Source organism: Pseudarthrobacter sp. TE3704 (assembly GCF_056279405.1).
In genome coordinates, this window is record NZ_JBWCCJ010000003.1 from 55,716 (window position 1) to 112,723 (window position 57,008).

At 66.6% G+C, this 57,008-nt stretch carries 49 protein-coding genes (1 of these 49 only partly in view); 17 read left to right on the forward strand and 32 right to left on the reverse strand.

What is annotated here, in order from left to right:
- The 3 genes from ACZ9BC_RS07995 to ACZ9BC_RS08005 all read right to left on the reverse strand — a co-directional run.
- A protein-coding gene (locus ACZ9BC_RS07995) for an aldo/keto reductase (protein ID WP_476245459.1) crosses the window boundary here: on the reverse strand, positions 1 to 309 show its beginning. Its footprint begins 675 nt before the window's first position; only the first 309 of its 984 coding nucleotides appear in the window; it begins with the start codon at positions 307 to 309; the stop codon falls past the left edge of the window.
- Positions 310 to 472: 163 nt separating this feature from the next.
- Entirely contained in the window at positions 473 to 655 is a 183-nt protein-coding gene (locus tag ACZ9BC_RS08000) for a hypothetical protein (protein WP_476245460.1), read from the reverse strand.
- A 133-nt stretch (positions 656 to 788) separates the two neighbouring features.
- Positions 789 to 1,736, reverse strand: a complete 948-nt coding sequence (locus tag ACZ9BC_RS08005; protein WP_476245461.1) for an alpha/beta fold hydrolase — start codon at positions 1,734 to 1,736, stop codon at positions 789 to 791.
- Between the two features lie 202 nt (positions 1,737 to 1,938).
- Between ACZ9BC_RS08005 and ACZ9BC_RS08010 the strand changes: the two genes are divergently transcribed.
- A complete protein-coding gene (locus ACZ9BC_RS08010) occupies positions 1,939 to 3,189 on the forward strand; it encodes a Gfo/Idh/MocA family protein (protein ID WP_476245462.1) in 1,251 nt (416 codons plus the stop codon).
- 350 nt (positions 3,190 to 3,539) lie between these two features.
- On the opposite strand, the gene ACZ9BC_RS08015 is transcribed toward ACZ9BC_RS08010, so the two are convergent.
- The 5 genes from ACZ9BC_RS08015 to ACZ9BC_RS08035 are packed head-to-tail and all read right to left on the reverse strand — an operon-like array spanning position 3,540 to position 8,701.
- The gene (locus tag ACZ9BC_RS08015) at positions 3,540 to 4,805 is read right to left on the reverse strand and encodes an MFS transporter (RefSeq protein WP_476245463.1); all 1,266 of its coding nucleotides are present in this window, start codon (positions 4,803 to 4,805) and stop codon (positions 3,540 to 3,542) included.
- A gap of 41 nt (positions 4,806 to 4,846) precedes the next feature.
- Positions 4,847 to 5,473 carry a Poxvirus protein I5 gene (locus tag ACZ9BC_RS08020; RefSeq protein WP_476245464.1) on the reverse strand — a complete coding sequence of 209 codons (627 nt, stop codon included), beginning with the start codon at positions 5,471 to 5,473 and terminating at the stop codon, positions 4,847 to 4,849.
- 23 nt (positions 5,474 to 5,496) lie between these two features.
- Positions 5,497 to 6,414 carry a carbohydrate ABC transporter permease gene (locus ACZ9BC_RS08025; RefSeq protein WP_079597525.1) on the reverse strand — a complete coding sequence of 306 codons (918 nt, stop codon included), beginning with the start codon at positions 6,412 to 6,414 and terminating at the stop codon, positions 5,497 to 5,499.
- Entirely contained in the window at positions 6,411 to 7,364 is a 954-nt protein-coding gene (locus ACZ9BC_RS08030; RefSeq protein ID WP_079597526.1) for a carbohydrate ABC transporter permease, read from the reverse strand. The genes ACZ9BC_RS08025 and ACZ9BC_RS08030 overlap by 4 nt, the downstream gene beginning before the upstream one ends.
- Positions 7,365 to 7,411: 47 nt before the next feature.
- Positions 7,412 to 8,701, reverse strand: coding sequence for an ABC transporter substrate-binding protein (locus tag ACZ9BC_RS08035; RefSeq protein WP_476245465.1), 1,290 nt, complete (start codon positions 8,699 to 8,701; stop codon positions 7,412 to 7,414).
- Positions 8,702 to 8,877: 176 nt separating this feature from the next.
- Here ACZ9BC_RS08035 and ACZ9BC_RS08040 point away from each other — a divergent pair, with 176 nt between their 5' ends.
- Together ACZ9BC_RS08040 and ACZ9BC_RS08045 are read left to right on the forward strand one after the other, a co-directional pair.
- On the forward strand, positions 8,878 to 10,893 hold the full coding sequence (locus ACZ9BC_RS08040) for a beta-galactosidase (RefSeq protein ID WP_476245466.1): 2,016 nt from the start codon (positions 8,878 to 8,880) through the stop codon (positions 10,891 to 10,893).
- Between the two features lie 379 nt (positions 10,894 to 11,272).
- Positions 11,273 to 12,748, forward strand: coding sequence for an HNH endonuclease (locus ACZ9BC_RS08045; RefSeq protein WP_476245969.1), 1,476 nt, complete (start codon positions 11,273 to 11,275; stop codon positions 12,746 to 12,748).
- A gap of 194 nt (positions 12,749 to 12,942) precedes the next feature.
- Here ACZ9BC_RS08045 and ACZ9BC_RS08050 read toward each other — a convergent pair whose 3' ends face one another.
- The 3 genes from ACZ9BC_RS08050 to ACZ9BC_RS08060 all read right to left on the reverse strand — a co-directional run bounded on the left by ACZ9BC_RS08050 (position 12,943) and on the right by ACZ9BC_RS08060 (position 16,468).
- Positions 12,943 to 14,301: an ABC transporter substrate-binding protein gene (locus tag ACZ9BC_RS08050; RefSeq protein ID WP_476245467.1), complete on the reverse strand. Its 1,359-nt coding sequence runs from the start codon at positions 14,299 to 14,301 to the stop codon at positions 12,943 to 12,945.
- Positions 14,302 to 14,589: 288 nt separating this feature from the next.
- The gene (locus tag ACZ9BC_RS08055) at positions 14,590 to 15,534 is read right to left on the reverse strand and encodes a carbohydrate ABC transporter permease (RefSeq protein WP_476245468.1); all 945 of its coding nucleotides are present in this window, start codon (positions 15,532 to 15,534) and stop codon (positions 14,590 to 14,592) included.
- Positions 15,524 to 16,468, reverse strand: a complete 945-nt coding sequence (locus ACZ9BC_RS08060; protein WP_079597532.1) for a carbohydrate ABC transporter permease — start codon at positions 16,466 to 16,468, stop codon at positions 15,524 to 15,526. Before ACZ9BC_RS08060 ends, ACZ9BC_RS08055 begins: the two co-directional genes overlap by 11 nt.
- A gap of 376 nt (positions 16,469 to 16,844) precedes the next feature.
- Here ACZ9BC_RS08060 and ACZ9BC_RS08065 point away from each other — a divergent pair, with 376 nt between their 5' ends.
- The 4 genes from ACZ9BC_RS08065 to ACZ9BC_RS08080 all read left to right on the forward strand — a co-directional run bounded on the left by ACZ9BC_RS08065 (position 16,845) and on the right by ACZ9BC_RS08080 (position 22,555).
- On the forward strand, positions 16,845 to 18,113 hold the full coding sequence (locus ACZ9BC_RS08065) for an ABC transporter substrate-binding protein (protein WP_476245469.1): 1,269 nt from the start codon (positions 16,845 to 16,847) through the stop codon (positions 18,111 to 18,113).
- A gap of 87 nt (positions 18,114 to 18,200) precedes the next feature.
- Positions 18,201 to 19,349, forward strand: a complete 1,149-nt coding sequence (locus ACZ9BC_RS08070) for an acetylesterase (protein ID WP_476245470.1) — start codon at positions 18,201 to 18,203, stop codon at positions 19,347 to 19,349.
- A gap of 15 nt (positions 19,350 to 19,364) precedes the next feature.
- Entirely contained in the window at positions 19,365 to 21,440 is a 2,076-nt protein-coding gene (locus tag ACZ9BC_RS08075) for a DUF6807 family protein (protein ID WP_476245471.1), read from the forward strand.
- The gene (locus ACZ9BC_RS08080; RefSeq protein WP_476245472.1) at positions 21,437 to 22,555 is read left to right on the forward strand and encodes a M24 family metallopeptidase; all 1,119 of its coding nucleotides are present in this window, start codon (positions 21,437 to 21,439) and stop codon (positions 22,553 to 22,555) included. Before ACZ9BC_RS08075 ends, ACZ9BC_RS08080 begins: the two co-directional genes overlap by 4 nt.
- A gap of 118 nt (positions 22,556 to 22,673) precedes the next feature.
- On the opposite strand, the gene ACZ9BC_RS08085 is transcribed toward ACZ9BC_RS08080, so the two are convergent.
- Genes ACZ9BC_RS08085 through ACZ9BC_RS08105 form a run of 5 tightly spaced genes read right to left on the reverse strand, consistent with a single transcriptional unit; the run spans position 22,674 to position 28,601 of the window.
- Positions 22,674 to 24,125 (reverse strand): aldehyde dehydrogenase (NADP(+)), encoded by a 1,452-nt coding sequence (locus ACZ9BC_RS08085; protein WP_476245473.1) that lies wholly within the window; start codon positions 24,123 to 24,125, stop codon positions 22,674 to 22,676.
- Positions 24,126 to 24,151: 26 nt separating this feature from the next.
- Positions 24,152 to 25,255, reverse strand: coding sequence for a mandelate racemase/muconate lactonizing enzyme family protein (locus ACZ9BC_RS08090; RefSeq protein WP_476245474.1), 1,104 nt, complete (start codon positions 25,253 to 25,255; stop codon positions 24,152 to 24,154).
- On the reverse strand, positions 25,255 to 26,160 hold the full coding sequence (locus tag ACZ9BC_RS08095) for a 5-dehydro-4-deoxyglucarate dehydratase (RefSeq protein WP_476245475.1): 906 nt from the start codon (positions 26,158 to 26,160) through the stop codon (positions 25,255 to 25,257). The genes ACZ9BC_RS08090 and ACZ9BC_RS08095 overlap by 1 nt, the downstream gene beginning before the upstream one ends.
- Complete coding sequence (locus ACZ9BC_RS08100) at positions 26,157 to 27,122, reverse strand: NAD-dependent epimerase/dehydratase family protein (protein WP_476245476.1); 966 nt, start codon at positions 27,120 to 27,122, stop codon at positions 26,157 to 26,159. Before ACZ9BC_RS08100 ends, ACZ9BC_RS08095 begins: the two co-directional genes overlap by 4 nt.
- A 30-nt stretch (positions 27,123 to 27,152) precedes the next feature.
- The gene (locus tag ACZ9BC_RS08105; RefSeq protein ID WP_476245477.1) at positions 27,153 to 28,601 is read right to left on the reverse strand and encodes a Gfo/Idh/MocA family oxidoreductase; all 1,449 of its coding nucleotides are present in this window, start codon (positions 28,599 to 28,601) and stop codon (positions 27,153 to 27,155) included.
- A gap of 364 nt (positions 28,602 to 28,965) precedes the next feature.
- Here ACZ9BC_RS08105 and ACZ9BC_RS08110 point away from each other — a divergent pair, with 364 nt between their 5' ends.
- Positions 28,966 to 30,000 carry a LacI family DNA-binding transcriptional regulator gene (locus tag ACZ9BC_RS08110; RefSeq protein ID WP_476245478.1) on the forward strand — a complete coding sequence of 345 codons (1,035 nt, stop codon included), beginning with the start codon at positions 28,966 to 28,968 and terminating at the stop codon, positions 29,998 to 30,000.
- 25 nt (positions 30,001 to 30,025) lie between these two features.
- Here ACZ9BC_RS08110 and ACZ9BC_RS08115 read toward each other — a convergent pair whose 3' ends face one another.
- On the reverse strand, positions 30,026 to 30,736 hold the full coding sequence (locus ACZ9BC_RS08115; protein ID WP_476245479.1) for a FadR/GntR family transcriptional regulator: 711 nt from the start codon (positions 30,734 to 30,736) through the stop codon (positions 30,026 to 30,028).
- A gap of 99 nt (positions 30,737 to 30,835) precedes the next feature.
- Here ACZ9BC_RS08115 and ACZ9BC_RS08120 point away from each other — a divergent pair, with 99 nt between their 5' ends.
- Positions 30,836 to 32,173 carry an alpha-hydroxy acid oxidase gene (locus tag ACZ9BC_RS08120; protein ID WP_476245480.1) on the forward strand — a complete coding sequence of 446 codons (1,338 nt, stop codon included), beginning with the start codon at positions 30,836 to 30,838 and terminating at the stop codon, positions 32,171 to 32,173.
- A 3-nt stretch (positions 32,174 to 32,176) separates the two neighbouring features.
- Here the strand turns inward: ACZ9BC_RS08120 and ACZ9BC_RS08125 are convergent, their stop codons facing one another.
- Positions 32,177 to 32,755: an ArsR/SmtB family transcription factor gene (locus ACZ9BC_RS08125; protein WP_476245481.1), complete on the reverse strand. Its 579-nt coding sequence runs from the start codon at positions 32,753 to 32,755 to the stop codon at positions 32,177 to 32,179.
- A gap of 152 nt (positions 32,756 to 32,907) precedes the next feature.
- Here ACZ9BC_RS08125 and ACZ9BC_RS08130 point away from each other — a divergent pair, with 152 nt between their 5' ends.
- Positions 32,908 to 33,378: a hypothetical protein gene (locus tag ACZ9BC_RS08130; RefSeq protein WP_476245482.1), complete on the forward strand. Its 471-nt coding sequence runs from the start codon at positions 32,908 to 32,910 to the stop codon at positions 33,376 to 33,378.
- Positions 33,379 to 33,403: 25 nt separating this feature from the next.
- On the opposite strand, the gene ACZ9BC_RS08135 is transcribed toward ACZ9BC_RS08130, so the two are convergent.
- Positions 33,404 to 34,615, reverse strand: a complete 1,212-nt coding sequence (locus ACZ9BC_RS08135) for an acetoin utilization protein AcuC (protein WP_476245483.1) — start codon at positions 34,613 to 34,615, stop codon at positions 33,404 to 33,406.
- A 104-nt stretch (positions 34,616 to 34,719) separates the two neighbouring features.
- Here ACZ9BC_RS08135 and ACZ9BC_RS08140 point away from each other — a divergent pair, with 104 nt between their 5' ends.
- Both ACZ9BC_RS08140 and ACZ9BC_RS08145 read left to right on the forward strand, forming a co-directional pair.
- The gene (locus ACZ9BC_RS08140) at positions 34,720 to 36,150 is read left to right on the forward strand and encodes a TrkH family potassium uptake protein (protein WP_476245484.1); all 1,431 of its coding nucleotides are present in this window, start codon (positions 34,720 to 34,722) and stop codon (positions 36,148 to 36,150) included.
- A 40-nt stretch (positions 36,151 to 36,190) separates the two neighbouring features.
- The gene (locus ACZ9BC_RS08145; protein WP_172801511.1) at positions 36,191 to 36,829 is read left to right on the forward strand and encodes a potassium channel family protein; all 639 of its coding nucleotides are present in this window, start codon (positions 36,191 to 36,193) and stop codon (positions 36,827 to 36,829) included.
- A gap of 61 nt (positions 36,830 to 36,890) precedes the next feature.
- Here the strand turns inward: ACZ9BC_RS08145 and proC are convergent, their stop codons facing one another.
- The 5 genes from proC to ACZ9BC_RS08170 form a co-directional block, all read right to left on the reverse strand.
- Positions 36,891 to 37,724 (reverse strand): pyrroline-5-carboxylate reductase, encoded by an 834-nt coding sequence (gene proC / locus ACZ9BC_RS08150; RefSeq protein WP_476245485.1) that lies wholly within the window; start codon positions 37,722 to 37,724, stop codon positions 36,891 to 36,893.
- Positions 37,725 to 37,974: 250 nt separating this feature from the next.
- On the reverse strand, positions 37,975 to 38,964 hold the full coding sequence (locus tag ACZ9BC_RS08155) for a Ppx/GppA phosphatase family protein (protein WP_476245486.1): 990 nt from the start codon (positions 38,962 to 38,964) through the stop codon (positions 37,975 to 37,977).
- Positions 38,965 to 39,044: 80 nt separating this feature from the next.
- Positions 39,045 to 39,497: an SseB family protein gene (locus tag ACZ9BC_RS08160; protein WP_476245487.1), complete on the reverse strand. Its 453-nt coding sequence runs from the start codon at positions 39,495 to 39,497 to the stop codon at positions 39,045 to 39,047.
- Between the two features lie 94 nt (positions 39,498 to 39,591).
- Complete coding sequence (topA, locus tag ACZ9BC_RS08165) at positions 39,592 to 42,318, reverse strand: type I DNA topoisomerase (RefSeq protein ID WP_476245488.1); 2,727 nt, start codon at positions 42,316 to 42,318, stop codon at positions 39,592 to 39,594.
- A gap of 123 nt (positions 42,319 to 42,441) precedes the next feature.
- Positions 42,442 to 44,106, reverse strand: a complete 1,665-nt coding sequence (locus tag ACZ9BC_RS08170; RefSeq protein ID WP_476245489.1) for a DUF7059 domain-containing protein — start codon at positions 44,104 to 44,106, stop codon at positions 42,442 to 42,444.
- A gap of 84 nt (positions 44,107 to 44,190) precedes the next feature.
- Here ACZ9BC_RS08170 and ACZ9BC_RS08175 point away from each other — a divergent pair, with 84 nt between their 5' ends.
- Complete coding sequence (locus tag ACZ9BC_RS08175) at positions 44,191 to 44,649, forward strand: hypothetical protein (RefSeq protein ID WP_476245490.1); 459 nt, start codon at positions 44,191 to 44,193, stop codon at positions 44,647 to 44,649.
- Between the two features lie 50 nt (positions 44,650 to 44,699).
- Entirely contained in the window at positions 44,700 to 45,263 is a 564-nt protein-coding gene (locus ACZ9BC_RS08180) for a hypothetical protein (protein WP_476245491.1), read from the forward strand.
- Between the two features lie 29 nt (positions 45,264 to 45,292).
- Here the strand turns inward: ACZ9BC_RS08180 and trhO are convergent, their stop codons facing one another.
- Entirely contained in the window at positions 45,293 to 46,186 is an 894-nt protein-coding gene (trhO, locus tag ACZ9BC_RS08185) for an oxygen-dependent tRNA uridine(34) hydroxylase TrhO (protein WP_115524836.1), read from the reverse strand.
- A gap of 116 nt (positions 46,187 to 46,302) precedes the next feature.
- On the opposite strand from trhO, the gene ACZ9BC_RS08190 reads away from it, so the two are divergent.
- Together ACZ9BC_RS08190 and ACZ9BC_RS08195 are read left to right on the forward strand one after the other, a co-directional pair.
- Entirely contained in the window at positions 46,303 to 46,995 is a 693-nt protein-coding gene (locus ACZ9BC_RS08190; RefSeq protein ID WP_476245492.1) for a GNAT family N-acetyltransferase, read from the forward strand.
- 88 nt (positions 46,996 to 47,083) lie between these two features.
- A complete protein-coding gene (locus tag ACZ9BC_RS08195; protein ID WP_476245493.1) occupies positions 47,084 to 49,471 on the forward strand; it encodes a DEAD/DEAH box helicase in 2,388 nt (795 codons plus the stop codon).
- Positions 49,472 to 49,585: 114 nt separating this feature from the next.
- Here ACZ9BC_RS08195 and ACZ9BC_RS08200 read toward each other — a convergent pair whose 3' ends face one another.
- From ACZ9BC_RS08200 to ssd, 7 genes are all read right to left on the reverse strand, one after another.
- Positions 49,586 to 49,945: an Rv3654c family TadE-like protein gene (locus tag ACZ9BC_RS08200; protein WP_476245494.1), complete on the reverse strand. Its 360-nt coding sequence runs from the start codon at positions 49,943 to 49,945 to the stop codon at positions 49,586 to 49,588.
- 101 nt (positions 49,946 to 50,046) lie between these two features.
- Complete coding sequence (locus ACZ9BC_RS08205; protein ID WP_476245495.1) at positions 50,047 to 50,481, reverse strand: TadE family type IV pilus minor pilin; 435 nt, start codon at positions 50,479 to 50,481, stop codon at positions 50,047 to 50,049.
- 74 nt (positions 50,482 to 50,555) lie between these two features.
- A complete protein-coding gene (locus ACZ9BC_RS08210) occupies positions 50,556 to 50,906 on the reverse strand; it encodes a DUF4244 domain-containing protein (RefSeq protein ID WP_476245496.1) in 351 nt (116 codons plus the stop codon).
- 202 nt (positions 50,907 to 51,108) lie between these two features.
- A complete protein-coding gene (locus tag ACZ9BC_RS08215) occupies positions 51,109 to 51,720 on the reverse strand; it encodes a type II secretion system F family protein (protein ID WP_476245497.1) in 612 nt (203 codons plus the stop codon).
- Positions 51,717 to 52,559 (reverse strand): hypothetical protein, encoded by an 843-nt coding sequence (locus ACZ9BC_RS08220; RefSeq protein WP_476245498.1) that lies wholly within the window; start codon positions 52,557 to 52,559, stop codon positions 51,717 to 51,719. Before ACZ9BC_RS08220 ends, ACZ9BC_RS08215 begins: the two co-directional genes overlap by 4 nt.
- A complete protein-coding gene (locus ACZ9BC_RS08225) occupies positions 52,556 to 53,833 on the reverse strand; it encodes a TadA family conjugal transfer-associated ATPase (RefSeq protein WP_476245499.1) in 1,278 nt (425 codons plus the stop codon). Before ACZ9BC_RS08225 ends, ACZ9BC_RS08220 begins: the two co-directional genes overlap by 4 nt.
- Positions 53,830 to 55,032, reverse strand: a complete 1,203-nt coding sequence (ssd, locus tag ACZ9BC_RS08230; RefSeq protein ID WP_476245500.1) for a septum site-determining protein Ssd — start codon at positions 55,030 to 55,032, stop codon at positions 53,830 to 53,832. Before ssd ends, ACZ9BC_RS08225 begins: the two co-directional genes overlap by 4 nt.
- Before the next feature lie 130 nt (positions 55,033 to 55,162).
- Between ssd and ACZ9BC_RS08235 the strand changes: the two genes are divergently transcribed.
- Positions 55,163 to 56,881 carry a bifunctional 3'-5' exonuclease/DNA polymerase gene (locus ACZ9BC_RS08235; protein WP_476245501.1) on the forward strand — a complete coding sequence of 573 codons (1,719 nt, stop codon included), beginning with the start codon at positions 55,163 to 55,165 and terminating at the stop codon, positions 56,879 to 56,881.
- Positions 56,882 to 57,008 lie beyond the last annotated feature (127 nt).

The window sequence follows — 57,008 nt, forward strand, 5'->3', positions numbered from 1 at the left end:
GACGTCAAAGCCCTCCGGATCCCGTGCGTCCTTTGTTGCCGGCGACGGCACGAGGACCCTGCCCACCTTTGTTGAAAGAACGAATTCTTCCCTTGGCTTGCCGGCAAGGACCTGGCCAATCCGCCGCTCGGACAGGCCCAGGCCGTAGTGGGGCGCCGTGTCGAAGTAGCGGATTCCCGCATCCCAGGCGGCCTCCACGGTGGCGGCAGCCTGCTCATCGGAAATAGCGCGGTACAGGTTCCCCACTCCGGTACCTCCGAAGCCAAGACGGCCAAGCTGGTCCCGCAACTGCCCTTTGCCCTGGTTCATGGCCCTTCTTCCCGGTTCGGCCCACAATGGCAGGAGCTTAAAGAGCGGGCATTGGTACTGTCAACGAATGCCCGGGCCTCAGCTGATCCTGCGGCGGTAGATGGAGATCGCGAACGCACCATGGCCACGGCTGGCGCTCCAGGCCTAAAATTGTTGCGTCGGCCTACCCCGTCCGGGTGCGCCGTATTCCGGGAAGGTCGCGGTCGCCGTGGTCAAGAATCCGTTCCATCACACCCCACGCACCGGCGCCGGGGAGAAAAAGCCCGGTGGGCACCACCGTTCCTGGCTTCAGCAGGAAGATGCCGGAATCAGCCACGGCAGGAGCAGCCTCTTCTTCATCGCCCATGACACCCCTGTCCCGCCTTTAGTTACATGCCTTTAGGGGCACGACATCCTGCCGGGCGAAAGCACCTGCAGGGAGGGCCATCCGATCGGCTGAACACGGAATTGCCACAACAGGGGCAGAAGCGTGCTGGGGCTCAGATCATTGCAGCAATGTCGTCCACTGCTGTGGTCAATGCCGCCATGGATGCAGGACCGCCGTGCCCTTCGTCCTCGATAACGACAAGCCGGCTCGACTTCCAGCCTTGGTGCAAACGCCACGCCGTAATGGCTGGGCCGCTGATGTCCCGTCTGCCGTGGATAAGGTAACCGGGGATGCCGTTGAGCTCATCAATCCGCGGGATGATTCCCTGGTCGCCGGCCAGGAATCCGTCGTTGGCCCAGTAGTGCGTCACGAGGAGCGCGAAGGTCATGCGCTCGCGTTCGTCGTCAAACAGCGGGCCTGGCTGCCAGTTCGGATCCAGCGAGATGTGCGTGGATTCCCAACGCTCCCAAGCCAGTGCAGCAAGCCGGGCATCTTCGCGGTCCTGGCCGGCCAGCCGCCGGGCGTAAGCCTCCACCACGCGTTCGCCCGGGGCAGCCCGGGCAGCATCTGAGAATTCGGCCCACGCTTCAGGGAAGATGCGCCCCACGCCGTCGGTGATCCATTGAACCTCTTCCCGGCTGCCTGCTGTCACCGCAACCAAGGCGATGCCGAGGACCCGGGAGGGATGCTTCAGGGCATAAGCGAGGGCAAGCGTGCTGCCCCAGGAGGCGCCGGTGACGATCCATCGGCTTACACCCAGGTGCTCTCGGACGGCCTCGATGTCTTCGATCAGGGCGTGGGTTGTGTTCTCCTTGAGGCGGCCGAGATCGTCCTGGACCAGTGGCGTGCTTTTGCCACAACCGCGCTGGTCCAGGCCGATAACCCGGAATCGGTTGTGGTCGTGGCGTTTACGGTAGCCCCCTTGGCCGAGGGAACCGCCGGGGCCGCCGTGAAGGTAAAGGACAGGGATGCCAGTGGGTGCGCCGGTAGCTTCCCAATAAATTCTGGCATTGGGCACGTCCACCCAGCCGCTTTCTGTCTTCGAATGCCCGTCCGTCACCCCTCCACCGTATACGGCTGGATCTCCATCGCCCCAGGGCGGATGCCCTCCGGAAACTCCCAGCAAGGTCAAGCGCGCTTTTGAATCGTTACATAGCTGGACGGGGGGCCGCTGCGTGGCGCACACTAGTGGAGGGAAAGCGCTTGCCGAAACCCGCAGGCCCCCACACTTTTGGTGCCCCCACCGGGCAGAATGGAGAACCATGGGAACGCCAGCTGGCACCGGCTTGCCGGATGCACCCGCAGAAACTCCGGCGCCGGCAGGAGGACCGGCTGCCGCTTCCGCCGGGGGCAACGGCGGAATTGCGCGTGTTGCCCTGGTAGGTGTGCACGGCTTCGGCACCCACCACCTACGGAACCTGGAGCGCCTTCAGGCGACGGGCGCCGTCGAACTCGTTGCCGTGGCGGATCCGCAGCCGCCGGCACCCGGATCGGTTCCGGCGCAGGCCGCCGTCTTTCCGGGGCTAACCGAGCTGCTCGCGGAAACACCTGCCCTCGACGTGATCATCGTGGCCACCCCCATCCAGACGCATGCCCCGCTGGCGCTGGCCGCCCTGGCCACGGACGCCGACCTGTACCTGGAAAAGCCTCCCGTGGCGTCCCTCGCCGACTTCAACAGGCTGCGGGATGCTGCGGCCCTCGCCGGCAGGGGCGTCCAGATCGGCTTCCAAAGCCTCGGCTCGCATGCCCTTCAGGCCATCGAGGACCTGCTGGAAGCCGGCACCATCGGCACCCTGCAGGGCATCTCGGCCACGGGCCGCTGGGTGCGCGACAAGGCCTATTTCAAGCGCTCACGGTGGGCCGGAAAACGCAGCATCAACGGCGTTGACGTGGTGGACGGCGTCGCCACCAACCCCTTGGCGCACGCGGTGGCGACGGCGTTGAGGATTGCCGGTGCGCGCACCTTGGCCGACGTCGCCTCCGTGGAGACCGAACTGTACCGCGCCAACGACATCGAATCGGACGATACCTCCGTCATCCGCATCCGCACTGCGGCCGGCCTGCCCATCACGTGCGCACTCACAATCTGCGCCACCGAGTCCGTGGAACCCTACGTGACCCTTCAGGGATCGGCCGGGACGGCGGTGTTCCACTACACCCAGGACCGTCTCACCATCGAGACGCCGTCCGGCCGGGCCGAAGAGACATTCGGCCGGGACGACCTGACGGAGAACCTCCTGGCACACCGGAACAGCGGCGCCCCACTGATCAGCTCCCTCGTGGACAGCGGCGCTTTTATGCTCGTCCTCGAGGCCATCCGCACCGCGCCGCTGCCCGCACCCATTGACGACGCCTACGTGCGGTGGGAGGGCGACGGCGAAGCAGCCCACGCCGTCGTGGTTGACATCGAAGAGGCCCTGGAGCGGGCAGGCCGGCAGCACGCCACCTTCAGCGAGCTCGGGCTGCCCTGGGCCGTCTCGGCCCCCACCGCGTTCGAGGTCCCGATTTCCTGATGGTTCCGATTTCCTGATGGTTCCGACGCCCGACAGGACGCCCGCGCCCGGCAATGTGCACCTCGAGTGCACTGTCCCCGCTGGGGTCGCCGCGGTTGTCCGGCTGCCATGTGGCACGTATGGAGTCAAGGGCCCGACGGCGGATGCCGCCGTCGTACGTTCCGCGGCGGCAGGCGGGGCTGCTGCCGCGGGGAATGCTCCGGATGCGCACACTGTGCGGGATTTCAGGCTGCACGCCGGGAACTGGACTTTCACGCCCAAGGCGGTCTTGGCCTAGACAGTCGGGCCGCGAGATGGCACTTCGGGGCAGTGTTGCTGGCGGACACTGCTGCGAACTGCCATCTCGTGAGTCAGAGCAGGGGGCGGGACCGCCGGCCGTGCCACCAGAGAAGCAGCCCGATGACGGCGGCGGAAAGCATGCCCAGGCCGCCGGTGACCACCAGGCCGGTACGCACCCCGAACTGTTCCGTGAGCCACCCGGCCAGGAGCCCGCCCAAGGCGTGTCCGCCCAGCAGCAGGGGCAGGTACAGCGCCATAACACGCCCGCGGATCGCAGGGCCGGCTTCAAGCTGGACCGCGGTGGCGGCACTGGTCAGGAACAGGAGCGTCATGAGGCCCACCACCACCAGCATGGCAATGAAGAGGATGAGGTTGGGCATCAGCGCGGCCACCAGCTGGGATAGTCCGAAGAGGCCTGCGGCCGCCACGATGCCCTTCCGGCCGAGGCTCCGGAGGCGGGCTGCGAGCAGTGCGCCGGCCAGAGCCCCGATGGCGCTGACGGTATTGAACAGGCCGAACCCTTCAACTCCGTTGTGCCACACGCGTTCGGCAAAGGCCGCCAGGACCACCGGCCCGTTCATGCCGAACATCCCCAGGAGCCCGGCCAGGGCAATAATCAACAGCAGCGAAGGGCGCTCCCGGACGTAGCGGAACCCGGCCAGGAGCTGGCCCCGCCCGCGTTCTGCAGGGATGCTCGGATGCAGCTCGGCGGGGCGGATGGCGGCGATCAGGCAAAGCACAAGCAGGCACAGCAGCGAGTTGGCTGCGAACGCTGCGGCCGACCCTGCCTGGGCGATGACTGCCCCACCCACCGCGGGTCCCGCCATGGCGCCGAGCTGCCCGATGGCATTGTTGATGCCGATCGCGGGCCGGAGGGCGGCGTCGCCCACTACTTCGTTGACGAACACCTGGCTGGCGGGCTGGTTGATGGCTGAGGTGACGCCGAGCGCCACGCAGCTGGCATAAATCGCCCAGACGGTGATGGTCCCGCTCGCGGCCCAGGCCGCCAGGCCGAGGGCCAGGAAGGCAATGACTGCCTGGCAGACCAGCATGATGCGCCGTTTCGGAAACATGTCCACCAGCAGGCCACTCAGGGGCCCCACAACCAGCATCGGCAGGAACTGCAGTGCGACGGCCACGCCCACGGCGGCGGGGCTGCCGGTCAGCTGCAGCACCAGCCAGTCCTGGGCCAGGCGCTGCATCCACACACCCACGCTGCCGGTGAATACGAGGGCAAGGAAGAGCCTGTAGTTGCGCTGCTTCAGCGGCTGGTGCCAGGGGGGCTGGCTCTTCGAAGAACGGAGGGACTGTTCGGAACGCTGGCGGTCGGAAGACACGTCGGACTCAACTCAATAGCGGGCGGAAACCAGGGGAAGTTTTAGCGGGTGGAGCGCAGTTTGACCGCTGCCGCGGCGAGGATCAGGGTGCCGGGGACCACCACGAAGAGTGCCGCGAGCATCCAGACGAATACGACGGCCCCGAAGAGCGCCGCGGCGAGTAGGAGGGACCCTGTCCAGTCCTTCAGGGACAGGGTTTGGCCGGTTTCCAGTGCCGAGCGCCAGGCACCGCGGCCGTCGGTGTGGGGGCCGGTGAAGTCGGACCAGGCAGCCGTGGTGCGCAGCAGCAGGACGGCCCCTGCGGCGGCAAGGATCAGGGTGGCCGGCAGCACCACTTCCCGGCCGGGCAGCTGCCCCACCCACGCAAGCAGAAGGTTGAGGACAATCACGACGGCGGCTGCCGCCGTCGTGATTCCCAGCTTCCAGCTGCCCGGCAGGGCAGCCTTGAACGTGCCCCACAGGCCGCGGACCGAATCGTCGCGGCCGGTGAGGTGCCGTTCCAGATGGGCGATCCCCGCCGCGTAGGCGGCGGGGATCGTCACGAGGGGGATGGACAGCACCAGCACCAGGACCCCTGCCAGGAGGGTTTCGGAGAACAGCGCGAAGCGGTTCACCGGAACGGGCTCGGGGTGGTTGGGGGCAGGTGTGGTGCGGTCCATGATGCTCATTTTCTGTCTGGCCTTCCGGGCCGTCAGCCCTTGAGGCCCTGGGTGGAGACGCCTTCAACAATGTACCGCTGGAAGACCAGGAAGAAGATCAGCACCGGCAGCAGGGCCAGGACGGACATTGCGATCATGGCGCCGTAGTCCGAGCTCTGCGTCTGGTCCACGAAGAGCCGCAGTGCCAGGGGCAGCGGGTACTTTTCCGGGGTGTTCAGGTACAGCAGCGGTCCCAGGAAGTCGTTCCAGCTCCAGATGAAGGAGAAGATCGAGGTGGAGATCAGGGCCGGCTTCATGAGCGGCAGCATGATGGAGGTGAAGATCCGGACGTGGCCGGCACCGTCGATCCTGGCGGCCTCGTCCAGCTCACCGGGGAGGTTGCGCATGAACTGGACCATCAGGAAGACGAAGAACGCGTCGGCGGCGAGGAACTTGCCGATCAGCAGCGGTACGTAGGTGTCCACCAGGCCAAGCTGCTGGAACACGATGTACTGCGGGATGATCACCACGTGGAACGGCAGGAGCAGCGTTGCGATCATCATGCCGAAGAAGATGCTGCGGCCGGGGAACTTGATGCGTGCGAAGGCGTACGCCGAGACGCTGGCCGAGAGGATGGTTCCCACCACCGCACCCAGCGCCAGGACCAGCGAGTTGGTGAAGAACTGCAGCGTGGACACGCCGCCGATGCCCTCCATCGCCGTGACGAAATTGTCGAAGCTGAAGTTGTTGGACCACAGCGACGTGTTGGCGCCGCCGATCTCCGCGTTCGGTTTGAACGCCGAGGCGATCATCCACAGGCCCGGGTACAGGACCACTGCCGTCAGAGCGAGGGCCACGACGTGGAAGATGGTGCTCTTGGCACGCTTGGCCCCTGCCGACTCGGACTTGGGGTTGTAGTTCAGCACCTGTGCGTCCGGGGAGGACTGCGTGGGGGTTGCCATGGTTGTCATTTTGCATCACCGCTGTAGTGGACCCAGGACTTGGACGTGCGGAAGATGATCAGGGTCAGGATGCCCACAACGATCAGGAGCAGCCAGGCCATTGCCGAGGCGTAGCCCATCCGGAAGTCGCTGAAGCCGCGCAGGTACAGGTAGAGGGTGTAGAAGAGGGTTGAGCCGGCCGGGCCGCCTTCACCGTTGGAAATGATGTACGCCGAGTTGAAGATCTGGAACGCGTGGATGGTTTCCATCAGCAGGTTGAAGAAGATCACCGGGGAGAGCATGGGCCAGGTGATGTTGAAGAACTTCCGCACCGGGCCGGCACCGTCCATGGACGCAGCCTCGTAAAGATCGGCCGGGATCTGCTTCAGGCCGGCCAGGAAGATCACCATGGGGGCGCCGAACTGCCACACGGTCAAGAGGATGAACATCGGCATGGTCATGCCGGGGTTGCCCACCCAGCCGCCCAGGTTGATGCCGAAGAAGGAGAGGCCCTGGTCCACGGGGCCGGAATCGCCGAACATGGCCTTCCAGACGATGGCGATGGACACGGACGCGCCGATCAGGGACGGGGCGTAGAAGGCGGAGCGGTAGAAGCCCTGGCCGCGGCGCTTGCTGTTCAGCAGCATGGCCACTGCCAGTGCGGCGGCGAGCTTGAGCGGGGTACCGAACACCACGTAGCTGACGGTCACGCCCACGGACTGCAGGAACCGTTCGTCCTGGAAGAGGGATGTGTAGTTGTCCAGGCCGATCCACTTGGGCGGATCGAACAGGTTGTAGTTGGTGAAGGACAGGTACAGCGAGGAGATCATCGGCCCAACAGTGAGGGCGATGAATCCCAGCAGCCAGGGCAGCAGGAAGGTGTAGCCGGCGCGGGCATCCACCCCCTGCTGCCGCGACTTGCGCGGCAGCGGGGAGGTGGACTGCGTCGAACGCCTGCTCAGAGTTGGGCTTTGAGTCACGAGTTCATTCCGTCAGTTGTGAAGCCTGGATCAGACAATGTGCCTGATCAGGCGTTCTGCTTGATGAGGTCTTCGGCTTCCTTGAACCACGCGTCTGCAGCACCGTCGACGGTGAGCTTGCCGAAGTTCAGGTCCGAGGCGACGCGCTTGAAGGAAGTTTCCAGCGTGCCGAAGCCGACGATGGGCGGCTCGGGGGCGTCCTTGAGGTACTGCTCGATGGACTTTTCGTAGTCCACCACGAGCTTGTCGGTGCCTTCGAAGGTGGTGCCGTCGCGCTGGGTCTTGGACGCCGGAACGCCGCGGGAGGTCTTGAAGATCTGGCCCACCTCGGGGTCGTTGACCATGAAGTCGATGAACCGTGCTGCCGCGTCCTTGAACTTGGTCTTGGCGCTGGCCACCATCAGCATGGACGGTTTGAGGAACAGGCCCAGGTTGTCCGGGTCGTCGGAGGGGACCGGAACCAGCTTGAGCTCCTTGGCGCCGCTGTCCGCCAGGTAGCCGGCCATGAAGTTGTCCCAGGTGACCTCGGTGGCCGTGACATTGGAACCGAACGGAGACTTGGGCGCCAACTGCGTGACGCGCTCTTCGGAAACGATGGCCGGGGTGCCGCGAAGGCCGGCGGGGAGGTTCCACCACTCCTTCAGGTCGTCCTTGGTGAAGCCGAGCTTGCCGTCCTCGGTGAAGGCTTCGATGTTGTTCTGGCGGAGCCAAATGTTGAACATCCACCAGACACCGGTGTAATCGGTGGAGCCGAACAGGGCGCCGGAGCTCTTGGTGCCCACCTCGGTGAGGAACTCGTTGAACTCCTTGTAGGTCCACTTGCCGGTGGGCTCCGCGATGCCGAGCCCGGCCAGCTTGGCGGGGTCGTAGTAGACGGCGAACGCGTTGGTGCTGGTGGGAATGCCGTAGGTCTTGCCCTTGATCTGGCCCGACGGCAGGAGGGACTTTTCAAAGGCGTCCGTGTTGATGTTGACGGTGCTGAGGTCCAGGAGCTGGTTGCGCTGGCCGTAGTCGCGCAGGTAGGACAGGTCCCACTGCATGACGTCCGGCAGGCCGCCGCCGGCGGCCTCGGTGGCACGCTTCTGCCAGTAGCCCGCGAAGTCGGTGAAGTTGCCGTTGACCTTGATGTCCGGGTTCTTGGACTCGAACAGGGCAATGGCCTTGCGGGTGCGCTCGGCGCGGTCGTCGTTGCCCCACCAGGTGTAGTTGATGGTGACGGGGTTCTCCGCGGAACCGGTCTGTCCTGCGGTGCTGGATCCGGTGCCACAAGCGGCCAGTGCGGCGGCAGATGCGGTACCGACGGCAACGGTAGTGAGGAAATGCCTTCTATTGATCACGGGAGCCTCCTTGCTCGATGTGTGCAATCCCTGGTCTCATCTACAACGTGAGTAGTGAGCTGGCTTACACGGCTTCTGAAACGATACAATATCGGCATTCCCTGATTTGGGCAAGCGTTTTCCAAAGTTCCCATTTATGACCCAGGTTTCACCCTTCCAGCAGACAAAGGAGTCCCATGACCACGCAGGAAACCACCGGCCCGGCGAGCGTTTGGAACAACGTCGAAGGCATCGCCTTCGGCGGAGACTACAACCCTGAGCAGTGGCCCGTCAGCGTCCGGCTTGAGGATCTGGAGCTGATGAAGGAGGCCGGCGTGAACTTCCTCAGCGTCGGGATCTTCTCCTGGGCTCTGCTGGAACCGGCGGAAGGGCAGTACGACTTCGGCTGGCTGGACGAAGTACTGGACAATCTTGCCGGCATCGGCGTCAAGGTGGCCCTGGCCACCGCAACGGCCGCCCCGCCGGCCTGGCTGGTACGCCAGCACCCGGAAATCCTTCCCGTCACGGCTGACGGAACCGTGCTGGGACCGGGCTCGCGGCGGCACTACACGCCGTCGTCGGCCGTCTACCGCCGGTACGCGAAGGGCATCACGCGGGTCCTCGCGGAGCGCTACAAGGACCATCCCGCACTGGCACTGTGGCACGTTGACAACGAGCTGGGCTGCCACGTCTCGGAGTTCTACGGTGAGGAGGACACCGCCGCGTTCCGGGCCTGGCTGGAGCGGCGCTACGGCACCATCGATGTGCTCAATGCAGCCTGGGGAACAGCCTTCTGGAGCCAGAATTATGGTTCAGTCGAAGAGATCCTTCCTCCCGGAGTTGCTCCCAGCACGCTGAACCCGGGCCAGCAGCTGGACTTCCAGCGGTTCAACTCCTGGGTCCTGATGGACTACTACCGGGACCTCGTCTCCGTACTCCGCGAAGTAACGCCAGGAGTTCCCTGCACCACAAACCTGATGGCGTCCAGCGCCACCAAGTCCATGGACTACTTTGACTGGGCCAAGGACCTGGACGTCATCGCGAACGACCACTACCTTGTGGCCGCCGACCCCGAACGGCACGTGGAACTCGCGTTCAGCGCGGATCTCACCCGGGGAATTGCGGGCGGTGACCCGTGGATCCTGATGGAACATTCGACGTCGGCCGTTAACTGGCAGCCCCGCAATCAGCCGAAGATGCCCGGCGAGATGCTCCGCAACTCCCTGGCGCATGTGGCGCGCGGCGCCGATGCCGTGATGTTCTTCCAGTGGCGCCAGAGCTTCGCGGGCTCTGAAAAGTTCCACTCGGCCATGGTCCCGCACGGCGGGCGCGAGACACGTGTGTGGCGCGAGGTGGTGGACCTCGGGGCTGCCCTCAAGCGGCTTGAGCCGGTCCGCGGTTCACGGGTGGAATCCCGGGCGGCCATAGTCTTTGACTACGAGGCATGGTGGGCCAGCGAGATCGATTCGAAGCCCAGCATTGACGTCCGGTACCTGGACCTGCTGCGGGCCTTCCACCGCTCGCTGTACCTGCGGGGTGTTTCCGTTGACATGGTGCACCCGTCGGCACCGCTGGAGGGGTACGACCTGGTCCTCGTCTGCACGCTGTACTCCGTGACTGATGACGCTGCGGCCAATATCGCGGCTGCCGCTTCCGCCGGGGCCACCGTCCTGGTGAGCTACTTCAGCGGGATTGTGGACGAGAAGGACCACGTCCGGCTGGGCGGCTACCCGGGCGCGTTCCGGGAACTGCTGGGCGTGCGGGTGGAAGAATTCCACCCCCTGCTGGCCGGCTCGCAGCTGAAGCTGAGTGACGGCACCGTTTCCTCCGTCTGGAGCGAACACGTCCACCTTGCCGGTGCGGAAGCGGTTCAAACATTCACCGGGTACCCGCTGGAAGGTGTGCCGTCCCTGACCCGCCGCGCCGTGGGCAGCGGAGCCGCGTGGTATCTCGCCACGTTCCCGGACCCCGACGGCCTTGAGGCCCTGGTGGACCGGCTCCTGGCCGAATCCGGTGTTGCTCCGGCGGCCGTTGCGGATCCCGGCGTGGAGGTGGTTCGCCGGCGTTCGGATGATGGGCGCAGCTTCCTGTTCGCGATCAACCACACCCGCTCCAACGCTTCTGTTGAGGCTGCGGGTACCGACTTGCTGACAGGTGAGCCCTTCGCCGGCACTGTTGCGGCCGGGAGCGTGGCGGTGATTGCCGAGGACTGACCGCCGTTTATTGGGGCCGCCGCTTTAGCGCGGCGGTGTGCGTACGACGGCGGCGCCTCCCTTGGCGCCCCGTCGCGCCTTATTGCTGCTGGGCACCTTTGCCGCACCAACGTCAGGCTTCGCTGTTTCCGGCTTGGCGAATTGCTGCCGCCGGGTTTTCCACATAGGAGCTTTGGCGGCGGTTTTTGTCAGTCCCTGCTGGAAAACTTTGTTTATGAAAGCGGTTGGGGCATTGGCAGAGGTAGGCGGGGCGGTCATCCCCGGTGTGCCGCCTGCCGCCCCTGTCCCTGCTCCTGCCCCAGGTGTTGCTCCTGTCCTGTCTGTGGCGGATGCCTTGAGAATTCTGGCGTCTGTGCCTGTGGCACTTGACGGGCCGGGCATGATCGATCAGCTGCGGGAGCTGGAGGATTTGAAGTCGGCTGCGGCTGCGAAGCAGGCCGATATCGCTGTTGCTTTTGACCTGCAGCAGCGGCGGGAGCAGGCCGCGGCCGGGGTCCCTGCCGATGAGCAAGGTGCCGGGGTTGGCGCCCAGGTGGCTTTGGCGCGGCGGGAGTCACCGTCCCGCGGAGGGAGGCTGCTGGGCCTGGCCAAGGCCCTGGTCACCGAGATGCCGCGAACGTTCGCCGCGTTCCAGGCGGGGCAGCTGAATGAATGGCGCGCCATGTTGGTCGTGCGGGAAACAGCCTGCCTGTCGGTCGAGGACCGGGCCGCGGTGGACGAAGAGCTTGCCGCGGACACCGGCACCCTTGACGGGGCAGGTGACCGCGCCATCGTTGCCGCTGTGCGTGCCGCGGCGTACCGGCGCGATCCACGCTCAGTTGCGCGCCGGGCATCCCACGCGGTGACCGAGCGGACCGTGTCGTTACGCCCGGCCCCGGACACCATGACTTACCTGACCGCGTTGCTTCCGGTCGCACAGGGTGTGGCGGCGTACGCGTCCCTCACTCGGGACGCTGACGCCGCCCGGTCCTCGGGTGATGAGCGTTCCAAGGGTCAGATCATGGCCGATTCCCTGGTCGAACGCGTCACCGGGACCCCGGGCGGGATCACCGGGATCGATATCCAGCTCGTCATGACCGACCGCACCCTTTTCCAGGGCGACAGCGAACCCGCCCGCCTCACCGGCTACGGCACCGTCCCCGCACACTGGGCACGCGAAACCATCCTGAACAGGACAACCGGCACCGGGTTCAATGCCGGTGCCGGTTCTGGTTCTGGTTCTGGTTCTGGTTCTGATTCTGATGTCAGTTCTGGCACCGATGTTGGTTCTCCCGGTCAGCATGAACTGTCCGTCTGGCTCCGCCGGCTCTACACCGCTCCCGGCACCGGCGAGCTGGTCGCGATGGATTCCAAAGCCAGATTCTTCCCGGCAGGGCTCCGGCGGTTCCTTCAAGTTCGGGACGATACCTGCCGGACCCCATACTGCGACGCGCCGATTCGGCATGATGACCACATCATCCCCTGGCACAACCAGGGCCCAACCACCGCCGACAATGGCCAGGGGCTCTGCGAAGCCTGCAACCACACCAAGGAAAACCCCGGCTGGACCGCCAAACCCATCCCTGGAGCCCGCCATACGGTCGAAACCCGCACCCCAACAGGCCATACCTACCACTCCACCGCGCCCCCACTTCCCGGGACGCCGCTGATGCGCGGGCCCGTCAAGGCTCCAACTCCAATACCGCTAACCAGTGTGGGGTGTGAAGTCGATCCAGCAGCAAGGGAAAGTGCGGAGCACGCCAGCCGTAAGAAATCGGGTGTCATCGTGTTGGGCCGTGTCGTGCAACACCACCCACCCCCAGTCCGGCCTAAAGACGGTCCGCTCAAAAGGGTCCCCTTGAGCAGCTCCGTTTAGGCATCTCCACTTAGGTAGCTCCGGCTCAGGCAGCTACGCCTTAAGTAGCTTTAAGCAGCTCCGGCTTAAACAGCTTCGTCCCGGGAGGAACCGATTGGTTCCCGCCGGGACGGAGCTGCCACCCGCCGTCGGACGTTAGGGGGCGGAGGAGGCGTCCACCCGATCTGTCCGGAGCCGTTTTGGCGGTGTGAAAACTAGCTGCTGATCGCTGACTTCATCTCGTCGTGCGCCTTCTTGCCGGCTTCCTCCGTGGACAGCCGCTCGAAGAGGACCTCGGAGGTGTACCGCTTGATGATCTCCTGGATGGAACCGGCGCCCTTCGGCGGCGGGGCCGGAGCCTCACCAAGCTCGTCCTTGATCTGGTCGATGAACTTGACCACCTTGACGTCGGCCGGGGTCAGCTTGGGTTCGATGGCTGCCCGGACCTCGGAGTTCGGGTAGACGCCACGGTCGGCAAGGAGCGTTTCGCCGGCCTTGACGTTGTTGGCCAGGAAGTTGATGAACTTGGCAGTTTCCTCAGGGTGCTTGGTGCGCGAGGAGGCTGACCAGAACTGTGAGGCCTTGTACCAAAGCCCGGCGTCAGCGGAAGACCCTGTCTTGGTGGGGAACCGCAGGATCTTCAGGTCGCTGCCGGAAGCCTTTTCCAGTGCAGGGGCCTGGTTGGACCACCAGAACGCCATGCCATTCTTGCCGGTGGCGAGGCCACTCTGGTCCAGCGGGGCAGCCTCGGCTTCAACAACCTCGGATGCCGTGGGAACTGCCTTGTTCTCGCTGAGCTGCTTCAGGAATGCCCACCATTCGGCGATGTCGCTGGGCTCGAAACCCAGCTTGCCGTCGGACGTGTACAGTGACTTGCCGTTCTGGCGGAGCCAAACGCCCAGTGAAGCCTCGTCGGTGCCGTAGGCGGCGGCGCCGTAAGTACCCTTGGGGGACTTTTCCGTGATCTCGGAGGCGATCCGCTCGAAGTCATCCCAGGTCCATTTTGAATCATCCGGCAGCGGGACGCCGGCTGCCTCGAAGACGGCCGGGTTGGCCAGGATGGTGGCGGCGTTGATGCCTGCGGCGATGCCGGTCAGCCCGTCCTCGCTCTTGCCTGCATTCAGCGCGGCTTCATCGAGCTTGGACGTGTCGATCTCGTACTTGGACAGGTCCAGCAGGGCACCGCGGCTTGAGTATTCGGTGATGTACTTTTCGTCCATCTGGATGATGTCCGGGGCGTCGTTGGCGGCAACCTGGGTGGCGAGCTTGTCCCAGTAACCGCTCCAGTCGCCGAACTCCGGCTTGATCTTGATGTTGGGGTTCTCGGCCTCGAACTGCTTGATGGCCTCCTGGGTCAGCTGGGCGCGCTTGTCGCCGCCCCACCAGGAGAACCGCAGTTCTACAGTGCCGTCGGCGTTTTGCGGAGCGGCTCCCCCGCCGCAGGCACTAAGGGCCATAACGACGGCGGCTGCAGCGGCAACCACGCCTGTCTTACGGATGCGGCGGGCTGCGCCACGGGATGGAGTCTCTGCCGATTGCTTTGCAGCAGACGCAGAACGGGGGAAAAGCGGCACTGGGTACTCCGATCTTCTTTGATCCAGGTGCTGGGGATGGTTTGCTTCGGATGCTTGTTTGTGCAGGTCGGTATTTATTGAAGCTGAGGCAGTTAGCGGGAAAGCGCTTTCTGCACCTAATACTACAAGTGAAGAACTTGTATTACAAGGACTTGGCGAGGGCAAATTTACGGGTAGTTTCGTTCAGGCAGCCCAACGGCCCGCCGCGGAGACGGGCCGTTGGGCTGTGCTGCAGGTGCCCGGAAAGCCGCCTGGTCGCGGCGCCCGGCAGGTCCTGCGCAGTGCAGGTTACTTGATGCCGGTGGTGGCGATGCCCTTGATGAGGAACCGCTGGCCGAAGAGGAAGACCAGGAAGACCGGCAGCAGGGACACGATGGACATCGCGAACAGCGATCCCCAGCTGGTGGCGGACTGTGAGTCAACGAAAGCGCGCAGTGCCACGGGGACGGTGAACATGTCCGGGTCCGTCAGGTAGATCAGGGCGCCGAAGAAATCGTTCCAGGTCCAGATGAAGGTGAAGATGGTGGTGGTGGCCAGGGCCGGGACCATCAGCGGCAGGATGACCCGCAGGAAGATGCGCGGGTGGCCGGCGCCGTCAATCCGGGCGGCTTCATCCAGTTCGCGCGGGATGCCGCGGATGAACTGGACCATCAGGAAGACGAAGAATGCTTCCGTGGCGAGCAGCTTGGGCACGATCAGCGGCCAGAAGGTATTTACCCAGCCGATCTGCGAGAACAGGATGTACTGCGGAACGATGACCACGTGGAACGGCAGCATGATGGTCAGCAGCATGATGCCGAAGAACAGCTTCTTGCCGGTGAACTGCAGCCGGGCGAAGGCGTAGGCGGCCATCGAGCAAGAGATCAGGTTTCCCAGGATGGAGCCGATGACCACGATGGCCGAGTTGATCATGTAGTGCCCGAACGGGTGGGTCAGGGCGGACCAGCCGTCCGTGTAGTTGCTCATCTCCAGGCTGTCGAGCCAGAGCCCAGGTTCGCGGAAGATCAGTTCGTTTGCCCGCAGCGAGGAGACAATCATCCACAGCAGCGGGTAGATCATCAGGCCGCCGGCAATGATCAGGATGGCGTGCTTCATCAGTGCTTTACCGCGCTGTGCCCTGCTGAAGGCGAGGGTGCCGCGGGACTCGCGGACCTTGGGCTTGCGGTGGTTCGTAGGCTTGCCCGGCCCTGACTTCTTGTCCGGGGTGGGCAGCGTCTCCAGCTTAGTCGTCATAGAAAACCCAATACTTAGAAGCGATGAAGTTGATGGCGGTGAAGACACCGATGATGACCAGGAGGAACCAGGCCATGGCGGAGGCGTAGCCCATGTCGAACTGGCCGAACCCCTTTTGGTAGAGGTACAGGGTGAAGAACATCGTGGAGTCGGACGGTCCGCCGTTGCCGCCGGAGACGATGAACGCCTGGGTGAACGACTGGAACGAACCGATGATCTGCAGCACCAGGTTGAAGAAGAGGATGGGGCTCAGCATTGGCATGGTGATCCGCCAGAACTGCTGCAGCGTGGTGGCGCCGTCGACCTTGGCGGCCTCGTAGTACATGACGGGAATCTGCCGCAGGCCTGCCAGGAAGATGATCATGGGGGCGCCGAAGGTCCACACGTGGAGCAGGATGATCGATCCGAGCGCGGTGCTGGGATCGGAGATCCAGCCCGGGCCCTGGATGCCGAACATCGCCAGGACCTGGTTGACCAGGCCGGTGGTGCCGAAGATCTGCTTCCACAGGATGGCAACGGCCACCGAACCGCCCAGCAGGGACGGCAAGTAAAACACGGAGCGGTAGAACGGCAGTCCGCGCAGGCCCTTGTCCAGGACGAGTGCGATCAGCAGCGCCACGGCCAGTTGCAGCGGAACGCCGACCAGGACGTAGGTGAACGTTACGCCGAGCGAGTTGTGCAGCCGGGCATCGGTCAGCATCCGGGTGAAGTTGTCCAGGCCCACCCATTCCGGGGGCTGGAGCAGGTTGTAGTCCGTGAAGGACAGGTACAGGGACATGATCATGGGCCCGATGGTGATGGCCACAAGGCCCACCAGCCACGGCAGAAGGAAGATATAGGCGGCCTTGTTATCACGGCCGTTCGCCTTCTTTTCCTCGGCGGAGAGTTTGCCCTTGCGGCGGGAAATCGAGCTGAGCTCGCTGATGGCGCTCACCGCAGTTGCCCCGTCCCGTTCAGGCCCGCTGCTGCCGGCGCATGCGCCGGGCGCGGTGTCCTGGGTATGTGTTTTGCGGCCATGTTGTCTCCTTTGGTCATCGTGGCCTCCACGTTCTTGGTTATCGCCGGGGCGATGTGTTCGAGCACCTTGCGGCTCCGGGGTCCCGCCGCAACAGCGTCAGGAGTGCGTGGTCCGGATGCCGCCGGTGGTGTTGGTGAAAAAGCGGCTCCGTACCAAAGTAAACGGTTTCTTGACTCCTGTATAGCCCTTTGTTAGTTTTTGAGAAAACGCTTTCTTGTTACGCGCATCACCCAACACTAGATCACACAACCTGAGGGGCAGGACAATGCGGTTTCGTCTCAAAAAGTCAGTAATGGGGGTGGCCGGCGCAACAGCGGCGATGGCCCTGGTTCTCACCGGATGCGGCAGCAGCCCGGAGACGGGAAAGGTGGGGACCGTCGAAGATCCGGTCACCATCCGGTTTGCCTGGTGGGGCAACGACTCCCGCGCTAAAACCACCCTGGAGGTCATTAAGGACTTCGAGGCCGCGAACCCCACCATCAAGGTCCAGGGCGAAAACACCGAGTTCAGCTCCTACTGGGACAAGATGGCCACCCAGATCGCCGGCGGCACCACCCCGGATGTTTTCGCCATGAGCGGCGCCTACCCGAGCGAATATGCCACCCGCGGCGTCCTGCTGGACCTGGACGACGTCAAGGACCAGATCGACACCTCCAAGTTTGCCGAAGGGACTGTGGACCTCGGCAAGATCGACGGCAAGCAGTACACCATCACGGCCGGCGTTAATGCCATGTCCATGGTGATTGACCCGAAAGTCTTCGAGGCTGCCGGAGTGGAGCTGCCCGACGACGAGACCTGGACCTGGGACGACTACGCGGACATCGCCGCCGAGATTACCCGGAAGTCTCCTGCCGGAACGTTTGGAACCACCCCGATGACCAACGACTCGTTCCTGGCGGTGTGGGCACGCCAGCACGGCGAGGACCTCTACACAGACGACGGCAAAAAGCTGGGCATCAGCGAGGACACCGCCACAAAGTGGTTCGAAATGAACAAGAAGCTGATGGAAACCGGCGGCGCGCCCTCGGCTTCCCAGACTGTTGAGGACAACTCAGCCCAGCCCGAGCTGACGCTGATGGGCCAGGGCAAGCAGGGCATGAAGATCTCCTGGAGCAACCAGATGAACTCCTACTCGGGTTCACCCCTGGTCATGATGAAGCTGCCGAACGAGAGCAAGCAGCCCGGCACCTGGCTGCGGTCCTCCATGGAATACGCCATCTCCTCCAAGTCGGCGCACCCCAAGGAAGCAGCCATGTTCATCAACTACCTGGTGAACAACGTGGACGCGGCCACCAAGATCAAGAGCGACCGCGGCATGCCTGCCAACACCGAACTCAAGGCCGCTATCACGCCCCTCCTGAAGGAATCCCAGCAGAAGGAAGCGGAATACCTGGACCGTATTGCTGAGATGAAGATCGAACCGCCGCTGCCCTTCCCCGCCGGGTCATCGGCCACCATGGAGGTCATCAACCGGCTCACCACGGATGTCCTGTTCGGGAAGACCTCACCGCGGGACGCCGCCAAGGCCTTTATCCAAGAGGTTAATTCGAACCTGGGCTGATCCCCATACGACAGATCAGAGCAGGCAGGCAGCAGCCGGCCCCCCCACAAGCAGCTTCAACCAACCACAACCAGAGGAGGCAGGCCAGTGAGTGCCGATACGCGCCCTGCACGCCCCAGTGCCATTGCCGGTTACGAGGACTGGCCTGCCTACGTCCGCCAACACCCGCGTTACCGTGCCGCCACCACCGCGGCCCAGGAACTCTCGGACGCGTTGGGCGTGCCCGCCGTGTCCCGCCTTCCGGAGGTGACGGCCCAGTGGGAAGAAACGTACGACGGCGTCACCACCTCCCAGCTCAGCTGGCAGTTGGGCTTCGGGCCGGCAACCACCGCCTGGCTGGTCACGCCTGTGGACCCCGCGGGCCCGCTGCCCGGAGTCCTCGCCTTGCACTGCCATGGCGGGAACAAGTTCGGCGGCGCGGACCGGCTGGTGGAGCTTCCAGTGAACCATCCCTCTGCCGAGGCGGCCCGCACCGGCCACTATGACGGCCACGCCCTCGCCACCGAGACGGCCCGCAGGGGCTTTGCCGTCCTGGCCCATGACAGCTTCGCCTGGGGCAGCCGCCGCTTCGACCTCTCCACTCCCCCGTGGCGGACTGCCTCCGCACTGGAGGCGCGGCGGGCGCAGTGGCGGGAGGACGGCGTCGTGCCTTCCGAGGCGGACGATTACAACGCCGCGGCCGCGTTCCACGAAGACACTGTCGCCAAAACAGCCGGACTTCTGGGCACCAGCCTGGCCGGCATGGTGGCCCACGACGACCTCGCCGCGCTGGACATCCTGGCCGGACTGCCGGGAGTCGACGCGGACCGCCTGGGCTGCGTCGGCTTCTCCGGCGGCGGGGGCCGGTCCCTTGCCCTGGCCGTGCTTAGCCCACGGATCCGGGCGTCAGTGGTGACGTGCATGATGACCACGTTCCAGTCGCTCCTGCCTGCCTACCTGGACGCCCACTCCTGGCTGCTGCAAACGCCCGGGCTATGGAAACTGGGCGACTGGCCTGAACTGACTGCCCGGTCAGAAGCCGCCTTCCTGGTGCAATACGCCCTCGCCGATGAGCTGTTCCCGGAGGACGGGATGCGGCAGGCCCACCGGGTGCTGGAATCGCTGCACCGCGACGGGAAGTACACCGGAGCGTTCTGGCCCGGCGGCCACGTCTTCACCACCGCAATGCAGGAAGAAGCCATCGATTTCCTGGCCGGCGCCCTGCACCTCAAGACTCCATCCACGACAGCCCTTTAGCCTCAAGGACCTTTGATGACTCAGCAATCCGCCACCGCGGAACACGGCAGCAGCCCCCGCCACGCCGCGCCTTTACCGGCCGCCGTGCCGCGCATCGCCCTGGTGGGTGTCCACGGCTTCGGCGAACGGCACCTGGCCAACCTCGCCCGACTGGAGGAGGCCGGCGCCGTCGAACTGGTCGCCGTCGCTGACCCCAACCCTCCGGAGCCGGGCAAACTCGCGGAATCCGTTGCCGTCTTCCCCGACCTGGACGGGCTGCTCGCCGCCCAGCCGGGAGCCGACGTCGTAATCCTCGCCACCCCTATCCAGACGCACGCGCCGCTGGCCGTCGCAGCCCTCCGGGCGGGCATGGACGTCTACGTTGAAAAGCCTCCGGTAGCGTCGCTGGCCCAGTTCAACGAGGTCCTGGCAGCCGCCGAGGCAGCAGGCAAACTGGTCCAGGTAGGCTTCCAAAGCCTGGGGTCCCACGCCCTGCCCGCCATCCGGGACCTCGTTGAGTCAGGCGGCATCGGGGATGTCCTGGGCCTGAGCGCCAAGGGCCAGTGGGTGCGGAACAAGGCATACTTCAAACGCTCGCGCTGGGCCGGGAAGCGCAGCCTGGACGGCATCGACGTGGTGGACGGCGTGGCAACCAATGCGCTGGCGCATGCAGTGGCAACGGCGCTGCACTTGGCCGGGGCGCACACCGTGGCAGACCTTGCCTCCGTGGAGACGGACCTGTACCGGGCCCACGAGACTGAAAGCGACGATACGTCGGTGATCCGGGTCCGCACAGCCCACGGGGCCACCCTCATGTGCGGCCTGACCCTCTGCGCTCCCGAACAGCTGGACCCCTCGGTCACCGTGCACGGCAGCCGCGGCGAGATCACCCTGTTCTACACGAAGGACGAGGTAGTCATCACCACCCCCGACGGCGAGCGCCGGGAAACCTACGGCCGCACCGACCTGCTCGAAAACCTCCTGGAAGCGCGCAGCACCGGCGGGCGCCTGCTCTCCCCGCTGCAGCGCATCGGCGCTTTCACGCTAGTCCTGGAAGCCATCCGTACGCTGCCGGCGCCGCAGGCGATCAGCCCGGACCACATCAGTTGGGAGGGCGAAGGCGACGAAGCCCATCCCGTGGTGCATGGCATTACCGGACTCATTGACAGGGCATGCAAGGCGCAGGCCACGTTCGCCGAGCTTGGTGTCCCGTGGGCCCGCACCCTTCCCCCGGTCCGCTCCCTGACCGTGGACGGGCAGGCCGTGGCGGACTACCAGGACGGCAGCCGCATCCGCGCCGTTTCCTCGCCGCGGCCCTACCTGCACCCCGTCCGCACGCTGGCCGGCACCGTGGTGACCGACCATCAGCCGCTTGACCATGTGTGGCACCTGGGCGCGGGCGTGGCACTGCAGGACGTGGACGGCATCAACTTCTGGGGCGGCAGGACGTACACCCGCGAAGCCGGGCAGTACGTCTGGCGGCCCGACCACGGCAGCATCTCCGTCACCGAAACGGTCCTTGAGCAGACAGCGGCCGTTTCCGGCGGCTCCGCCGGAAGGCTGCAGGAGACGCTCAGCTGGAACGGACCCGACGGCACACCCGTCCTCGCGGAGGACCGGACCTGGCGCTGGCAGGGCATCAGCCCAACAACCTGGGGCCTGTCCCTCGAGTTCGACCTCTCCCCCGCCGGCACCAACCCGGTCAGCCTGGGCAGCCCCGGCTCCAACGGCCGCCATGAGGGTGGCTACGGCGGCTTCTTCTGGCGGCTGCCGGAGTGCCGCAGCGCTGCTGTGTGGACCCCCGCGGGCACCGGCGAATCGGGGGTGCACGGCAGCGTGGCGCGCTGGCTCGCCTGGTCTGGAAAGTTCGGCCCGGGAACGGCGGACGGCGAGGCCACCCTGGTTTTCGTCGCTCCCCGCGGTTCCACGGACCCCTGGTTCGTCCGTCTGGAAGGGTATCCCGGCGTGGGCCAGTCGCTCGCCTGGGACGCCCCCGTCGTCGCCGAACCCGGCAACCCGGTCCGGCGCAAAATTTCCGTCTTTATTGCCGACGGCATCCTGAACACCACCGACATCGAAGCTTTGATCAACCAACAGGGGGACCTCTCATGACCCAGACAACAGCCGCCGCTCCGCCGGCCCTCCGCGTATCTCCGGCATCCGTGGCGGACCGGGAGGTCAAGCGCCGCCGGGTCCTGGACATCCTTGACGCCGCCGGCCGGGACTCGCTGCTCCTGACCACGCACACGGCACTGACCTGGTACCTGGACGGCAGCCGGGTCCACATCAGCCTCGCGGGCGATCCCATCGCCGCGGTGCTGGTGGACCGCGGCGGCGACCACCTGGTGACCTTCAACAACGAAGCCGGCCGTATCGCCGCCGAGGAGCTCCCGGCCGGGGTCTCCCTGCACACCGTTCCCTGGTACGGAAACCTGCACGAGGCTGCCGCCGCCGTCGGCTCTTCCCCTGCCGGAGCCCAGGCTCCGCTGGTGGAAGCGGACGTCGCGTCCGAGCTGCGCGCCGCCCGCCAGCAGCTGCTTCCCGCCGAAAGCGCCCGCTACGCCCTCCTCAGCGCCGAACTGGCGGCCATTATGACCGATGTGCTGTCCACCGCACGGCCGGACACCACGGAATTTGAGCTGGTGTCCGCCCTGGCGGAACGCGTGGTGGCGGCAGGAGCGGAACCCCTGGTCCTGCTGTGCAACGGCAGTTCCCGCAGCACGTTCCGCCACCCGCTCGCCACCCATTCCCCCCTTGGCCGCCGCGCGATGGCCGTGGTCTGCGCGCGCCGGGACGGCCTGGTCGCCAACATCACCCGCTGGGTGCGGTTCGACGCCGGCACCTTGGAGGAGCGGGACGCGGAGTCCCGGATCGCCGCAGTGGAGGCGGACATCTTCGACGCCACCGTCCCCGGCGCGCGGCTGGACCGTATTCTCGCCGAAATTCAGGCATCGTACGTCCGCCACGGCTTCGGCGCGGACCAGTGGGAACAGCACCACCAGGGAGGTCCCGCCGGGTATGCGGGCCGGGACCCCAGGGTCACCTCCGCCGTGGCGGACACGGTTGTCCTGGGCCAGACCTTCACCTGGAACCCCTCCGGCCCCGGAGTCAAGATCGAGGACACCGTGCAGCTCACGGAGTCCGGCCTGCAGGTCCTCACGGTGGACCCCCGCTGGCCGGTGGCCGCCGTGAACGGGCTGCAGCGCCCCGTCACGCTGCAGCTCTAGCCACAACGCTCTCGCAGATTCTGCGGTAAAACGCAAAACGCTCTCTCAGTTGTAGCCGTGGTCCGGCAACAACTGAGAGAGCGTTTCGGTTAAAGCAACATGAAGTGAGAGAGCGTTGCTACGGCAGCACGAGTTCACCGTCCACGCGACGCGGGATGCGCAGCGGGTTGGCCTCGTGCAGCGCTGGGTGCAGCACCGTTTCCGGCGCGTCCTGGTAGGCGACCGGGCGCTGGAACCTGCGGACCGCCGTCGCGCCCACCGAGGTAAAGAGGGACGTGGTGGCCGGGTACGGGCCGCCGTGCTGCTGGGCCCAGTTGACGGCGACGCCGGTTGGCCAGCCGTCGAACAGGACCCGGCCGGCCAGCCCGGACAGCTGCTCCACGAGCGCTGTGATGTCCTCGCCGGACTGGGCGTGGAGGGTGGCTGTCAGGCTGCCCGGCACCTTGGCCAGCACGGCCGACAGTTCGGCCTGGTCCGTGTATTCGATCAGCATGGTGGTGGGTCCGAAGCACTCTTCGAGCAGTTGTTCCGGGTTCTCCAGCACCTTCACGGCGGAAGTTGAGAAGACCACCGGCGCTGCACCGTTGGCTGCAGCATCCTGGTCCACGCTGCCGCTGACCACGTCAACCCCGGGCACGGACGCAAAGCTGCGGAGCCCGCCGGGGTACGCCTCGGCGATCCTGCTGGTGAGCATACCGACGGCGGACTTGTCCTTGCTGGCCTCCGCCACTTCCGCGGCAAAGGAGGTTCCTGCCGGAATGAAGACCAAACCCGGCTTGGTGCAGAACTGCCCCGCACCAAGCGTGAACGAGCCTGCCAGGCCCGCCGCGAGCTGGCCGCTGCGTTCTGCCAGTGCTGCAGCGGTGATGACCACTGGATTGAGGCTGCCCAGTTCCCCGTAGAACGGAATGGGATCGGGGCGGGAGGTTGCGAGGTCGAACAAGGCACGGCCGCCGGGGATGGATCCAGTGAACCCCACGGCCTTGATGGCCGGATCCTGGACCAGGGCGGTGCCCACCTCACGGCCGCTGACCAGCGCGAACAGGCCTTCCGGCGCTCCTGCGGCGCCGAGGGCATCAGCCACGATTTCCGCTGTCCGCTCGGACAGGCGCAGGTGGCCGGAGTGGGCCTTGACGATGACCGAGCAGCCCACGGCCAGGGCCGAGGCGGTGTCACCTCCGGCCACCGAGAAGGCGAACGGGAAGTTGGAGGCGGAAAAGACTGCCACCGGACCGATGGGCCGCAGGATGCGGCGGAGGTCGGGCTTGGGCGGGGTGGAGGCCGGGTCCGCGTGATCGATGATGGCCTCGAGGTAGGAGCCTTCGGTGATCACGCGGGCGAAGAGACGCAGCTGGCCGGAGGTCCGGGCCACCTCGCCGGTCAGCCGCGGGGCGCCAAGGCTGGTCTCCGAATCCGCAATGTCCACCAGTTCGGCCGCGTTGGCATCCAGCGCGTCAGCTACTGCCGTGAGCCAGGCAGCGCGTTGGGCATCCGGCGCGGCGGCGGAAATCGTGGCTGCCTGGGTGGCAGCGGCGGTGAGTTCGGACAGGGAAAGCGTTGCAGTTGTCACTCAGGTACCTGTTCTTCGTCTGTAGTTTAGAGTTCGTCCCGGAACCGGAAGCCGAGGCCCGGCTGGCCGGCCAGGGTTACCCGGCTGTCGCTGAACCGCACGGGAGAGGGCCCGTCCAGGATGCCCAGCTGTTCGAAGGATGCTTCTTCCACGTCCTCCACGAGCGTGGGCTCCGCCAGGGTGAGCGCCAGCTGCCCGGAAAGTTCCGGCAGCAGGTGGGGCATCACCCGGATGCTGTTGGTCCGGGCCAGCTCGACGATCCGCCGGAACGGGGTGATCCCGCCCACCCGGATGATGTTGGGCTGGATGATGTCCACCGCCTCGGCCTCGATGAAATCGCGGAAGCGGTAGATGGTGTGCAGGTTTTCGCCGAGCGCGATGGGCACCGGTGAATGCTTGCGGAGCCTGCGGTATGCCCACAGGTCGTCGGCGCGGATGGGTTCCTCCAGCCACTCCAGCCCGAATTCGGACAGGACATCCAGGGCGCGGAGGGTGGTGGGGAGGTCCCAGCGCTGGTTGGCGTCGATCATCAGCTTCCGGTCGGGCCCCAGAACGGAGCGGACCGCGGCCACCCGCTCAGCGTCCTCCCGGATATCGGGCTTGCCCACCTTGATCTTTACCGCCTGGTGCCCGGCCGCAACCCACCGCTCAACCTGGGCAACGAGCTCTTCAAGGGTGTAGTGCAGGTTCACCCCGGACCCGTACACCTCCGCCGATTCCTGCCGCTGGCCCAGGAGCCCGGCCACGGACGTCTGGGAACGGCGGGCCTGCAGGTCCCACAGGGCAAGGTCGACGCCGGCCATGGCGATGGTGGTCAGTCCCCCGCCGCCGGCCTCGTGCAGGCGCTTCCACAGCGCGTCCCAGACCGTCTCCGGATTGGCAGGCAGCCCGGTGACAAACGGGGCGATGTCGTAGTCCAGCAGTGCCTTGACGGCTTGCGGGCCGATGGTGGGCGTCCACGAAAAACCGTGCCCCGCGCCGCCGTCGTCCGTGTGGATTTCGGTGACGATCACGTGGTTCTCGGGTGCCTCGACGCCCCAGCTTCGGCGCAGCGGGACGGTGATGAGCCGGGAGGTCAGTCCCGTGATGCGGGGAACGGTGCGGACGGCTTCGGCCGCCGGGGCGCTCATCAGCGGCCGGCCAGCTCGTAGCCCTTGGCGAGGATGGACTTCAGCTGCACCAGCTGCTCCTCGGTGGGGTCCACCAGCGGCGGCCGCACGGAACCTACCGGCAGCCCGCCCAGGCGCAGGCCGGCCTTGATCAGCGAAACGCCGAAGCCCGGGGTCTGGTCGCGGAGGCGGACCAAGGGCGCGTAGAAGCCCTCCAGCAGGGCGCTGCGGCGGTCCTCGTCGCCGGCAATGTAGGCGTCGTAGTAGGCCTTGGCGATCTCCGGGGCCATCGCGAAGGCGGCCGATGAGTAGAGCGGGATGCCGAGGCCGCGGTAGGCGCCCTGCGTCAGTTCCGCGGTGAGCAGGCCGTTGAAGAAGGCGAAGTCCTCCCGGCCGGTGGCCTTGACGGCGGACACAATCTCCTGGGCCAGGCCCACATCCCCCAGCCCGTCCTTAAAGCCCACCACCTTGGGGTTGGCCGCCAGGCGGGCCATGGCAGCGGCCGTGAACTTGGCGTTGCCGCGGTGGTAGACGATTACCGGCAGACTGCTGGCGGCAGCGACTGCTTCGATGTAGGCCACCAGGCCGTCCGTGGGCCCGGTGACCAGGTACGGCGGCAGGACCAGGAGGGCGTCCGCGCCGGCTTCTTCCGCGGCGCGGGCGGCGGCAAGGGCGTGGCCAAGCGGTCCACCGGCGCCGGCTACTACCGGGACCTTTCCGGCCACAACCTCGACGGCGGCAGTCACCACGGTGCGGACTTCCTCGATGCTGAGGGCGTGGAATTCGCCGGTTCCGCAGGCGGGGAACACACCGCCGGGCCCGAACGGGAGCCGGGAGCTGATGTGTTCCTTCAGCAGCTCTACGTCAACGGCACCTTCGGCGGTGAACGGGGTGACGGGAAAGAACAGTACGCCGTCGAATTTCATGATGTCTCCTTGGTTCCGCTGCCGGCACTGACCAGCGCGGAGGTCTCGTCGTTGAGGGTGGGATGGGACTTGAGTTCCGTGCGCCAGCTGCGCGTGGGCTGCCAGCCCAGGAGTTCCTGGGCTTTGGCGATGGAGAAGGCGGGGCTGGTGCCGGTCAGCCCGGCACTGAGCGCTTCACTTCCGGGCAGGAACCTGGGCATCAGTTCGGCGAGGGGTGCCGTGGCCAGGGCGTCGGCCGCGCCCACGAAGAAGGTTTCCCCGTTGGGAATGGACTCCATTTTCTGCAGCAGCAGGTCCAGGAAATCCGCCACGTCCCGGGCATCCACGTAGTTGAACAAGGCCGGGGCGGACAATGCCGGATCGGCCAGCCGCTCGGCAAGGGTGTGGCCCTGCTGCGTCGGTGCGCCGTCCCACTCCTCCGGCGAGATCACGTAGCAGGGGCGGAAGGCTGCGTAACGGATCTTCTCCCCCTGCGCGGCAGCGAACATCTGCACGGTCTGCTCGGCGATGAGCTTGGACAGGGCGTAGGCATTCCACGGCCGCGGCGTGGTCCGCTCGTCAAGCGGGAACGCGGCCGGCAGCCAGCCGGCGGGCGAACCGTAGCCGAGGACCGTGGGGCTGCTGGCCGTCACGATCTTGCGCACTCCCAGTTCCGTCGCGGCGCTGACCACGGCGAAGGCGAGCCGGGTGTTGGTGGCGAAGATGACATCCTCGGGCGCGCTGAACGGAACCGCGATCGCCGCAAGGTGGATGACGGCGTCGGGCCTGGTCTCGCGAAGGAGGCGCAGCGCCTCCCCCGGGGCAAGGAGGTCTGCCGTTTCCTGCACCACGCCGGCCGGCAGCTGATCGGCCGGCACGGCGTCCCGGTCCACCGAGATGACGTGGTGGCCGGCCTCTGCAAGCCCCGCCACCACACTGCGTCCCAGCCGGCCGGAGCCGCCGGTGACGAAAATCCTGCTCATATTGGTTCCTTTAGGTTTTCAGGCCGCGGACTAGGCGCCGCGTCGGAGGTCGACGCCGAGGTCCAGGTCCTCGATGCGGACGGGCAGGGACGATTCAAGCGAGCGGTTCCCGGCGATGCCCACGGAGACGGAGCGCAGTCCGTCCAGGTAACCGGACGGGCGGCCCAGGGGGTCCTCGCCCGGCCCGTTGAAGAGGTCCGAGAGGAGGAGCTCGTCCCCGCCGCCGTGGCCTCCTTCGCCGTTGACGATCGGCACCTCGTAGGCGGCTTCCCAGTGGCGCTGGACCACGAGGCGTTCACCGTTGCGGCGGATGGCGTCGTCTTCCTCGACGGGGGTAGCACTCGGGTCCACCACGGTCTTTTTGTCCGTGCTGCTGGTGACGGCGGCGCGTTCCACTACCTCGAGTTCGGCGCGGCCTTCGGTGCCGTTGACCGCGACGCGGTAGCCCTCCCAGGGGCTGTGTGCGTTCAATGAGTAGCTCAGGCGCGGGCCGCCCTGGTATTCCACAACCAGCGCGAGGTTGTCCTCAATGGTGATGCCGCCGGTGAAGACGTCCTGGTCCCGGCGGTATCCGTCGTAGTGCTCGTTGTCCAGGAAGAGGGCCTTGAGCCGCTCGTCCTCGCGGAGGTCCAGCGTGAACGGGTCCTTCTCGGCCGTGGCCGGGGCGTCCGCGCTGGGGGTGCCGCGTTCGGGACGGGGGCCCAGGCCGCGTTCCGCCGCGTTCTTGTCGCCGTAGAACTTCAGTCCGCCGGAGGCGAAGACGCGCTCGGGGACGTCATCAATCCACCAATTGACCAGGTCGAAGTGGTGGGAGGCCTTGTGGATCAGCAGGCCGCCGGAGTTCTTCTTTTCGCGGTGCCAGCGGCGGAAGTAGTCGGCCCCGTGGACGGTATCGAGGACCCAGCTGAAGTCGATGGAGGTAACCTTGCCGATCACACCGCTCTGGATGATTTCCTTGAGGGCGCTGTTCCGCGGCGAGTAGCGGTAGTTGAACGTGACCACCACGTTGCGGCCGGTCTCGTGCACGGCCTGGGTGATGCGCCGGCAGCCCTCGGCGTCGATGGTGAGCGGCTTTTCCACCACAACGTCGGCCCCTGCACGCAGCGCTTCCACAATGTAGTCGGCGTGGGTGTAGTCCGGCGTTGTCACCACCACGCGGTCGATGTTGTTGGCCTGGATGAAGGCGGTGAGATCTGCGGGATCGAAGGCGGCGACCGGTCCCGGCGCGCCCAGTTCCTGGATGAGCTTCTGGTAGAACTCCACGCGCCCAGGGTTAACGTCGGAGAAGGCCACCAGCTCTGCGGTGTGGGCATAGTTGCCGAAGACTGCGCGGATGTACATCTCGGAGCGGCCGCCGGTGCCGATCAAGGCAATGCGGGCTTTACCACCGGCCGCGGCAGCAGCGCCCCCAGTTGCGGCGGTGTCCGGAGCAGCTGTTGCCGCCCCTGCAGCAGTACTTGACTCGGCTGTGTTGACCATGAGGGTCCCTTTCGAAAGCTGATACCCGGCCGCCCGGCGGCCTCTGACGTTCGACGTTGGGTGCAGTGCTGCACCTTGCCCAAGAAAGCGTTTTCTCAGGTTGCTATAAGATTTGTACCAAGGCGAATGTGCATCCGTCAACCATTATCAGCGTTGAGAGAAAACGGTTTCCAGTGCTGCTGCGGCTTTGACTCCGCCGAATGGACAAAAAAGTTGCGGGAAAACTTGGGAAAATGGAAGAAATCGCTTTCCCGCAGCGGTATATGCTGTGTTGGAAACGCCGTCGGGCAAAGGCGGCAGGAGCCTGCCATCGGGTAGCAGTACGCGCAGGGACACCGTCCGCTGCGCCAAGGAAGGGACCAGCATGGTCAGGAAATCGGCAACCGGCCGGATTGGCATCGCGGATGTCGCCATCAAGGCAGGGGTTTCGCACGCCACGGTTTCCCGCGTAATGAACGGCAACTTCACGGTGGACCCGGACATCGCGGCCCGCGTCAGGGCAGCGGCGGCGGAACTGAAGTACCAGCCCAATCCCGTAGGGCGCAGCCTGGCCCTGGGTAAGACCGACACCATCGGGATCGTTGTGCCGGACCTGGCCAACCCCACCTTCCAGGCAATTCTTCGCGGCCTCAGCCGTGCCGCCGCGCAGGACAGCTACCGGGTCCTGATCGCCGATTCCTTCGAAGTTTCCAGCGAGGAGGCCATCCTCGCCGGTGAGGCCCGCCGCCGCTGTGACGGCCTGGTCCTCTGCGCACCCCGCATGAGCGACGCCGAACTGGAAGAGATCGCACCCTCGCTGCACCCCCTGGTGCTGATCAACAGGACCACCGCAGCCGCTGGCGTGCCCAGCCTGGTAGTGGACTACGGCCAGGGCGTACAGGACATCGCGGAGCACCTGGTGGACCTCGGACACACGCGCCTGGCGTTCCTCGCCGGTCCGCCCCGCAGCGCCTCGAACGGGCTCCGGCTCGAGGGGCTGGAGGCCTTCAAGGCAGCCCATCCCCAGGTGGAGGTGACCATGCTGGAAGGCGGCTCCGACTTCGACACCGGACACGGGGCAGTGGATGCGGTACTGGAGAGCGGCGCCACGGGAATCCTGGCCTTCAACGACCTGGTGGCCATGGGCCTGATGAGCGGGCTGCATGAACGCGGCCTGGACGTCCCGGGAGACATCTCCGTCACGGGTTTCGACGACATTCCGTTCGCGAAATACACGACGCCGGCACTCACCACCGCGGCGGTGCCCATCACCGAACTGGGCGAGCAGGCGTGGCAGCAGCTGCGGGCGCTCATCCGCAAGGAGGAGAATGAGGCCCCGGGCAGCCGGTACCAGCCCCGGCTTGAAGTGCGCGCGAGCACCGGCCCGGCCAAGGCCCCCCGCACGGCAGTCCACGGCTGATGGGCCCGTCGGACGCGCACGCGCGCTACTTCCGGGCCGGTTCCGTTCCGCCGGAAGCCAGCCCGGCCTCTTTGTAGTACCCCTCAATATGCGCGGCCACCAGCTTTGCCGCCTGCCCGCCGTCGTCGTTCCTGATGGCCGCCAGGATGTCCTGGTGCTCGGCCCGCAGGCGCGATGCCGTGGCCTCCCAGTCAGGCAGGCCGGACGTCAGCTCCGCCGCGTATCCCTGGATGGATTCGCGGAGCGATCCCATCATCGCGCTCACAACGGCGTTGCCAGCGGCGTCGGCCAGCGCCAGGTGGAAGCGGACGTCCAGTGCCAGGAAGTCGCTGACCGCGAGGTCCTCTGCGGCCATGGCGTCGAGGAGCGCCGAGGCCTCCTCCAGTTCCGGCGCATCCGGACCGGCTTTCGCCACGGCCCACGACTCCAACAGCACGCGGGTTTCCACGATGTCCGCCACCGGCAGGTGCTGGGTGGCCACGTGAAGCCGGAGGGCGGAGCCAAGCGCGGCCGTCGGATCCGAAATGACAACGGTTCCCGCTTCCGGGCCCGACCCTACGCCAGCCCGGACCACACCCATGGCCTCAAGGATGCGAATCGCTTCCCGGACTGAGGTCCGCGACACCTTCAGCTGTTCCGCCAGGGTGCGCTCGGCCGGAAGCCGGCCGCCCACGGTCAGCCGGCCGCCGGAAAGCTCGTTCTCGATCCAGGACAGGACAAGCTGGTGGGTACGCATACGTAAATAGTAGTTGATGTGGTTGGACCACATGGCCTAGAGTGTGGTTAGACCACAGAAGGTTCCGGACACGGACCCGCCTGCCCAATGGAGGACGCCATGACCCACACCATCCAGCCCAACAACCCGGAAACGACCCCCGCGCCGGATGCCACCGACATTCCCGCCGCGCCGGCACCCGCTAAAGCACCGGCGTCGTCCGCTGTTCCGGCGGCACTGAAGCGGCGCATCCCCAAGTACTCGGACCTGGCTCCCCTGATGCAGTTCAAGAAGCCTGAGTTCAGCAAGGAGGCCCGGCTCAAGCGGGCCAGCACCATCTGGGAACTGCGGGACATCGCCAAGCGCCGCACCCCCCAGGCTCCGTTCGACTACACGGACGGCGCAGCGGAAGAGGAAATCACCCTCGGCCGCGCGCGGCAGGCGTTCCTGGACATCGAGTTCCGGCCCGGCATCCTGCGGAACGTCTCCACGATCGACCTGGGCACCGAAATCCTGGGCAAGCCCTCCCGGCTGCCCGTGGGCATCGCCCCCACCGGCTTCACCCGGATGATGCAGTCTGAGGGCGAGTACGCAGGTTCCCAGGCGGCCGAAGCTGCGGGCATCCCCTACACCCTTTCCACTATGGGCACCGCCTCCATCGAGGACGTCGCCGCCGCCGCCCCGAACGGCCGCAACTGGTTCCAGCTGTACCTCTGGACGGACCGCGACCGCTCGCTGGAACTGATCGAGCGCGCTGCCAAGGCCGGAAACGACACTTTGATGGTCACCGTGGATACCGCCGTCGCCGGCGCCCGCCTCCGCGACGTCCGCAACGGCATGACCATCCCGCCGGCACTGACCATCAAGACCGTGCTGGACGCTTCCTACCGCCCGGCCTGGTGGTTCAACTTCCTCACGCACGAGCCGCTGACATTCGCCTCGCTGTCCCGCTACACCGGCACCGTGGCGGACCTCATCAACTCGATGTTCGACCCCACCCTCACCTTCGAGGACCTCGACTGGCTGCGCGAAACCTGGAAGGGCAAGCTGGTGGTCAAGGGCATCCAGACCGTCGAGGACGCCCGCCGGGTAGTTGACCACGGCGCAGACGGTGTGGTGGTGTCCAACCACGGCGGACGCCAGCTGGACCGGGCTCCCATTCCGTTCCACCTGCTCCCCGAGGTCAAGCAGGCTTTCACGGCGGACAACACCGACGCCGCGATCATGCTGGACACCGGCATCATGAGCGGCGCTGACATCGTGGCAGCCCTGGCCCTCGGTGCGGACTTCACCCTGATCGGCCGCGCCTACCTGTACGGTCTGATGGCCGGCGGCCGCGCCGGTGTGGACCGCACCCTCCAGATCCTCGAGAAGGACATGGCCCGCACCATGGCGCTCTTGGGCGTCAGCAACATCTCGGAGCTCACCCCGGATCACGTCCGCCTGCTGAACAAGTAAGGGCTATTTCTTCCGGCCGAACTTGGGCAGGTTGGGGAGGTTGGCCAGCAGGTCGGCCGCACGGGTAGCCGCCCGGCCCACCGTGCGGCCGATTTGCTGGGGAACGCTGTCATCGCTCAGCGGCAGGGTGGTCCCGCCCGGAATAACGACGGCGGGACTCAGCTCCGCCCCGTCCGGCGCCAGGACGCCTTCGGAGACTGCTTCGGCAGCCACTGCCTGGGGTGTCTCACCGGCGTGGGCGGCGGCAGCGTCCCGGGACGGGGCGGAGTCCGCGGCGGCGCGGCCTGCGGGACGGGCGGGTGCAGCAGCGGGAGCCGACGAGCCGACGTCGAACGTTTCCAGCCAGCTGGCAATCCCTTCCAGCGGCTTGCGGTTCAGCGCGTAGTAGCGCTTCTGGCCCTGCGCCCGCATGCTCACCAGCTGCGCCTCGCGCAGGACCTTGAGGTGCTTGGAAATGGTGGGCTGGCTTGCTGCCAGTTCTTCCACGAGTTCCCCCACGGCCTTGTCTCCGGAGCGGAGGGAGACCAGGATGTCCCGCCGGGTTGATTCCGCAATGACGGCAAATACGTCGTCTGTCACCATGCCTCCCACCCTAACGACATATACGCCGAAAGGCATCAACTATTTCGTCAGCCAACTGGCTATTGCTGCCCATGCGGCGCAGGTGTTACAACGGTTGAACTGTGCCCCGGCCGGCCCGGCCGCCGCCACCTGAGACAAGGGGGTGGGCCATCATGGATGCCCTGCGCCGGCAACTGTTCAACCTCATCGCTTTTGTGTTCCTGGGCCTTTTCGTCGCCGTGTGGGGCAGCGTGCTGCTCCGCGTCGGGTTCTGGGTACCGGACGGAAGGACTGCCGCTCCCGCCCTGAACGGCGCATTGGTCACGGCGGCGGGTGTCCTGGCCACGTCGCTTAGCTCGCTGACAGCCTCCGCCCTGGGATTTACTATCGCCGAGGTGCGGCACGCTGAGGGGTCTGGCGGCACCGAAACCCCCTTCAGCCCCGGCGACGTCACCGCCAGGCTGTCCGGACGGATCGTCGCGGCCATTGTGGTCTACATGGCGGTGGGGCTGCTGGTCCTGCTCCTCTGGCTGGCCAAGGGCACGGCGTCCACGGACCTGATCGGAGCGTTCGCCCTGTCGCTGCTGGGGTGGCTGATCGGCGCGGCAGGCGTGGTCTTCCAGACCGAGAAGGCCGCATCCTGATGCGGGCCGGGGGTTCGACGGGACACTAGTCGAACCAGGGGTCGAGTCCGTGGAGCGGGAATACCGCTTTGCGGGTGGCCATCACGGTACGGTCCACGGCGTCGTTGGGATCGAAACCCACCTCCCACGACCGCCACCACAGCTCCACGTCGTCGCCCATCAGGCCGGGCGTGGACGTGCCGAATTTCCCTTCCACATAATCGCGCCAGTCCTGCGGCACGGGGGTACGCAGCGGCACCGGCCGCCCCGCGGCGATGGCCACAAGGTGGCTCCAGGACCGGGGCACCACGTGCAGGACGTTGTACCCGCCTCCGCCGGTGGCGATCCAGCGGCCGGCACAGTGGCGCTCGGCGAGATGCCCGACGGCGGATGCCGCCTCCCGCTGGCCGTCAACACTGAGGTTGAGGTGCGTGAGCGGGTCCGTCCGATGTGAGTCACAGCCATGCTGGCTTACGATCACTTCGGGTTCGAAGGCGGCCACGAGCTGCGGGACCACGGCGTAAAACGCCCGAAGCCAGCCGGCGTCGCCCGTTCCGGCCGGCAGGGCGATGTTGACGGCGGTCCCCTCCGCCCGGGGACCGCCGATCTCGTTGGCGAATCCGGTACCGGGGAACAGCGTAAGGCCCGTTTCGTGCAGGGAAAGGGTGAGGACCCGGGGGTCGTCCCAGAAAATGCTTTCCGTGCCGTCGCCGTGATGGGCGTCAACATCGATGTACGCCACCTTGCGGATGCCGCCGTCGAGCAGCTTCTGCACGGCGAGTGCGGCGTCGTTGTAGATGCAGAAGCCGCTGGCACGGTCCCGGGCCGCGTGGTGCATGCCGCCGCCGAAGTTCACGGCATGCAGGGCTGACCCGTCCAGGATCCGGGACGCAGCCAGCAGGGATCCGCCCGCCAGCCGCGCGGCGGCTTCATGCATCCCGGCAAAGGCGGGGTCGTCCTCGGTGCCCAGGCCGCGGGATTCATCCGATTCGGACGGGTCCTCGCTCACCCGCCGCACCGCCGCGACGAACTCGGCCGAATGCACGGACTCCAGGTCGGCGTCGACGGCCACCTCAGGGGCTTCCACCGAAACATGCTCAAGATCGAACAGTCCCAGGCTCCGGACCAGGCGTGCCGTAAGGTCCATCCGCTCCGGCGCCATGGGATGGCCCGGCCCGAAGTTGTAGGCGGTCATGTCAGGGCTCCACGCCACCGTCGTTGGCGGCGCGGGCTTGCTGAGACCGGGCAGGTATGTCATCAATCACAGGCTACCCGAGCCAGGGCACCCGGCGGCCCGGCCATTACGCGGGCATTAGTGGTTTACTACTGAGGGAAGCAGATTCGACCGAGGAAAAGCCACACATGACGCAAAGCCAGTCGAGGCCCCGGAATTCGGCCAGCTGGCACCCCGCGCAGGAGCGGGAGGGCCTCTGGATCCTAACGCGGCTCCGCGACTTTATTGACGACATTGCCAACACCTCCCCCGCCCGGCTTGCCCTGAGCGCGTTCGCCGCCGTGTGCCTGGTGTTCACTTTCCTGCTGTCTTTGCCCGTTTCCTCTGCCACCGGCACCGCAACCCCACTGCACCAGGCAATGTTCACCGCAGTTTCCGCCGTGTGCGTTACGGGCCTCACGGTAGTGTCGACGGCGGTCCACTGGTCCTTCTTCGGCCAGCTGGTGATCCTGGTCGGCGTGTTCATCGGCGGCCTGGGCACGCTGACCCTGGCGTCGCTGCTGGCCCTGATGGTAAGCAAACGGCTTGGCGTCCGCGGCAAGATCATTGCAGCGGAGTCCATGAACAACGCAGGCCGCCTCGGTGAAGTGGGCACCCTGCTGCGGATCGTCATCACCACGTCCGTGGTCATCGAAGGGATCCTGGCGCTGGCCTTGATCCCACGGTTCCTCACCCTGGGCGAGCCGTTCTGGCAATCCGTGTGGCACGGGATCTTCTACGCCATCTCATCCTTCAACAACGCCGGTTTCACCCCACACTCGGACGGCATCGTCCCGTACGAGACTGACCTGTGGATCCTGGTCCCCCTCATGCTGGGCGTCTTCCTGGGCAGCCTTGGATTTCCCGTGGTGATGGTCCTGCAGCAGAACGGGTTGAACTGGAAAAAATGGAACCTGCACACAAAGCTCACCATCCAGGTCTCGTTTATCCTGCTGGCGGCCGGCACCTTCCTGTGGGGGCTGATGGAGTGGGAAAACACCCGGACCATTGGTTCCATGGATTTCGGCGACAAGATCACGCACTCGCTCTTCGCCTCCGTCATGACCCGGTCCGGCGGGTTCAACCTGGTGGACCAGAACCAGATGGAATCCACCACCATGCTCCTGACGGATGCACTGATGTTCGCCGGCGGCGGTTCAGCGTCGACGGCGGGCGGCATCAAAGTGACCACCATCGCCGTAATGTTCCTTGCCATCGTTGCCGAGGCACGGGGTGACGCCGACGTCAAGGTGTACGGCAGGACCATCCCGGAGGGCAGCATGCGGGTGGCCATTTCGGTCATCGTTGCCGGTGCCACCCTGGTGTCCGTCTCCGCGTTCCTCCTGCTGCACATCAGCGGCGCGTCCCTGGACCGCGTGCTGTTCGAGACCATTTCCGCGTTCGCCACGGTGGGGCTGAGCACCAACCTGAGCGCGGAGGTTCCGCCTGAGGGCGTCTACGTCCTGACAGCGCTCATGTTTGCGGGCCGTGTAGGCACCGTAACCCTCGCCGCCGCCCTGGCCCTGCGCCAGCGCAGCCAGCTCTACCACTATCCCGAAGAGAGGCCCATCATTGGCTAGTTCCCCAGACGCCCCCAGGCGCCCCGCCCATAATGCTCCGGTGCTGGTGATCGGGCTGGGCCGCTTCGGTTCATCCACCGCCGAGCAGCTGGTGAAGCAGGGCCGTGAAGTGCTCGCGATCGAACGGGACCGGACCCTGGTGCAGAAGTGGGCTCCCCTGCTGACCCACGTGGTGGAAGCCGACGCCACCAACATCGACGCACTCCGACAGCTTGGAGCTCAGGAGTTCAGCTCCGCCGTCGTGGGCGTGGGCACGTCGATCGAGTCTTCCGTGCTGATCACAGTCAACCTGGTGGACCTGGGCATTGAACACCTGTGGGTGAAGGCGATCACGCCCTCGCACGGCAAGATCCTCACCCGGATCGGTGCCAACCACGTGATTTACCCGGAAGCGGACGCCGGCGTACGCGCGGCGCACCTGGTGTCCGGGCGCATGCTCGACTTCATCGAGTTCGACGACGACTTCGCCATCGTCAAGATGTACCCGCCCCGTGAAACAGTTGGTTTCACGCTCGATGAATCCAAGGTCCGTTCCAAGTACGGCGTGACGATCGTGGGCGTGAAGTCACCGGGTGAGGACTTCACGTACGCGCGGCCGGAGACCAAGGTGTCCTCGCGGGACATGCTGATCGTGTCCGGCCACGTGGACCTGCTGGAGCGCTTCGCCGCCAGGCCGTAGTCCCCAACCGCACCCTAACCTCGCAAGCTCGGCCAGGGAACCCTGCGGCCGTGGGCCCAAATTAGCCGAGCTGCCTGGTGATTTCGGCTGCCCTGTCCGCTGCGGCCTTTGCGCCGGCAGCGATGATGGACGGGATGCCCTGCTCATCAAAGGTGGCGATGGCGCGTTCCGTGGTGCCGTTCGGGCTGGTGACCGCCTTGCGCAGCGCTGACGGGTCGGCACCGGGTTCGGCGAGCATGAGCCCTGCGCCGGCTACAGTTTCGCGGGCCAGGAGCAGGGACAGTTCATGGTCCAGGCCCAGCTCCACCCCCGCGGCGGCCATTGCTTCGGCGAGGTAGAACGCGTAGGCGGGTCCCGAGCCGCTGATGGCCGAGAGCGCGTCCACCTGTTCCTCGGGTACTTCAACGACCGTTCCCGCGCCCTGCAGGATGTCCTTGACCTGCTGGAGCTGTTCAGGGGTGCAGTTGGTGCCGGGCGACACGGACACCACGCCGCGGCCCAGTTTGGCCGGTGTGTTGGGCATGGTCCGGATGACCGGCTGCCCGGCGGGGAGCGCGGCTTCGAGCTGCGCGATCGACACCGCGGCGGCCACGCTGACCACCACGGTGTTCGGCGAGAGAGCGTTGCTGATTTCGCGGGCGAGGTCCGCGATGCCCACCGGCTTGACGCCAAGTATGACGACGGCGGACCCCTTGGTGGCCTGCCTGTTGTTGTCCGGTTCCTCCTCGCCAGCGATGGCGGTGATGCCGTGGTACCGCTCGGCCAGTTCGGCGGCACGCTCGGCGCGCCGGACCGTAGCCACGACGTCCGCGGGATCCGTGCCCGCTTCCAGCAGGCCGCCGAGAATGGCTTCGTTCATGGATCCACAGCCAAGGAATGCGATTCGGTTGCTCATGGCTCCATCATTGCAGTTAGCCCCGCCAGGCGCCGACTTCTTACGGAGTTGGCCTGAAGCATTCACAGCTGGCTCCCATGTTTACCGCAGGTCCCTCACAAGTTGCGCCCCTACTGTGGTTATTACCTCATTGAGGGTGCGAGTGATGCGGCAGGCATGGGGATGCCTGCCAGGGCACCGGCGGCTGGCAACAGGTTTTCCCCCATTTTCCTGTTGCCGGCCCCGGTGCTTCCGCTTTTAACGGCCAATCCTAGACGGGTGCCTCCACGGCCTGCGGGGCGGCGATATGCGGCGCGGGTTCAAGAGGCCCGGAGAAGACCAGCTGGTCAAGGCGGCGCAGGATGAGGCCTTCGCGCAGGGCCCAGGGACAGATGCGGAGCTTCTTGAATTTGAACAGCTCCAGGGCGGCCTCCGCCACCAGCGCGCCGGCCAGGAGCTGGTGTGCGCGCGCCTCGGAAACACCGGGCAGATGCAGCCGGTCTTCGGCTTTCATTGCCGAAATGCGCTGCGCCCAGATCCCAAGATCGGACGCGTGCAGTTCCCGCTTGACGTAGGGGCCGCCCGCGCTCGGTGCCGCCCCGGCGATCCGGGCCAGGGACCGGAAGGTCTTGGAGGTTCCGGCCACCAGGTTGGCCCTGCCCAAACCGTCAAACTCCCGGACCGCGGGCTTCAGGGTGGCCTGGATGTACCGCCGCAGTTCCTTCACGCTCTTGGCGGTGGGAGGATCCTCCGCGAGCCAGTCCCGGGTGAGCCGGCTGGCGCCCAGGGGCACCGACGTGGCCACCTCGGGGAGCTCGTCCTGGCCAAAGGCCATCTCGAAGGAACCGCCGCCGATGTCCAGGTTCAGGATGGGGCCGGCACCCCAGCCGTGCCAGCGGCGGACGGCGAAGAAGGTCATGGACGCTTCCTCACTGCCGGTCAGTTCCTGCAGCGTCACGGTGGTTTCATGCTTGACGCGGGCCAGGACCTCGGGACCGTTGGTGGCCTCGCGGATGGCCGACGTACAAAACGCCAGGAGGTCCTCTGCCTTGTGCCGGGCCGCGAACTCCCACGCTTCCAGCACGAATTCGGTGAGTTCGTGCTGGCCGGCATCGCTGATGCTGCCGTCAGGTTCCAGGTACTGGACCAGGGACAGGGGCCGCTTGTGCGACGCAAAAGGAACCGGGCGCGCACCAGGGTGGGCATCCACCAGCAGAAGATGGACAGTGTTGGACCCGATATCGAGGACGCCTAGCCGCATCCTGCCATTATTCACCGGCGCAGCCGGTGGATTCCAACCGCCACCCGGTCAAGGGGTGCAGCAGCTCAATTGTTGCGGCGTCAGTTCGTGGACGGGTCCGTCGGGGCATCGCCGGGGAGTTCGTCCGCGCGCTTGAAGTCACGCTTGATGTTGGCGACGCCCTCGGGGTTGATTTCGAAGCCGTAGGCAGCACCCGGGTTGATCACCATCCCCAGCTCCTCGCCGATGTTGGCGATGATCGCTGCGCCCTGGGTGCCGAGCACGTTGGGTGCCGCTTCCAGGTACTGCTGGTCCACCCGGCTGGGGTGGGAGAACACAGCAAGGACGGGGTCGCCGTCGGAGTTGGCCAGGACCAGGGGCTCCACCTGGGAGTCCTCGCCCTCGATGCCGTCCGAGCTGACGATGTACACCTCGCTGTTAAGGAAGGACAGGATGACGTCCACAGGACTCGCGTCAGGCTCTCCGCCCTTGGCGAGCTTCTCCTCGAGGTCGTTCAGCGGAGTCGGGTCGGCAATTCCGGGCTGTTCAGTCATGCCTCTACCCGATCACGTTCCGGTGCCCCGTGCAAACGCCGGTGGCTGAGCTGTTCGAAACATAGGTTTCGACAAGCTCAACCACCGGAACAGATTATTTCTTGGCCGTTGCCTTCTTTTTGGCCGGCGCCTTGCGGGTGGCGGTGCGCTTGACCGGGCCCTTGGCGCGCTTCTCGGCGAGGAGCTCCACGGCCTGTTCACGGGTGAGTTCCTCCAGCGAGGTGGCGCGCGGAACGGTGATGTTAGTGATCCCGTCGGTGATGTACGGGCCGAACCGGCCTTCCTTCACCACGATGTTCTTCTCGGACACCGGATCCGGTCCGAACTCGGCCAGCGGCGGAACGGCGGCACGGGCGCCGCGCTGCTTGGGCTGGGAGTAGATCTCGAGGGCCTGCTCCAGCGTGATGGTGAAGATCTCCTCCTCGGAGCCGATGGACCGCGAGTCCGTCCCCTTCTTCAGGTACGGGCCGAACCGGCCGTTCTGCACGGTGATGAGGTTGCCTTCTGCGTCCTCGCCCAGGACGCGCGGCAGGCTCATGAGCTGCAGCGCCTCGTCAAGGGTTACGGACTCGACGGTCATGGACTTGAAGAGCGAGCCGGTGCGCGGCTTGGCCTTGACCGGCTTCTTGGGCGGCTTGGACTTGCCGTTCTTGTAGTACTCCACCGGCTGGTTGGCGATCTGTTCCTCGGTCATCTCGGGGATGACCTCGGTGACGTAGGCGCCATAGCGGCCGTTCTTGGCAACTACGGTGTGGCCCGTGTGCGGGTCGCTGCCCAGCACCCGCTCCTCGGGGGCCGCCGTCTCCATCAGCTCGATGGCTTTGGCAGCCGTCAGTTCATCCGGTGCCAGGTCCTCCGGCACATTGGCGCGCGCCGACTCCACGATTTCCCCGGTCTTGGGGTCGACGGTGGCAGCGGAACTTTCCAGGTACGGGCCAAACTTGCCAACCCGGAGCGTGATCTCGTCCGTGATGGGGATGGAGTTGATTTCCCGGGCGTCGATCTCGCCCAGGTTGTTGACGATGCTGAGCAGGCCCGGATCGGAGTCTTCCCCGAAGTAGAAGTGCCGAAGCCAGGAGGCGCCAACGGCCTGGCCGTTGGCGATCTTGTCCAGGTCGCCTTCCATGTCCGCGGTGAACTCATAGTCCACGTAGTCGCTGAAGTGCTGCTCCAGCAGGCGGATGACCGAGAACGCGATCCAGCTGGGGACCAGGGCTGAGCCCTGCTTCCGGACGTAGCCGCGGTCCTGGATGGTGGAGATGGTGGAGGCGTAGGTGGACGGGCGTCCGATGCCCTTCTTTTCCAGCTCGGCCGTCAGCGACGCTTCGGTGTAGCGCGGCGGCGGGGAGGTTTCGTGGCCCACGGCGATGATGTCCGAGGCGTTGAGGGCATCGCCCTTGGCAACGTTGGGAAGGCGCCGGGCTTCGTCGGAGTCCTCGTCGCCGCGGGTTTCGTCCTTGCCTTCCTCATAAGCCGCGAGGAAGCCGGGGAACGTGATCACGGTGCCGGACGCGGAGAACTCGGCGTCCCGCCCGTCCGAAGCCACCGCACCCAGGCGGATGGTCGCCGTCGAGCCCTTGGCATCGCCCATCTGGGACGCAACGGTCCGCTTCCAGATCAGTTCGTACAGCCGGAACTCGTCGCCGGAGAGCTGCTTGGCCACCTGGGCAGGCGTACGGAAGGAGTCACCGGCGGGACGGATTGCCTCGTGGGCTTCCTGTGCGTTGGCCGACTTGTTGGCATACACGCGCGGGGACTGCGGAACGTACTCGGGGCCGTACAGTTCGGCAGCCTGCCGGCGGGCAGCGGTCACGGCTTCGTCGCTCAGCGCGGACGAGTCGGTACGCATATAGGTGATGTAGCCGTTTTCGTACAGGCGCTGGGCAACCTGCATGGTGCTCTTAGAGGAGAACCGCAGTTTGCGGCCCGCTTCCTGCTGCAGCGTGGAGGTGGTGAATGGCGCGGCCGGGCGGCGGGTGTACGGCTTGGTGTCCACGGAACGGACAGTGAACGAAGCGTCCTGCAGCCCTGCTGCCAGCGACGTGGCCAGCTCCTCGTTAAGGTGCGCCACGTTCTTGGAGGTGAGGACGCCGTCGTCGTTGAAGTCGCGGCCGGTGGCCACCTTTGCGCCGTCAACAGCGGCGAGCTTGGCTTTGAAGGAGCCGGAATCCGCGCCGAACTGGCCGGTGAGGTCCCAGTAGGAGGCCGCCTTGAAGGCCATGCGTTCGCGTTCCCGGTCCACCACCATGCGGGTGACCACGGACTGCACACGGCCGGCAGACAGTCCGCGAGCCACCTTGCGCCACAGGACGGGGGAAATTTCGTAGCCGTACAGGCGGTCCAGAACGCGCCGGGTTTCCTGGGCGTCCACCAGCGCCGAATCGACGTCGCGCAGGTTGCCCATGGCACGCTGGATGGCTTCCTTGGTGATTTCGCCGAACGTCATCCGGTACACCGGGACCTTGGGCTTGAGCACTTCCAGCAGGTGCCACGCGATGGCTTCGCCCTCGCGGTCCCCATCGGTTGCGAGGTAGAGTTCGTCGGCGTCTTTGAGCGCCGCCTTGAGCTCGGTCACCTTTTTCTTCTTGTCCGCGGACACCACGTAGTACGGCTTGAAGTCGTGATCGATGTCGACGGCGAACTTGCCCACCGAGGTTTTCTTCAGCTCTGCGGGGAGCTCGGACGGCTGCGGCAGGTCGCGGATGTGACCAATGGAGGCCTCAACGATGAAGCCCTCGCCGAGGTACTTGGCGATGGTCTTGCTCTTGGCCGGAGACTCCACAATCACGAGTTTCTTGCCGGTTTTGGCCTTGCTTGGCACGGTGCTCCTACAGAAAAAGGTTGCTGGGGCAGATGAGCCCATATTGGCCTAGTTCACCATATTTTGGAGAATTGTGCGCATTCCTGTGGAAAACCGGGGGCTATAGGCAGGTGCCGGGGACGCCTAATCGGCAGCAGGAATAAGGAAGCCGTCGCGGACCAGGTTTTCCACGTCGGCGAGCAGCGCACTCCGGAAGGTACCGGCGTCAAAACCGCCGTCCGGGCCATCTTCGACGGTACCCATACTGCCGCCCAGCAGGGCCTCCAGCGCACCGGCGATCTGCCCGGCGGACAGGTCGCCGTCGCACGCCGACACAAAGCCGGCCAGTTCCGTACTGAGCAGGTTGGTGCGGCGCAGCCCTGCCCCTTGGCGGAGCAGGATGACGCCCGGGTGCTCGGCGCCCGGCCGCTGGTGCCGCTCCTCGGTGACGTCGTCCGCCACCAGCAGGTGCGCGTCCTCGATATTGTTGGCCGCCAGCCAGTCGCTGCGTTCGACGGCGGCGCCCAGATAGGGACCGATGGGCTGCTCGATGGGATAGGTGATTTCCTCAAAGCGGCTGACCGCGACGTGTCCGCCAGTAACTGGACGCCGCAGCCAGACCATCCCGAAGCCGATCCCCTCCACCTGCCGGGATTCAAAGTCCGCGAGGTAGGCCTCATAGGCTTCCCGGTAGTGCTGCCGGTCCCGGCCTTCCGACGCGTCCTGGAGCCACGTCTCGGCGTACTGTTCCGGGCTGACCTGTTCCCGCTGAATGAACCAGGCGTCCACGTCCGGACCGGCCCAGCTTTGCGGCCGTTCCTGCCACTCGGCGCCGGCCGGTACTTCCCAGTTGCCCAGAAGCTGGGCTGTTCCGGCAGGGGCGAGGACCGACGGCAGTGCCCTGACCAGCGAGGAGACGATCTCGTCGCCCGGCAGGCCACCGTCCCGGTAGGTGAACTGCTCCGCGGCCTCCTCCCCCGGACGCCGCGGGGTGATGACGAAGGGCGGGTTGGACACCACCAGGCCGAATTCCTCGCCGGCCACCGGATTCAGCAGCGATCCGAGCCGGAGACTCACCCGGTCCTCCAGCCGCGCCGGGTCAACAGAGAGGGCCTCGGCGTTGAGCAGGATATTGAAACGCGTGAAGGCCAGGGCCCGCTCGGAAATGTCCGTTGCCGTCACGTGCTCGCAGTGGTGGAGGAGGTGGAACGACTGGATCCCGCAGCCCGTACCGAGGTCCAGCGCCCGCTCCGTGTGCCGCCTGATGGTGGTCTGCACAAGTGTGGTGGACGCCTGGCCGATGCCCAGGACGTGGTCATGCCGCAGCACGCCCGGCTGCTGGTGGGCAGCAAGGTCACTGGCCACCCACAGTTCGGCCCCGCCGCTGCCGTCCTCGTTCGCATCCCAGCCGTAGGGCCGCAGGTCCGCCTTGGCGGCCAGCCGCCCCGAGCCGGGAACGGGCTGCAGCAGCCCCAGCTCCAGCAGGCCCCCGGCGCGGATGCCCGGCAAGGCGGCGTCGAGCGTTTCCCGTTCCTGGGGTTCGGCCAAGAGCCACAGACGGACGACGGCGGCAAGCGCCGCTGCGCCCTCGTCCTGCCGGACGGCGCGCTCGGCAGCGAGCAGGGCAGGGATGGTCTGGTCCCGGTTCAACGCCGCCGACGCGGAAGGCCCGAGCAGCCGGGCGACTCCGTCGAGCGTGTAGCCAAGCCGGCGCAGGTCAACGGCGAGCGCCGTGAGCAATTCGGGAAGGTCGCTGCGCGGGGCGTCGGGGGTGTTGCCGGCGGTGAACTCGTATGGGGATCTAGGCACCGGACAAGTTTAGTCCGGGCAGGATGCGCCGCCCGGGGCTGCGAGCGGTGCAGCCGTGCCACGGCCAGCCGGTAGCGTGGAGGCATGCCTTCCCGACTTTCCTTCCTTCCGCGCGCCCGCCGCGGAACTGCTGTGCTGAAATTCGGCGCCCTGGCAGCCGCAGCCCTTGCCTTGGCCGCCTGCGCACCCCTGGTGTCCATCGAGAACGCGGACGTTCCGCAGTGGCGGGCCACCGCGCTGCCAACGGCTTCGGGCACGGTCCTGGCGGACGCCGGCAAGATCCTCAACCGGGACCGCATCATCGAGGAAGCGGCCAACGTTCCCGCGGGCCGCTACACGTTGACGGCCACCTGCGAAGGCGGCGGCAAGGCCTTTTTTGCTGTATCGCTGAACGGCGCCCAGCTGGCGGACCACGGCGCCGCCTGCAACGGCAGCAGGGAAACAACCCGGATCACTCTGCCCGAGGCAGGCACCCTGAACATCAGCACCTCCAGCGTGGACGCTCCGCTGATCTACGCCTACCACCTGGTGCCTGCCGAATAGCCAGCTGTGGAGCTATGGCCCGCCGGCGCCGGCAGGCATAAAGTCGGATTATGCCCAGCGTGCGGAAAACCTCCGCGCCCCGTCCCGTACGGACAGCACGGGCGCCGCTGGCACGGAAGCCGGCGGCCGCCGTCGTCCTCGGCCTTGTGCTGGCAGCGGGGACGCTGGCCGGCTGCGAATATACGTACGACGACGGCCGGGACTGGTCTGCCCCGGCGGAAGCGACGGCCGCCCCGGGGCCGGTCTTCACCCGTGACCCGCTGCGCCGGGATCCGGTGACCGAAGCCGAGCTGGAAGGGTGGATTTCAGAGACCCTGCCCGACACCCCGCAGACGGTGGTCCACGCGGGCGCCGGGCTGCTGGGCGCCGGGGAAGCCCGAACCGAAGCCACGCCGGTCCTCGGAACCGGCACCTATGCACTGGCCCTTGCCTGCCGGAGCCAGCGGCGGGTGACGTTTACCGTCCGCAGTGATGCGCTCACGCTGGTGGATCTTGGCCTCAGGTGCGGCGTCAACCGCGAAAACGTCATTTACCTCTCCACGGAGACGGCCCTGACCATCACCGTTGAGGCCCGAACCGGAGCCAACTTTGCCTACCGTGTTCGGCGCCTGTGATTGCACGCGGGAGGCAGCTCCAGGGGTGTTCAGGCGGCACAGCCCTCGGGACACCGCAGCGTTTCCGGACTGGCGGCGCACTCGGCGCAGTAGAGCGTGAGGGTGCGGCAGCTGGGGTTTGAGCAATTTTCGAACTTGCTGGTGGGCGCTGAGCAGCGGGTGCATTCGCCGATGGTCTTGGCGTCTTCGCTGAACTCGAGGTGCATGCGTTTGTCGAAGACGTAGAGGGAGCCTTCCCAGAGGCCCTGGTCCTTGAAGGTCTCGCCGTACCGGACAATGCCGCCGTCCAGCTGGTAGACCTCTTTAAAGCCGCGGTTCACCATGAGGCTCGAGAGCACCTCGCAGCGGATCCCGCCCGTGCAGTACGTAACCACGGGCTTGTCCTTGAGTTCGTCGTATTTGCCGGACTCAAGCTCCTTGATGAAGTCATGGGTGGTGGCAACGTCCGGGACCACCGCGTCCTTGAACCGGCCGATCTGGGCTTCGAACGCGTTCCGCCCGTCGAAGAAGACCACCTCTTCCCCGCTCTGTTTCTTCGCGTCCACCAGCTCGTGCAGCTCTTCCGGCTTCAGGTGCTTGCCGCCGCCCACAACACCGTTGGCGTCCACCGTGAGCTCACCGGGAGCTCCGAAGGAGACGATCTCGTCGCGCACCTTGACGCTGAGCCTGGGGAAGTCGTCTGCGCCGCCGTCGGACCATTTAACGTCGATGCCGTGGAAGCCCTTGTACTCCCGGGTGGTCTTGACGTACTGCTTCACGGCACCAATTTCACCGCCGACGGTGGCGTTGATGCCGTCCTTGGAGATGATGATGCGGCCGGTGAGGCCCAGCTTTTCGCAGAGGGCACGCTGCCAGAGACGCACCGCGTCCGGGTCCGCGATGGGGGTAAAGCCGTAAAAAAGGACAATTCGGTTCAAAGCCACGTATTTAAGGGTACCGGCTGGGGTTCCTGGACCGGATCGGCGCCTCCTGCATCACGATTGCATAAGCACTCCGCCGCCCACTGTTGCTGGCGATCGGGCTGGATTAGTGTTCAGTCATGAGCCCGGAAACCATGATTGAAGACATCACAGGCCTTCTTGAAGTGTGGGTGGCCGGCTGGGCCGGCTGCCGCGGATACCAGACGTCCACCGAGGGCCGCTTCCCCGCTGCGCTCCGTGCCGACACCAGCGGGGAATGGGAATTTTTCGCCTCCGACCCAACCCCGGAAGAGTTCGCGGCCTTGGCGGCCAAGACCGCCGAGGTCCCCGCCCGGGTGCTGACCATCCTCACCAACGACGTCGAGCGCTACGCGGAACTGGCCCGCCAGCACGGGCTGAACGTCACCTCTGACTCGCAAACCATGATGATCGTGGACATGGAAACGCAGGACGCCGAGGACCCGTGGCTTTCTGACGATGACCTGAAGCTGTACCTGTCCGAGCACAACCACGTCCACTATGCGGAGGTGCGCTCCGGCGATACTGTTGCCGCAAGCGGCCGGGTGTTCGTGGTGGGCGATACCGCCGTGTTCGACAAGATCATCACCGAGCCGGGATTCCAGCGCCGCGGACTGGGCAGTTTCATCATGCGGGCCCTGGCTGCGCAGGCCTTCGAGCATGACGTGGAGACCGGGTTGCTGCTGGCATCCATTGACGGCCAGAAGCTGTATTCCCATTTGGGCTGGAGCACGGTCTCGCGGGTCCTGATGCTGTCGGCCTCCCACGACGGCTCCGACCTTTCCCTGAGCTGACCCTCCTTCTTCGGCAGATCCAGCCGGACCGGTTACCCCTTGGGCGAACCGGGCCGGCTGGCTCCATGACGGGTGAAACAATGTTGGGGTGAACCCCCATGACTCCCTGATTCCCCTGCTGGGCCGCGGCCCGGATCCGGAACAGCTCCGTCATGTCCGCACCATCCCGGCCCGCGCCGCCCTGTACGAGCCGTGGCCTGGCTGGCTGCACCCTGATGTGGCCGCGGCGTACGGCTCCCTGGGCATCCAGGAGCCGTACCGGCATCAGGTGGAAGCGGCGAACATCGCCCACGGCGGGGAACACGTGGTGGTGGCCACGGGAACGGCGTCCGGAAAGTCGCTGGCCTACCAGCTGCCTGCGCTGGATGCGATCCACCGCTCGGAACTGCGTGTCCTGGCCGACCCCGGCAAGATCCACGACGACGGTGCGGTCACCCTTTATCTCTCCCCCACCAAGGCGCTGGCCGCCGACCAGCTGAACGCTATCCGGGCACTGAAACTGCCCACGGTGAGGGCGGAAACGTACGACGGCGACACGGACCCTGCCTCCCGGCGCTGGATCCGGGACCACGCCAACTTCATCCTGGCCAACCCCGACATGCTGCACTTCGGCATCCTCCCCAACCACGCCTGGTGGGCCGGGTTCTTCCGCCGCCTCCGCTATGTGATCGTGGACGAAGCCCACAGCTACCGCGGGGTGTTCGGCTCCCACGTGGCCAACCTCATGCGGCGGCTGCGGCGCATCTGTGCCTACTACGGAGCCGGTTCGTCCTTCCCCGAACCGGTGTTTATTGCCGCGTCAGCCACCGCCTCCGACCCTGATGCCTCGTTCTCCAGGCTGATCGGCGCACCGGTCAGGGCGGTCTCCCGGGACTGTTCGCCGCACGGTGCCACCACCGTGGCGTTCTGGGAACCTGCCCTCACCGAGGTCCGGGGTGAGAACGGTGCCAAGGAACGGCGCACGGCGGTGGCCGAAACAGCTGACCTGCTGGCCAACCTGGTGTCCGCCCAGGTCCGCACGATTGCCTTCATCAAATCGCGCCGCGGGGCCGAAACCATCTCCTCCATCACCAAGCGCCTGCTGGACGAGGTGGACCCGAGCCTGCCGCAGCGGGTGGCCGCCTACCGATCCGGTTACCTCCCGGAGGAGCGCCGTGCGGTAGAGAAAGCCCTGCGGTCCGGCCGGCTCCTGGGAGTCTCCAGCACCTCCGCGCTGGAGCTGGGAATCGACATCTCGGGACTGGATGCCGTCCTGGTGGCGGGGTGGCCCGGAACCCGGGCTTCCCTTTTCCAGCAGATCGGGCGGGCCGGCAGGGCCGGGCAGGAGGCCATCGCCGCGTTCGTTGCCAGTGACGACCCCCTGGACACGTTCCTGGTAAACCATCCGGAGGCGATCTTCGACGTGTCCGTTGAGGCCACCGTTTTCGACCCTTCCAACCCCTACGTGCTGGGTCCGCACCTGTGCGCCGCCGCGGCGGAACTACCGCTGGGCCCGGGCGAGCTGGACCTGTTCGGCGGGACGGCGGAAGGGCTCCTGGACAAGCTGGTGGCACAGGGCTACCTTCGACGGCGGCCTGCCGGGTGGTTCTGGACGCATTCCCAGAGCGCCGCTGCCATGGTCAACCTGCGGGCCGACGGCGGCGGTCCGGTCAGCATTGTCGACGCGGACACGGGTTCCCTCCTCGGCACCATGGATTCGCCGCAGACCCACTATCAGGCGCACAACGGCGCGGTGTACATCCACCAGGGCGACAGCTACGTGGTGGAGGACCTGAACGAGGACGACCACTGCGTGGTGGTGCGCCGGGCCAACCCCGACTACTACACCACCGCGCGGGACGTTACCCAGATCGAGGTCCTGGAAACCCAGCGCACCATGCAGTGGGGCGACATCACAGTCCACTTCGGCGACGTGAAGGTGACCACCCAGGTAGTCTCGTTCCAGCGCAAGGCACTGATCTCCAACGAAATCCTGGGTGAGGAACCATTGGAGCTCGGTGCCCGGGAACTGTTCACCAAGGCGGTGTGGTTCGTGGTGGACAACCGGTCCCTGACGGCAGCCGGGCTTATTGAAGCCCAGTTCCCCGGTGCCCTGCACGCGGCTGAACACGCAGCGATCGGGCTCCTCCCGCTGGTGGCGTCCAGCGACCGGTGGGACATCGGCGGTGTCTCGACCGCCCTGCACGCCGACACCGGAGTACCCACCATCTTTGTGTACGACGGGCACCCCGGCGGCGCCGGTTTTGCTGAACGGGGCTTCGACAAGGCGAAGGTGTGGCTGGCCGCCACCCGGGATGCCATCAAGGCCTGTGAGTGCGAATCCGGCTGTCCGTCCTGCGTGCAGTCCCCCAAATGCGGGAACAAGAACAATCCGCTGGACAAGGACGCTGCCGTGACCCTCCTGGACGTCCTGTTGAGGGACGCGACCGAAAAGACCGCAGCCACCGAACCAAGCGCCGGCATCCGGCCGGCATAGGACGGCACATCCAGGACAGGCACATTCAGGACGGCGTGTACGCCGAGGACAGTGTGTATCTCCAGGGCGGGGCTACATCCAGGGTGGGGAATCCGGCCAGGACCTGATGTCCGGCTAGGGCGGCGGTCCGGCCCGGGCATGGCCGCTTGCCGGGCCCAGCATGGACCGCTCCCTCAGCTCTGTCCTGACCTCGAGGATCTGTCCTGGGCCTTCCGCGCAGCTGAGGACGGCCGCCGAGTGCCGGGCAGCCACCTCAGCTGCCACCGTGCAGGGTTCACCGTCGGTGATGCCCCGCAGCGCATCAGCTCCGGCAAGGGCGGCGAGGTCGGCGGCCGAGGCTGCCCGGCTGGCCAGCACGGCGGACTGGGCCAGGAGCAGCATCATGGCCATCACCATCATGACCACCAGTGCCAGGCCCGCGGCCAGGACAGTTCCGGAACCCCTTTCACGGGAATCCTCCTCCAACCCGGCCAACGACTCGTGCGCCCCGCACCTTAGGGCAACCCTCCTCGGCGTCGTCTTCCTCCGGGCCGTCCTCGAACCCGGCAAGGGAACACAGGCCAGGCATCCACCGGTCACGTCCGATCCTTTCCATCAGCGGCCACGCCAACCTCGAGCACGTCGACCTCAAGCACGGCGGCCGGGCGCGCTGTGGCGGTCTCGCTCCGGGTGGAAGCGCGGGCGGTGAGGGTCCACGGAATCGAGGAACCCAGGGGCCCACCCACCCGGTCGGTGACCGTGATGCTGAACCAGCCGCCGTCTGCCGCGATCGAGGCCGATGCGGTGCCACCGGCCAAGGTCCGGACTGTCCTTTGGACAGCGGCAGGATCCTCACCCCTGGCGAGGGCGCGGGCGCCGGCCCGTGCCCCCTCCTCAATCCGCAGCTGGGTGACGCCTGCAGCAGCACCCGCCAGGAGCATGGCGAGCAGAGCAACGACGGCGGGCAGGACGACAGCAAACTCGGCGGTTACCGCGCCGCGCGAATCATTAGCGTTCCTTCCGCCGGGCATCCCAACTGTGGGGATTCCCCGGCTTCCGCGGCCCATGACGAGCTTTCGGCCCCTCAACGGCTCGCCTGCACTGGTCACGGCAGCGCCAGGGCTGTACGGATCAGTGTCAGCAGGAAGCCGCGGACCTCGTCACTTCGGAGGATAAAGACCAGGAGCCCGGCAAGGCCCACGGCCGCGAGCGTGGCGATTGCGTATTCCGCTGTAGCCATGCCGGCCTCGGAGCCCATCAGGCGCACGGCGCGGCGGCTGTTCGGTACCAGGCTTGCGCCCGGATAGAGTTCCACGACGTTGGCCGGCAAGGTGCCCTCCGTCCGGCCGGGCCCCGTGGTGCGGTTACGGCTGCCGCCATGTCCCCTGCGAGCAGGCATGGAAGCGGCGGGAACGGCAGATCCGGCAAAGTAGCGGCGGTGGTGGTTCATGGACATGGGGTGTTTCCTTTCCTGGGGCCGGTGGTGTTGCCGGCTGTACCGACTCTTCCGGGCCCCGCCTGGCGCGGTAAGGCTCCTGCTGCGCTAAGTGGATAAGCCCGGCCGCTGCGCTGGTGTGGAGGACAAGACCGGACGGCGGCCAGGGGTGGGCGGGGCCGCTGCTTAGAGCGGGAAGAAAGTGCAGGAGCCGGAATTCAGCTCAGGAGCCGGAAGGAACCAGTGCCAGCAGCACGGGAACCACGCCCAGGCAGATGAAGGCCGGAAGCGAGCACAGGCCAAGCGGAACCACCAGCTTCACCCCCAGTGAGGCCGCGCGCTTCTCCGCGGCCCGGAACCGTTCGCGGCGGAGCCGGGCGGCTTGGGCGTACAGGATGGCCGACGATGGCGCGCCGGTCAGAGCAGCAAACCCCAGGGCATCGCGCAGTTCAAGGATCTCGGGAAGGCGGACGGCAGAGCTGCGCCAGGCGGTGTCCCAGTCGGCGCCGATGGCCAGGGCTGAGACAACAGGCCGGAGCGAATCGCGGTACCGGGCCGAAGCCGAGGCAGCCACCAGTTCAAGGCTGCGCCCGATGCTGGAACCTGCATCAAGCATCGCGGCGACCAGTTCGAGCATCATGGCGGTGTCCTTCAGACCGGGCCCTCCCCGGTTCCGCGTGGCCCCGGCCGCCTGTTCCACACGCCCAGCCCCGTCCCCGGCCAGAGGCAGGCTGCGCAGGCGCTTCCTTGCCGCCCCGGGTCCGGCACAAACGAGGCAGGCAGCTGCGGCGAGCACCGGGAAGACGGCCAAGGCCAGTGCGTAGTTCCCAGTCATGGCACCCCAGCGCCGGCGGCCGCCGCCACGAGCCGCGCCGACCAGACCCTTCCGGCCACGGTGAGCGCGACCCCGGCTGCCAGTGCTGCCAGCCCGAGGGGTGTGCCGAGCAGGATGGCGAGCGGATCCACCCCCAGGGCTGCTCCGAGTCCCAGCCCCATGAGCGGAAGCCAGGTCAGGAGGCTGACTGTGGCCTTGGGGCCCGCGAGCGCGGTCTGCCGTGCGGCGTCGGCGTCGTCCTCTACTTCAAGCTGGGCCGCGAACCGGGTGAGCACGTCCGCAAGGGGACATCCGCTCGCTTCAGCGATGTCCAGGCAGGCAGCCAGCTCCGACCAGATCCGGGTTTCCCGGTCACCGCCGACGGGCGGAGCGGGCAGGGTCCGCCGGATCGCTTCCGATACCGGAGTGCCGGCAGCCGCGGCCGCGCGGGCAGAGCCAAGCACGGCGACTGACCCGGGTGACAACCCGCCGGACGGGTGGTGCCGCACGGATGCTGAGAGGCGGGGCGCCGTGGATGCGGGCGGCAGATGCGATGGATGTGCATGCTGGCCGGCAGCCCCGTACACCACCCACAGTTCGTCCCACAGCCGGGCAGGGGTCCGGCCGCCTTTAAGCAGCGCCGCGAGTTGCTGTACCACGAGGGTCATGGGCGACCCCCGCATCGTTCTCCCTTTCCTGGCTGCAGGCCCGGCCCGCGAAAAGATCCGCTTTCCCATGAGAGCGGATCCGGGAGCCGGGCCCTGGCCTGCGGCACGCCGCAGCCGGCCCGGAGCTCCGTACGGCGGCTTGAGCAACAGCACCGCAGCGAGGCACAGGGCCGCGGCCAGGAGGAGAATCACGCGAGACTCTCCGGGTCCAGTCCCAGCCGTGCTGCGAGCGCGGGCCACGCCGGACCAACACCGGGAGCGGCAACCCTAGGCCCGGGAATCCCTGCCGGCCCGGCAACGCCCGCAGCCGTTCCCAGCGCCGGGACGACTGCAAGCCCGTCTGGACCATCGCCGATAAGGCCCAGGCAGGATACCTCCCGGCCCCGGCGTGTCCGTTCTACGTGGATGACCACGTCGAGGGCGCTGGATGCCTGGAGCCGCATGGCGTCGGGACCCAGCCCGGCCAGGGCGCCCAGGGCTGTCAGCCGGGCCGGAACAGCGGTGGCAGTGTTGGCGTGGATTGTTCCGCCCCCGCCACTGTGTCCGGTGTTCATGGCAGTCAGAAGCTCCCGGACCTCCGCGCCGCGGCATTCACCCACCACCAGCCGGTCCGGGCGCATGCGCAGGGCCTGCCTGACCAGTTCGCCGAGGTCCACCTCGCCGCCACCTTCCAGGTTCCCGTGGCGGGATTCCAGGGACACCACATGCGGATGGACGGGGTTCAGCTCGGACGCGTCCTCGATCAGGACCAGGCGCTCCTCCGGGGAGCACAAGCCCAGCAGGGTGGAGAGCAAGGTGGTCTTCCCGGATCCGGTGGCGCCGCTGATCAGGAAACTCAGCCTGTGCTCGACCACCCTCTCCAGGACAGCCTGCAGCTGCGGGCCGAACATTCCGGCCGTGCCGAGTTCGTCCATGGTGAACACCCGTTCCCGCCGGATCCTGACGCTGAGCAGGGTCCCCGCCGTGGAGACCGGCGGCAGAACGGCGTGGACGCGGTAGCCTCCTGCCAGCCGCACGTCGACGCAGGGTGAGCCGTCGTCCAGCCGGCGCCCGCCCGCCGCGACCAGCCTGCAGGCCAGTGCCCGCAGCTGGGTTTCACTGTCGAAGACCACTGGCGTCCGCTCGATGCCGCGGCCCCTGTCCACCCAGACGGAATCAGGAGCGTTGACGAAAATGTCCGTGGTGGCAGGGTCCCGCGTGAGTTCCTGCAGCGGCCCCAGCCCGTTGAGTTCGGCGCTGATCCGTTCGGCTGCAGCGAGGGAACCGGCGGTGCCCAAAAGCTTGCCGGTGGCCTGCACCGCGGCAGCCACCCGCGATGGCGTCACCGCCCCGGCCTCCGCCATCATGGACTCGCGAACCGATTCCAGAAGGCCGGCGTCCACGGCGCGCCTGCTGCGGAAATCCTGCTCGCGGCCGTCCCGCCTGCGGCCGCCCAAACCCGTTTCCAGTCCGGGCTGCTGTTTCATGCCGGACCTCCCACCGGCATATCGTCGCCGAGCAGGTCAAGGACCGACGCGGCAAAGTGGCGGACGCCCCGCCGTTTGCCGAGGTCCAGGAGCCGCCCGGATTCCGTGGCTGCGGCCACTCCCCGCAGTTCGGGCACGCGCCCCTGGACAGGCAGGCCAATCGCGTCGGAGAGCAGTGAGCCGTCCAGCGCTGCGCCGGGTTTCCCGCGGACCAGGAGGGCAGCCTCAACCGGCGGAAACTCCTGCAGCAGCCGCACGGCCGCCACGGCTGCCTTCAGCTGCGCGGGAACCACGAGCAGGATACGGTCGCAGTCCCAGGCAAAGGCCTGCAGCGGTTCTGTCCTGCGCCCGATGTCCACCACCACCAGTTCATAGCCCCGCCGGGCTGCGTCGAGTACTCCCACAGTGGTGGCAGCGGCCACCGGAGGCGGCTGGTCCCTGCTGGCAGGCCATGACAGGAACGAGAAACCCCCGGCTACGGGCAGGGAATCCGACAGCTGTGCCGGGTCGATGCTGCCCCTCGCCTCGGCGAGATCGGGCCAGCGCAACCCCGGGTTTTCCTCCGCAGCGATGGCGAGTTCCAGGCCGCCGCCCCAGGGATCGCCGTCAACGAGCAGCACACGGACTCCCAGGCCTGCCGCTGCCTGCGCTATCCAAACGGCAGCAGTGGTTGCGCCGGCACCCCCGCACCCGCCGGTCACGCCGAGGACCAGCCCTCCCGGGCCGGGCGATTTGGACCGGCTGAGGTGGTCAGCCAACCACGCCGCCGCGTCCGGCAGGACGGCAACCCGTTCTGCTCCCAGGGCTGCGGCGAGGTGCCACAGGCTGTCGCCTTCACCGTCGAGGCCTACCAGGACCGCGGGTGCCCGGCGCCGGGGCGGCAGTTCCCGGATATCGCTCCCTACCAGAACTGCGCCGGCCGCGTCCCAGTACCTGCTGGCTCCGGCAGCGTCAGCCGCGACCCGCAGATGCGCTCCAGCGGCGGCAACAATCCGCTCCACCTCAGCCCGGAGAAATGCCGACGACGTCACCAGGAGCACGTCATCGGACCCCTCCGGCAGCCATGAATCGGCCCTGTCCCCTGCACCTGCCTCACCGGGCCCTAATATTCCCGGCTGTCCCGCCCCGGAAGGCCGCAGCTTTCCGCCGCCGGAACTGCCCTGCTCGGTGTGGGAAGGGGTCAACTGGTGCCTGCTCATGGGGCCACTCTTCACTGCCGGCCGAAGCCACGTAAGGGATCACGGCCGCTATGTGGAAAAGCCCGGCGGGGCAGCCAGTCGGAAGCCACGCCGTCAGCGGGGCCCCCGGAAAACACGGCACAATTGGATCATGTACCTGCTGCTCGCCGCCCACCCCGACGGCGTGGCCCTGCAGGAGTTGACGCAGGCCGGACTCCCCCAGCCAGCCAACCCCGAACCCCGCCTTGTAGACCGAAGCGGCCTGGCCGCCGTCGTCCGCGATCTGGAAACGAGGCGGCCCGGCGGGCAGGCGCCCCGCTGGATCTGGCACCGCACCCGGGACTGGTACCCGGACCTGCTCGCGGCCGGCGTGGAGCTGGAGCGGTGCTACGACATCAGCCTCTGTGGGAACATCCTGGCCTTTTCGCAGTTCACTGCCCATACCGAATACGCGCGCAACGCCGTCACGATGCCAGTGGATGATCCGCTGGTCCCGCCAAAGGCGCTCCTGCCGCCCCGTCCGCCGGCTGAGCAGGGCGCCCTGTTCGACGAACCCGACACCGGCCCCGCCCCCCGGTACACCCCGGACGAACTCCGGTCCGAATACGCCGCCCAGCAGGATGCCCTGGCGGCGGTGGACACCGGGGAGAACAGGCGCAACCGGCTGCAGCTGCTGCTGGCCGCTGAATCCGCCGGCGCCATGATCGCCGCGGAAATGCAGCACGCCGGCGTCCCATGGAGGGAGGATCTGCACGAGAAGATCCTCGTTGAGTACCTGGGGCCACGCCCACCTGCGGGCCAGCGGCCGGCCCGGCTGGAGGCGCTGAACTCGGAGCTCCGGGAGCTGCTGAACTCGCCCACGCTGAACCCCGATTCCCCGCAGGACCTGATGCGCGCCCTGCACCGCAACGGAATCGAGGTGAACAGCACCCGGAAGTGGGAGTTGAAGGAATCGAACCACCCGGCCATCGGGCCGCTGCTGGAGTACAAGAAGCTGTCCCGGCTGCACACCGCCAACGGCTGGGCGTGGCTTGACGCGTGGGTTGCCGGCGGCAGGTTCCGGCCCGAATACGTGGTGGGCGGGGTGGTGTCCGGCCGCTGGGCATCCCGCGGGGGCGGCGCCCTGCAGATCCCCCGCCAGGTCCGCGGTGCCGTGCACGCCGATCCGGGCCACAAGCTGATCGTCGCGGACGCCTCCCAGCTGGAGCCGCGCGTGCTGGTTGCATTGGCCAGGGACTCCATCATGGCTGAGGCTGCCCGGAACCAGGACCTGTACGCAGGCATCGCCGCCAAGGGTTTCGGCGGTGACCGGGCGAAGGCGAAGGTGGCCCTGCTGGGCGCCATGTACGGCGCCACCTCGGGCGAATCCGGCCGCCTGATGCCCCAGTTGGCAAGGACCTATCCGCGTGCGGTGGACTTCGTGGAGCGCGCGGCGCGCGCCGGCGAATCAGGCGGCACCGTGACCACGCGGCTGGGCCGCAGCAGCCCGCCGCCGTCGGAGCGATGGTTCCAGAGCCAGCGCTCCACCACCGCGGAGGAGCAGCGCCGCGCGGAGTCCATTGCCCGGTCCCGGGGCCGCTTCACGCGGAACTTCGTGGTCCAGGGATCGGCCGCAGACTGGGCGGCGTGCTGGCTTGCCGAATTACGACGGCGGCTGCGCAGTCTCCGCACGGAAGGCAGCGTGGGTGCCGAACTGGTTTTCTTCCTCCACGACGAGGTGATGGTTCACGCGCCCGCAGAGAAAGTGGACGCCTGCATCAAGGCCATCGAAGACGCGGCCAGCGCAGCCAAGGAATTGCTGTTCGGCCCCATCCCGGTTGAGTTTCCCATCAGCGTGGCCGTGGTTGATTCCTACGACCACGCAAAGTAACTGGCTGCACGGCCCTCAGTTAAGGAAAAGTAACCTACCCGGCAGTAGCTCGACGGGCAGCGTGACGGACGTTACAGTTCATACCGGCGACTGAGGCAGATCGGCGCCAAAGATGATGCAAAGACGC

Bases quoted from the DNA above. Each gene is read 5' to 3' on its own strand.
- ACZ9BC_RS08000 (WP_476245460.1), bottom strand. From the start codon at position 655: ATGGGCGATGAAGAAGAGGCTGCTCCTGCCGTGGCTGATTCCGGCATC.
- ACZ9BC_RS08010 (WP_476245462.1), top strand. From the start codon at position 1,939: ATGGGAACGCCAGCTGGCACCGGCTTGCCGGATGCACCCGCAGAAACT.
- ACZ9BC_RS08020 (WP_476245464.1), bottom strand. From the start codon at position 5,473: ATGAGCATCATGGACCGCACCACACCTGCCCCCAACCACCCCGAGCCC.
- ACZ9BC_RS08025 (WP_079597525.1), bottom strand. From the start codon at position 6,414: ATGACAACCATGGCAACCCCCACGCAGTCCTCCCCGGACGCACAGGTG.
- ACZ9BC_RS08040 (WP_476245466.1), top strand. From the start codon at position 8,878: ATGACCACGCAGGAAACCACCGGCCCGGCGAGCGTTTGGAACAACGTC.
- ACZ9BC_RS08045 (WP_476245969.1), top strand. From the start codon at position 11,273: ATGATCGATCAGCTGCGGGAGCTGGAGGATTTGAAGTCGGCTGCGGCT.
- ACZ9BC_RS08055 (WP_476245468.1), bottom strand. From the start codon at position 15,534: ATGACGACTAAGCTGGAGACGCTGCCCACCCCGGACAAGAAGTCAGGG.
- ACZ9BC_RS08065 (WP_476245469.1), top strand. From the start codon at position 16,845: ATGGGGGTGGCCGGCGCAACAGCGGCGATGGCCCTGGTTCTCACCGGA.
- ACZ9BC_RS08075 (WP_476245471.1), top strand. From the start codon at position 19,365: ATGACTCAGCAATCCGCCACCGCGGAACACGGCAGCAGCCCCCGCCAC.
- ACZ9BC_RS08080 (WP_476245472.1), top strand. From the start codon at position 21,437: ATGACCCAGACAACAGCCGCCGCTCCGCCGGCCCTCCGCGTATCTCCG.
- ACZ9BC_RS08090 (WP_476245474.1), bottom strand. From the start codon at position 25,255: ATGAGCGCCCCGGCGGCCGAAGCCGTCCGCACCGTTCCCCGCATCACG.
- ACZ9BC_RS08095 (WP_476245475.1), bottom strand. From the start codon at position 26,160: ATGAAATTCGACGGCGTACTGTTCTTTCCCGTCACCCCGTTCACCGCC.
- ACZ9BC_RS08100 (WP_476245476.1), bottom strand. From the start codon at position 27,122: ATGAGCAGGATTTTCGTCACCGGCGGCTCCGGCCGGCTGGGACGCAGT.
- ACZ9BC_RS08105 (WP_476245477.1), bottom strand. From the start codon at position 28,601: ATGGTCAACACAGCCGAGTCAAGTACTGCTGCAGGGGCGGCAACAGCT.
- ACZ9BC_RS08110 (WP_476245478.1), top strand. From the start codon at position 28,966: ATGGTCAGGAAATCGGCAACCGGCCGGATTGGCATCGCGGATGTCGCC.
- ACZ9BC_RS08115 (WP_476245479.1), bottom strand. From the start codon at position 30,736: ATGCGTACCCACCAGCTTGTCCTGTCCTGGATCGAGAACGAGCTTTCC.
- ACZ9BC_RS08120 (WP_476245480.1), top strand. From the start codon at position 30,836: ATGACCCACACCATCCAGCCCAACAACCCGGAAACGACCCCCGCGCCG.
- ACZ9BC_RS08125 (WP_476245481.1), bottom strand. From the start codon at position 32,755: ATGGTGACAGACGACGTATTTGCCGTCATTGCGGAATCAACCCGGCGG.
- ACZ9BC_RS08130 (WP_476245482.1), top strand. From the start codon at position 32,908: ATGGATGCCCTGCGCCGGCAACTGTTCAACCTCATCGCTTTTGTGTTC.
- ACZ9BC_RS08135 (WP_476245483.1), bottom strand. From the start codon at position 34,615: ATGACATACCTGCCCGGTCTCAGCAAGCCCGCGCCGCCAACGACGGTG.
- ACZ9BC_RS08140 (WP_476245484.1), top strand. From the start codon at position 34,720: ATGACGCAAAGCCAGTCGAGGCCCCGGAATTCGGCCAGCTGGCACCCC.
- proC (WP_476245485.1), bottom strand. From the start codon at position 37,724: ATGAGCAACCGAATCGCATTCCTTGGCTGTGGATCCATGAACGAAGCC.
- ACZ9BC_RS08155 (WP_476245486.1), bottom strand. From the start codon at position 38,964: ATGCGGCTAGGCGTCCTCGATATCGGGTCCAACACTGTCCATCTTCTG.
- ACZ9BC_RS08160 (WP_476245487.1), bottom strand. From the start codon at position 39,497: ATGACTGAACAGCCCGGAATTGCCGACCCGACTCCGCTGAACGACCTC.
- ACZ9BC_RS08175 (WP_476245490.1), top strand. From the start codon at position 44,191: ATGCCTTCCCGACTTTCCTTCCTTCCGCGCGCCCGCCGCGGAACTGCT.
- ACZ9BC_RS08180 (WP_476245491.1), top strand. From the start codon at position 44,700: ATGCCCAGCGTGCGGAAAACCTCCGCGCCCCGTCCCGTACGGACAGCA.
- ACZ9BC_RS08190 (WP_476245492.1), top strand. From the start codon at position 46,303: ATGAGCCCGGAAACCATGATTGAAGACATCACAGGCCTTCTTGAAGTG.
- ACZ9BC_RS08205 (WP_476245495.1), bottom strand. From the start codon at position 50,481: ATGCCCGGCGGAAGGAACGCTAATGATTCGCGCGGCGCGGTAACCGCC.
- ACZ9BC_RS08210 (WP_476245496.1), bottom strand. From the start codon at position 50,906: ATGTCCATGAACCACCACCGCCGCTACTTTGCCGGATCTGCCGTTCCC.
- ACZ9BC_RS08215 (WP_476245497.1), bottom strand. From the start codon at position 51,720: ATGACTGGGAACTACGCACTGGCCTTGGCCGTCTTCCCGGTGCTCGCC.
- ACZ9BC_RS08225 (WP_476245499.1), bottom strand. From the start codon at position 53,833: ATGAAACAGCAGCCCGGACTGGAAACGGGTTTGGGCGGCCGCAGGCGG.
- ssd (WP_476245500.1), bottom strand. From the start codon at position 55,032: ATGAGCAGGCACCAGTTGACCCCTTCCCACACCGAGCAGGGCAGTTCC.
- ACZ9BC_RS08235 (WP_476245501.1), top strand. From the start codon at position 55,163: ATGTACCTGCTGCTCGCCGCCCACCCCGACGGCGTGGCCCTGCAGGAG.